Source organism: Citreicoccus inhibens (assembly GCF_019039035.1).
GTDB classification, from domain to species: Bacteria; Myxococcota; Myxococcia; order Myxococcales; family Myxococcaceae; genus Citreicoccus; species Citreicoccus inhibens.
Map to the genome: position 1 here is coordinate 1 of NZ_JAHNZT010000047.1, position 48,892 is coordinate 48,892.

Consider the following 48,892-nt stretch of genomic DNA (forward strand, 5'->3'; position numbering starts at 1 on the left):
TCCGCGCCGCGCCGGAGCCGGCCCGCGCGCCCACTCCCGCGCCCACGGCGCATGCGCGCACGCCTGTGCCCGCCGCGCCTCCGACTCGCGCCGCCACCGTGACGCCGCTCGCGCCCGCCGCTCCGGCCATGTCCGCCGCGGACGCGGCCGAGCTGCGCACCCTGCGAGCCCGGGTGGCGGAGCTCCAGGGCGCGCTGGAGGACTCGCGCACGCAGGCCACGCAGGCCGAGGATCGCGTGCGGGAGCTGGAGTCCGAGCTCGAGACCCAGTCCACCGAGTTGGAGACCGCGCGCTCCAGCGCGGGGAAGAACGACAAGGACACCTTCGCCCTCCGCGACGCGGTCAACAAGCGCGACAAGGAGATCCTCCGCCTCAAGACGGAGATGAACCAGAAGGACCAGGAGATCGTCGAGCTGAAGGATCAGCACCTGGAGCTGGAGCAGAAGGCGAGCACCGCCGACGGGGAGATGTCCCGCCGCGACGCGCAGATCAAGACGCTCACCACCAAGACGGAGCAGCTCGCCACGGAGCGCAAGCGCGTGGATCAGCAACTCGCCGCCGCCAAGGACGAGGCCCGGGGCGCGGGCGCGAAGCTGACGGCGCTGCAGACCGAGCTGGAGCAGCACCAGGCCCAGAGCCAGGCGCTCCACGCGGAGCTGGAGGAGCTGCGCGGGCGCACCGGCGCCCTCGAGTCGGACGTCCAGGCCGCGCGCGACGAGGCCGACAGCCTCCGTCCCCAGTTGGATGCGGCGCAGCAGGAGTCCGAGGCGATCCGCGGACAGCTCGAGCAGGCGCAGGCGGACCTGGAGGCACAGGGCACGCGGGCGGCCGAGGAAGCCGAGGGCCTCCGCGCGCGCATCGCCGAGTTGGAGCAGGCCGCGGTGCACAGCGAGGAGCGCGTCACGAAGCTCTACGCGCGCATCAAGGGCGACGAGAAGCTCCGCGAGAAGACCAAGAAGGCCCTGGCCATCGCGCAGCAGCTGTTGGAGGAGCCGGGCTCGGCCGTCGGCGAGGACGGCGACGAGGCTGCGGCCTGAAGTCAGCACGGGGAGGCGCGGCGCTCACCGCCCCTCCCCTCCTTCCGCTTCAGTGACCGTCCTTCTTGGGCGCGGTCTTCTTCTCGAGCAGCTTCTTCGCGAAGGCCTGCACGGCGGACGGGACGTTCTTGTCGCGCGACAGGTCCTTCAGCTCGGTTTCCCGCACCATGTTGAGGAACTTCATGGTGACGGTGAGGGGCACCTTGGGGTTCTTCAGGAGCGCGAGCTTCACCTTCTGATTCTTGGTCCACTCGCGGTTGTTGTAGATGACGCGAAGCACGTCATCGGTCATCGCGCGGTTGGCGGCGGCGGACAGCACCTCGCCATCCGTGATGCGCGGACTGCGGATGGCGGCCACGCTCACCAGCTTGTTGGTGTCTCGGATGAGCGCCGTGCGGGCCTCCTTGTTGCCCAGCGTCGCCAGCTTGATCTTCTCCGAGATGGACATCTTCAGGATGCGCTGAGAGAGCGTCAGCCGCTTGCCCTCGTCCATGGGCGCGGCCTCCTCCTGCGCCACGTCCTGGAACTCCTGGAGGACCTGCTCGGCGGTGGGGCCCGCGTCGGGCGGCGGGGCCTCGGCGGCCTCGGGGCCGAAGAGGCGCACGCGCGCGGCCTTCATCTGCGGCACGTCCGTCATCATCAGGCCGCTGCGCACCGCGAAGTCACAGACGCCGTCGATGAGCGACACCGTCGCGTTCGGGTTCGCGCAGAGGTTGCGCAGGATGTCCTCGTGGCGCAGCAGGCGGAGCTGGTTCTGGCTGATGATCTCCGCCAGCTTCGCGCTGCAGTTTCCCGCCACCCCGGCCACCGCGTCGTCCGGCGTCTCGGGGTTGAGGATGAGCATCTCCGCGTAGGCTTCCTTGTCCTTGAGTTGACCCAGGAAGAAGCCCAGCACCTGAGGCTGCACGCCCTCGTCACGCAGCGCCGAGCCCAGGATGCGGTCCGGCAGCCCCAGGCATGTCTTCGCCGCCGTCTCGCGCACGCCCGCGTCGGGATCGAACGTGAGCATGTACAGCGCGCCCACCATGTCCGAGGGATTCAGGGGCACCAGCGACTTGGCGGCCATCATCCGCAGCGGCACGGGCGCGGCCGGATCCACATGCTTGCGCAGGTTGGGCGGGAGGAACTCCGCGTTGAAGGGACAGCCGGGGGGCGGAGCCGGAATGTTGTCGGCGGGGGTCGCGGTGCTCATGAGGCGTGATTCCTTCCGTAGATGATGCGCAGGCCCTCCAGCGTGAGGAACTCATCCACTTCCTGGATGGCCTTGGACTCGCTGGCCACCAACGGGGCGAGTCCCCCGGTGGCCACCACTTTCACGGGGAAGCCCATCTCGGCTTCCATGCGCGCGCAGATGCCGTCCACCATGCCCACGTATCCGAAGACGAGTCCGGACTGCATCGAGTGCACGGTGTTGCGTCCCACCACGTGGGGCGGACGGGCGAACTCCACCCGCGGCAGCTTGGAGGCGTTCTGGAAGAGCGCCTCCATGGAGATGTTGATGCCTGGGCAGATGGCGCCGCCCAGGTACTCGCCCTTGGGCGTCACCGCGTCGAAGGTGGTGGCCGTGCCGAAGTCCACCACGACGACGCCGCGGTGGTGCTTCTCGTAGGCGGCCACCGCGTTGACGATGCGGTCCGCGCCCACCTCGCGAGGGTTGTCGTAGAGGATGGGCATGCCTGTCTTCACGCCGGGCCCGACGAACATGGGGCGCGTCTTGAAGTAGCGCTCGCTCATCTTCTCCAGGCTGAACTGGAGCGGCGGCACCACGCTGGAGACGGCCACCGCGTCCACCTTGGTCGCGTCGATGCCCCGCCAGGTGAAGAGCTGGCGCACGAGGATGCCGTACTCGTCCGAGGTGCGCCGGGCGCTGGTCTCCAGGCGCCAGTGGTCCAGCAGCCGCTTGCCCTCGTAGACGCCCAGGACGGTGTTGGTGTTGCCGACATCAATGGCCAGGAGCATTGCCGGCACACTCTACCTTGAAGGCGGGCCTGGCGACCGCCGCCGTGCCGCGAACCTCAAGACGACCGAACATCCTGGCGCGGTCGCAGCCGCTCCACGTCGCCGGCCAACACCCGCTCCAGCACACCCGCCTCGGTGCGCACGAGCAGCGCGCCCGACGGGTCGATGTCCTCGGCCCTCCCGCGCAGCTCACTGCGGTCCGTGCGGACCAGGACGTCCTGCCCCAGGGTGCTGGACAGCGCCTTCCAGCGCGCCCGTACGGGCTCGAACCCCGCCTCCAGGTAGCGATCCAGCCACTCCTCCAGGCGCGTCCACAGGGCGGCGGTGAACGCGGCGCGCGCCACCCGCTTGCCCAGCGCGATGGAGAGCGACGTCGCCGACTCGCGCAGTTCCTCCGGGAAGTGCTCCAGGGTCGAGTTGAGGTTGACGCCCACGCCCACGACGACGAAGTGGACCCGCTCGGGCTCGGCGGACAGCTCCGTGAGGATGCCCGCCACCTTGCGACCGCCGATCTGCACATCGTTGGGCCACTTGATGGCCGCGTCGCTGCCGGCCTCGCGCAATGCCTCGGCCAAGGCCACGGCCGCCACGAGCGTCAGCTCCGGCGCGCGCTGCGGCGGCAGCTCGGGGCGGAGGATGGCGGAGAAGTAGAGGTTGAGCCCCGCCGGCGACGCCCAGGCCCGGCCTCGGCGGCCCTTGCCCGCGGTCTGTTGCTCGGCCACCACCACCTCGCCGTGCTCGGCACCGTCCTGCGCGCGGCGGAAGGCGGCCTCGTTGGTCGAGCCGATGGTCTCGTGGTGGTGGATGACGCGACCGAGGTCACGCGTGCCGAGCAGTGGGCCCAGCTCCAGCGCGCTCAGCCGATCCGGGACCTCGACCAGGCGGTAGCCCCGGGCGGGCACCGCCTCGATGACGTAGCCCTTGAGCCGCAGGGCCTCCACGCGCTTCCACACCGCGGTGCGCGACAACCCCAGCTTGCTGGAGAGCACCTCCCCGGACAGGTACGCGTCCCCTCCCTCGGAGAGGAAGCCCAGGATGAGTTCCTCCTGCGTCTGCTCACTCGTGTCAGCGGCCACGTCTGCCCTGCCTCTCGAAGAAGCCCGCAGGCTAGGGAGCGAGGACGCGCCTTTCAACCTCCGAGCGCGGGACGCTGCGTCGCTCGCCCGTCAGCCCGCCGTCGGAGAGGTGGGCGCCGGTGGGCTCGCGGCGGGCCGCAGCTGAAAGGACTCGAGCGACAGCGAGGTCTGCGGGACGCGCTGGCCGTCGTGCTCGGCCGCCACCTCCACGCGCACCATGCCCACGCCCGGCGCGAAGGTCATGGTGTTGATCAGCGTGGTGCGGGTGTCCACGCGGTTGCGGCCTTCCACCTGGACGCAGTTCTGGAAGGTGCCGGCAGGGGCCTCGCAGGAGGCTCCTGCCTGGAGGATCTGATAGCGCTCCGTGGAGGACACCGACACCACGTTGGTCCACGAGCGCCCCGTCTCCAGCGGGCCTCGCAGGAGGTAGCGCTTGGGGTCGCGCAGGCCGAAGCCGTCCACCGCGAGCTGACCGCCCTGGCTGTCGAGGAAGAAGCCGGCCTCCTCCTTGACGATCTCCACCGTGACGGCCTTGTCGTCGCGCCCGTTGACCCGGTACGTCCAGCGGTTGCCCACCGCGAGGGGGTAGTACTCCGATAGCGACGCGATGGAGGACGCGGAGGACTCCGCCTCCACATGCTTCGCGCAGCCAGAGCCCGCGAGCGCCAGGGACACCAGGGCCGCGCTTCCTACCGAGAACAGCGAGTGCTTCATGTCAGGGCTCCGCGTGGTCCGAGCCACGCGCCTCCGCGTTGGCGTGCTTGCGTGATGCGTAGAGCGTGTCGAGGGCCTGCTGCGCGGCGGCCTGCACCGACGGCGTGTCATGGCCCTGGGCGACCGTGTAGAGGTAGGCCTCGGCCTCGGGGCCTCCGATCTCGCCCACCGCGAAGACGATCTCCTGAACGAAGCCGGTGTCTCGGCCACGCGCCAGGTCGATGAGCGCGGGCACCGCGCCTCGGGCCTTCATCTCCGCCAGAGAGCCGATGGTGCGGCGCACCACGTCCGCGTCGCTGGTGTCCTTCAGCCGCTCGATGAGCAGCGGTGCGGCGGCGGGATGCTTGCGCTCGGCCAGGGTGCGCAGCGCGAACTCGCGGATGCGGGCGTCGCGGGCGCGCAGGTCCGCCACGAGCTGATCGTCTCCGCGCTCCAGCGCCGCGAGTTGGAGCACCGCGGACTCAGTCAACTGCCGCAGCGCGGACTCCAGCGCGGACCGCATGGCCGCACGGCGGCCCTCCACCGTGTCCGGGTCAACGACCGCCTCGCCCAGCCCCACCACTTCGTAGCGCTGAGGCAGGTCTCCGCCAAAGCGCTCCAACGAGAGGCTGGCGCCGACCTCGGCGTAGCTGTGCGGGTTGCCGTCCTTCAGTACCTCGCGGGTGAACGGGACTTCCAGCGTGAGCCGCCAGGGACGGGCCTTGCGAGGGACCTCCTCTCCGAGTTGCTCGAATCGACCGGAGGCGTTGAGCGCCTCGCTGAAGAGGATGCGGACCCCCTCGGGTCCCATGCCGAGCAGCGCGTTATCTCGCACCGTGGTGCCCGACAGCTCCACCGGCGCCACAGGATGGCGCGGCGCCTGCGAGCGGCAGGCGCTGAGGAGCACGAGGCAGGAGGCGAGCAGCAAGGCCGGCTTCATGGGCCCCCTTACGCTAACACTCCCGCGTGGGCCGCACCCGATTCGCGTGCAGGCGAAGTTCAGCCCGCCCACCTGCCGACAGGCTCCTGCTCGCTGCCGACAGGCTCCTGCTCGCTGCCGACAGGCTCCTGCTCGCTGCCGACAGGCTCCTGCTCGGAGGAGGAGGCAGCAAGACGCCACGGAGCCCGTGCGCTGCGAATGAGGCGGGGAGGCATCAACCTCCCCCACCTCAGGACACGCGCTCGTGGAGCAACCACGAGCGCGCGCGGTTCAGCTCTCTCCGCCTTCCGTCGGACCCGCGCTCGGCGCAGGGGCCGCGGCCTCCTTGCGCTCCGGCTCGGACTCCTCCGCAACAGGCGCGCTCGCGGCCTCCGCGGCTGCCGTCACGGCCGCAGCGAGAGGGCTTCCCTCGCTCGGCGTCGCGACTGACGGCATCTCACTGGCGGCATCGCTCGCTCCTGACGCCGTGAACTCGCTCGTCGGCGCAGGGGTGGCATCCGTTGACGCCGCAGCCTCACCCGCTCCAGGCGTGGCCTCCGCGGGCGCGGCAGCCTCACCCGTCGGCGCGGCAGCGTCACCCGGGGTGCCCTCGGCTCCGCGGTTGCCACGCCCCCGGCGCCCACGACGGCGGCGGCGGCGGCGCTTGCGCTCGGAAGGAGTGCCCTCGGCAGCCCCTTCCGGCGAGCCTTCCGCGCGGCCTCCGGCGACGAACGCGCTGGCGGCCTCGAGGTCCTCGTCGTCACCCTCTTCGTCGCCCTCCTCGCCGTCATCGTCTTCGGAGGACGGCGTGAAGCCAGCTCCAGCGGCCGGCGCGGTGACCTTGGCGGGTGCCTCGCGCGTGGCCTCGGCCGAGGTCGAGGCCTCACGCCCCGTGGCCTCACCTTCGGCGGCGACCTTGGACGCCTCGCGGGACTCGCGCTCTTCGCGCGCGCGGCGCTTCTCACGGCGCCGCTCCGAGCGCTCGGAACGCTCCGTCGACTCGGCGGGCGCGGCCTCCGCGGTCTCACCCTCCGCGCCTTCCTCGCGCGCCTGCTTCTCGTGCTTGCGCTCCTCGCGGCGGCGCTGGGCCTCGTCGGCGTCGACCTTCGCGGCATCGAAGAACTTGTCGTCGATGTCGTACAGCTCCACCTGCGTGACGGTGACGGCCGTCTTCGCCTCGAGGAACTTCTCCCCGAGCGCGTCGCCGCACCAGAGCATCACCAGCGCGCCGCTGGCCTGCGCCTCGGAGCGCGCGTCGCCGCGCACGTCCCCCGCGCTGACCAACAAGCCGACCTGCGCCGAGTAGTGGCCCAGGTCACGCCGCAGCTCCTGCACCGTCTTGCGATCGATGGCCGGCGCGCCCTTCAGCATACGCACCGCGTAGCGCAGCTCCACGCTGCCCTCGCGCTTGCGCGCCGTGAGCAAGGGGCCTTCCTTCGAGCGCTTGGCGACCTTCAGCTCGCGGAAGCCCAGCCCGTGCATCATCTTCACCACGGACTTCTCGAAGGTGCCGACCTCCAGGTCGCCCAAGCGCTTGCGCAGCGCCCGAGCCACCGCGCGCCGCGCGTCCTTGAGCACCGTGCGCACCGTGGTGATGAGCGCGGCATCCACCGCCGCCTCGCCCGTGGCCGCAGCCGACGGCTTGCTCAGCACCGGACGGCCACCCTCCAACGGAATGCCGAGCGCCTGCGCGAACGCGGCCTGGAGCTCCAGGGGCGGCGCCTCGCTGGGCATGCCCGCGCGCTCCAACGTCACCTCGCCCGTCTCCTTGTTCAGCGAGTACTGAGGGCGGCGACCCGCATCGATGCGGCGCTGGTTGTCCTCCAGCAGGGCGGTGAGCACCGCCTCCACCGTGGTCTCCTCCGCGCACAGCTCCTTGCCACGAGCCCGCTCGATGATCTGATCCGTGCGCAGCGCGACCTCGGCCTCGCTGAGGATCTCGAACACCACCTCGGGCAGCGGCGGGAAGCGCTTGCGGCGGCCACCCCGCTCCTCTTCCTCGTCGCGGCGACGCTTGCGCTCGCTGCCACGGCCCGCCACCCGCACGTTGTCCGTGCGCGGTTCGGGGTGTCGCTCCACCGGACGCAGCGGAGGGAGATCCTCCTCGACGTGCGGCTCAAGCACTCCAGTCTGCGCCAGCGCCTCGGCATCCTCGGGGAGCGACCAATCCGTCAGCGCGAAGGTGTCCTTCGCGGTGACAATGACCTTGCGATCCCGCGTGCGGCGCGCCATGGCAGCGAGGCGCGACAACATCGTCACCTCGGGCGTCTTGCCGACGTGGGACAGCAGGTTCTGCTGGATGGATTTCTCCGTGATTTCGAGGAAATGCAGGGGGCGCCCTTCGCTCTCCAGGACGCGGAGCGCGGCCTCGTAAAATGTCATCGAGTATTCCCCAAGAATTCCGAACGGTTACAAAAATGTAGGTCCGTATAGGTGGCGGATGCTAGCCACCGCTAAACTGGCTTGTCAACGAACGTAAGATGACCCGCATACGCATCGGACAGCGCTGGAAGCGCGAACCATCAGCCCCCCCGCTGGATTCCATCGCCCTGGAGCTCGACGGGGTGAACCTGCTTTCCGGAGCAGTGGAGGAGTCCCTGGCCGAGGTCGTCCCCGCTCTGGCGGAGGCCGTCGCGGCGCTTCAGGGTGGGACTCGGAGGCTGGCTCAGGTTTCACTGGGAGAGGCACACCTGGAGCTGGTGCTGCGCCGGGTGGGGGCGGAAATCGAACTGTCGGTGGCCAGCCTCGCCCGCCCGGCCCGCCTGCTGCGCCCCCCGGTCCGCGTGGACACGGAGGAGCTGGCGCGCGCGGTGCGGATGGCCAGCCAGCGCTTCCTGGCGGATGTGTCGGTGGTCGCGCCTCGGGCCCTGCCGCCGGCCGTGGCCCGCAAGCTCGCCGAGTCCCTCAAGCAGTTGGGCAAGGCCTCGCCTGCCCTGTTGGAGCCCGCGCCGCAGCCCGAGCCCCGCCGCGTGGAGCCGCCTGGGGTGCCCGGATTTGGCTTCGAGCTGCGCGAGCCGCCTCTCCCCGCGACGCGCGCCACGCGAGGCGCCCACGGCGCGCTGGCGCCCCTCCTGGGCCCTGGCGAGGTGTGGCTGGCCATCCCGGGCCGCCCTCAAGCCTGGCGCGCCCAGGGGCCGCCGTTCCTCACCGTCCTGGAGCTGTCACGGCAGGCCGCCGAGTTGGCCCGCGCGGTGGAGTTGGGCGAGCCCCGCCACGCCCTGGAGCTCGGCGGCGCGCGCCCCACCCTCTCGCTCGACCTTCGAGGAGGAAAGGCCCGGCTCGGGCCCACGGGCTCCCCCTTCGCGCTGGACGCCCGGGAGTTGGTGGCGGCCATGTTCCACCTGGGCGAGGCGCTCGTCCTCGGGTTCGCCGAAATGGACCGGGCCCAGGTGAACAACCCGTACCTGGTGGAGCTGGCCGAGCGCTGTCGCGAGGGCCTGTCCCACCTGAGAGATCCCGCGAAGCCCCCCGAGTCGGAGGGCGCCGCGCGCGAGCCCCGCAGCGCCCCGGGCCGAGGCGAGTCCAAGCCCCTCAAGGTCCCCGGACGGCTGCGGCGCCTGCGGTTCGAGAAGTTGTGGGAGCAGCGCGGCCTGGAGGACGCGGAGGAGGCCCGACTGCTGTCGGGTCGCCATGGCCCCGTGTACTGCGCGCCCCGGCTGGCTTGCGCGTTCTCGCGACGGGATGGCGCGCTGCTGTGGCGGCGGGCCGCGGCCCTGGGCGTGGCGGCGGCGGCGGACGGGCACGCGGTGGCGGCGGACGCGGCGCGCGTCTACGGCTTCACGGGCCGGGGCGCCGGCGCGCGCTGGCTGCATGACCATGACGGCATCCCGATTGGTCCGCTCCTGCTGCGCAAGGATCGCCTGCTCCTGACGCTCTCCGAGGAGCGCACGGTGGTGGCCTTCGCCGAGGCCACGGGACGCGAGATGTGGCGGCTGGCCCCGCCGCGCGCGCAGCGCAGCTGGCTCACGCCGCAGGGACACCGGGCGCTCTTGGCCACCGACTCGGGCTACCTCTACGGATTGGACCTCGCGGACGGACAGGTGCGCTACCGGCTGCGCGCGCCCCTGCCCTTCCATGGCGCGCCCGTGCCCTGGGGGCGGCGGGCGCTGGCCATGCTCGGACGCGGCTCGCACTGGGCGGTGCTGCTCGCGGACGCGCACACGGGCCAGGCGGTGTGGACGCACGAGTTGGACCTGACGCACCCCTCACCGCCGCTGCCGCTCGGGGCGCGCGTGTACCTGGCGGGGGAGCGCGACCGGGAAGGGTTGCTCGTGTGCCTGGATGCGCGCGGCAAGAAGCTCTGGGAGCGCGCGCTGCACCTGGGGCCGGGGCCCTTCGCGCTGGCGCCGCTCCAGCGCGCCGTCATCGTGACGAGCGCCTCGGGCGCGGCCGCGCGCGTGACGGCTTCGGGTCAGGTGGACTGGCGCGTGGGGGCCACGGGCGAGCCCCTGCTCGCGGCCCTGCCTGCGCGGACGGCGCGCGGCGTGACGCTGCTGCCGGGGGAGCACGTGCGCGCGGTGGAGCCTCGCGGCGGACAGGTGCTCGCGGAGGTCCGCGCGGGCGAGGGGCTCGTCGCGCTCCAGGCCGACGTGCACCTCAACCTCTACTTCCTGGACGAGGCTGGCACGCTGTCCGCGTACCAGCTCGGCTCGCACTTCACCGTCGTGGAGTGAGCCCGACCCGGCTCAGTTCGGCTTGGCCGCCTTGGCCGGGTCGATCTCCTCCTCGGGACGCTCCTCCTGGGTGGCGCCCTCCCACTTCTCGCCGGCGCCGAGCTTCCAGTCGGACGGCACATCCAGCTTCCACACGTAGCTGGCGGCCGCGTCACCGCCCGTGGAGGCGTGCGATGAGACGTGGATGGTCATCTCGATCTTCGCCACCTCCGCCGGCATCAGGTCCAGGTCGTAGTGGCCCAGGAGCATCTGCGGCGGGAACTCGGCGATGAAGCGCTCGGGATAGTCGATCTTCATCGACGGATCCGCGCCGCGCATCTCGCCCAGCAACTTGCCCTTCGCGTCGGTGAGCTTCCAGACGGTGTCGAACGAGGCGCTGGTCACCATCTTCTTCACCTTGCCCTCGTCCTTCACCGAGCGCTGCGCACCCCACAGCGCCAGTTGCAGCCGGATCTGGGGCTTGCCCAGCACCATCACCACGTCCGAGCTGACGACATCCAGGCGCATGCCCCGGTCCGTCGCGGTCCACACCGGCTGGTAGCGGCCCTCGCGCAAGAGGTCGAACACCTTGCGGGTGTACTCGTAGAACGCCTTGCGGTCCCCCGCGCGGTCGTCCTTCTTCTCCTTGCCGCCCTCGGAGGAGCGCTTCTCCAGCTCCGCCAGGTACGCGTCGAACTGCTTGTTGCCGCCGTAGCGCGTCAGGTGCTCGTCCACCTGATCGAAGTACGCCTTGAAGAAGGGCTTCACCTCTTCGCGGTACTTGGCCTCATCCGGGTTGGCGCGCATCCACCCCACCCGCTCCAGGTACTCCGTCTGGATGCGCTGGAAGTCCGCATCCCGCTGCGCCTCCTTCGCCTTGGTGCTCGCGCTCCGGTACGACATCACGGACGCGAGCAGCACCCCTGCGACGAGAACGAGAACTCCGAAGTAGCGCTTCAAGCGGCAGTCTCCTATGCGTTCGGGCGGGCAGTGATATGAGATTCCATCACTGTGATCCAGGTCGGGGGAACACACCTATTGTCCGTGCCGCTCCCCTTGGAAGAGGGAGAGCTGCTCGGCAATCCCCAAGTGGCCTGGGAAGCACATGGGGAACCGTCTGACGGCAAAGCGGTGGTGTTGCTGCACGACCTGTCCCATTCGCACCTGGCCTTGGGTCCCGTGGAGGCCGGCGCGTACCAGGCCTCGGGCTGGGGGCGGGAGTTCATCGGGCCGGGCAAGGTGTTGGATCCGACCGAGACACCGCTGCTCGTGCTCAACCTGCTCGGCAGTCCGTTCGGCTCGACGTCGCCCGTGACGGTGGATGGCGCGACGGGTGATCGACTGGGGCCCGCGATGCCAGGGCTCACGGTGTTGGACATGGCGAGGGCCGTGTCCGCGGGGCTGCGGGCGCACGGGCTGCAACACGTTCGCGCGCTCGTGGGCGTGGGGCTGGGCGGGATGGTGGCGCTGCGACTCGCGGCCCTGTTCCCGGAGCTCGCCAGCGCGGTCGTCGCCATCGGCGCGGGCCGCTCACTGCCCGAGGGCTTGAGAGAGAAGCTGGGCCTCACGGCGCAAGTGCTGCGGATGGATCCCGAGTTCCAGGAGGGCTGGTACGGGCCGGGGAACGGGCCTCGCAAGACGATGCGCAAGCTGCGCCTGGACTTCCTCAAGCTCGTCCACGGACGCGAGTCCCTTCGCCACCGTCATCCCGAGCGCGGCGGGGCCCAAGCAGCCCTGGAGGCCGAGGCGGACTCCTTCGCGGAGACGTTCGATCCGCTGGCCTGGGCGCTGTTGTGCTCGGCCTATGCGGGGTGCGATCTGGCGGACTGCCTGCCGCGCATCCGCAGCCGCGTGCTGCTGCTGGCGAGCGCCACGGATGCCCTGGCCCCCGCCGCCCGAGTCCGAGACACGTACCACCTGCTGAGCGCCGCGGGTGCCCCCGCGCGCTTCCACGAACTGCAGGGGGTGGCGGACCACGGCGCGCTGCTGGCGGACCCTCGACCGCTCCGAGGGCCCCTCCAGGACTTCCTTCAGCGCCGGTGAGCTAGTCGCGCTCTTGAGCCTGCGCCGCGAGGCGGGCTCGCAGCGCGCCCACGAGCATCCCGATGGCGATGTCGTTGTTACCGCCGTGCGGGATGATGATGTCCGCGTGGTGCTTGGACGGCTCGACGAAGCCCATGTGCATGGGCCGCACGTGGCGCAGGTACTGGGCCACCACGTGGTCGAAGTCCCGGCCGCGGTCCTTGATGTCGCGCGTGAGGCGCCGGAGGATCCGCAGGTCGTCGTCCGCGTCCACGTAGATTTTCACGTCCATCTGGTCCCGCACTTCCTTCATGTGCAGGACGAGGATGCCCTCGATGAGGATGATGTCGCCCGGATCCAACCGCTGGGTGTGCGGCTGACGCGAGGACGTGACGAAGTCGTAGACGGGCTTCTGCACCGCGCGGCCGGCCTTCAGCTCACGCAGATGACTGACGAGCAGGTCCGTGTCGAAGGCGTCGGGGTGATCGAAGTTCACCTCCCGCCGATCCGCCAGGGAGATGTCCTTGAGGTCCCGGTAGTACGAGTCCTGATCGATGAAGGCGACCCGACAGTCCGCGAGTGCCTCGCGGACCTTGCGGGCGACCGTCGTCTTGCCGGACGCGGTACCACCCGCGATGCCAACGACGAGAGGTGACGACATGCCGGCCGCACCTATCCCACCCGACGGGCTGGCGCAAGACTCCGTCGAAAATCGGACACGTTCCTACCCCGGTCCCCACCGGACGAGCCCACGCGCCCGGGCCTCCGCGAGCACGGCCGGGGCCAGCTCCGCCGGGGCGCGAGGCGCCTCGGTCAGCGCCCGCAGCAAGGCCACCATGTCCGAGGAGACCGGCGCGATTTCGTGACGTCGCCCATGGCGTTGGATGGCGAAGTGCCAGGGCCCCGGACCGGGCCGGGCCGCCACCTGCTGGAGCCCCTCCAGCCCCGAGAGCTCCACCTCCCCGCCGGCCCACGCACGCCCGGTGAGGTGGCGCCGCAAGGCCCGCGCGGCGAAGACGCACTCCGTCAGGTCCACCGGGAAGGCGCCCACCCGCACGTCCTCGGCCAGTCCCACCTGCCCCGGGCCCGGAGTCGGAGCGGGCCACAGGAAGGCGTTGGGCAGGAGCGTCTCCAGGGCGACCACGGAGGCAAGCGCCTCACCGGGAGCCTGGATCAGCTGGCGCCGCGCCCACGACGCGAAGACCTGCCCCAGGGAGCGCCCCAGGCCATCGAACATCGCGCGGTACTCCCGCGAGGCCGTGAAGCCCCGGAGCGCCTCGGGCGTTGGCGCGAGCAACAGGCGCGTGAGGGGCCAACTCTGGTCGAGCTGCTCGGCCACCACCGCCAGTCGGAAGTCCCGGTCCGCCCGCACGCCCTCGGGGTCCTCGGTGGACTCCACGGCGGTGACCCCGTGGCCCGCGTCGAACAGCTCCCACGGCTTGCTGTCCCCCGTGAGCGCGGGCACCGGCGCGCGCACCGCGGGCCAGGAGAGCGGCTCGCGGGGGCCCGCCGGAACCAGCCGCCGCAGCCGCCGCAGCTCCAGCAAGGCCACCTCGGGAGGGTGCCCGTCGCCTTCGAAGGTCACCGCGCGCAGGCGCTCGCAGCGCGGCAGGAGCATCTCCAGGAGGTGGAACAGCTCCTCGCGGACGGGCTGGGTGTGATCATCCACGTAGAACCGGCGCGACCCGCGACGCGTCACCACGCCGCCCGCGATGTGGAGCTCCACCACTTTGTCCAATGGGAACCCGTCCAGCCCCGCCTCCAGCGGCAGGCCCGCGGAGAGCTGGTGGCTCAGCAGGTGCCCCAGGTCCAGCAGCAGCGGCAGTCCCGTGCGCGCGTGGAGCTTCGCCATGAAGTCCAGCACGTGCCAGCTGCCCCGCCGCGCGAGCACCGCCGGATTCTCCAGCACCAGGGGCACGTCGAGGTGGGACTGCACATGGAGCGCGTGGGCCGCGCAGTCCCGCAGCCCCTCCTCGGTGAACGGCGGCGTGAAGTAGAGGTAGCCCGGGAAGGGCTCACCCTCCTCGTGCCACCAGCCCACGTCATTGCCCACCCAGGGACTCTTCACGGCATGGGCATGCTCGGCGAGCGCACGCAGGGCCGGGGCGGGCTCGAGGCTCGGCCCCCAGAGGTTGAGGTGCACCGGGTGGAAGAGGACGGGCACGTCCGACAGCCGCCGCCACATCTCGGGGAAGAGCGTGGCCTGCGCGCGGGCATCCTCCAGGGAGAGCGGCGCGCTGTACTCCACGAAGTCGAACAGGCCCGGCGACGCATCCCACAGCCGATAGGGCTGCGGCACGTCCGAGGCGCTCAGGTTGCTGCTCAGCCCCAGCCCAAGCCAGGGCAGCGACCAGGTGTCGGCGGCGGGTGTCATGTCCGTTCCCTATAGACCCAGCCGCTCCGGCCCGCAGCATCTGGATGTTCGCCGCGCAACGATGACCGGCGAGCCGAGCGGGCCCCCGACGCCCCGACGGGAACCTTTCTCGCGCCCCCTTGTCGAATGGCTCCGCGAACCCAGACAGGAGCAAGCGTCGATGAAGCGAGCCGCAATGGCTGGCAGCGGTGGAGTCGTGTGCGCACTCGTCGCGACGAGCACGCTAGTGGTCCTCGCCTGCGCTCAGCGCAATCCGCCGGAGCCCGCCCCGCCCCCTGCCCCGGCGCAAGTCGCCGCGAAGCAGGCACCCGGGCCTGCGGCCATGAGCGCAGAGAAGCAGGCGCCTGCGCCCGTGGACAGGCATGAAGCCGCCGCACCTTCCGCGGCGCCCGCTGGGGCGGAGATCACGGAGGCGGTGATCCGGCGTGCCTTCATCGCGAATCGGGCGGCGGGCACTGGCGAGCCCCTGGAGGGCCGGGGCACGGGCTTGGGGATGATGGGCAAAGGCGCTGGCGGCGCGGGACTCGGACTCCGTTCGCAGGGCTTCGGCAACATCCATGGGGTGCTCGGGGGCAAGCGGAACACCGAAGACCACGATCCGCGCGAGCCATCAGCGGGCCCCCCTGGCGCGTCACCTTCGCGGATCCACGGCTTCGTCGAGACGACGAGCGATGCCTTGTCCACCTTCGCGGTGGATGTCGACACCGCGTCATACACGCACGCCCGACGGCAGGTGAACGAAGGCACCCTGCCCGCTCCGGAGACGGTCCGCGTGGAGGAGTTCCTCAACTACTTCCACTATCGCTACGCCGCCCCCACCGAGGATGCGCTCACGGTCCAGTTGGACGCGGCGCCGTCGCCCTTCACGCCCGGCCGCCACCTGCTGCGCGTTGGCGTTCAAGGTCGCCGCTTGAGCGTGGCCGAGCGGAAGCCCGCGCACCTGACGTTCCTCGTGGACGTGTCGGGCTCCATGTCCTCACCGGATCGCCTGCCGCTGGCGAAGCGCGCGCTGCGCCTCTTGGTGGATCAACTGCGCGACGGAGACACCGTGGCGCTCGTCACCTATGCGGGCGCCGTGCGGCTCGTGCTGCCGCCCACGGGCCTGGAGCACAAGGCGACCCTTCATGCCGCCATCGAAGACCTGACCGCGGGGGGCGCCACCGCAATGGCCTCGGGCATCGAGCTGGCCTATCAGCAGGCGAGCCGCACGCTGGACGGACACTCCCTCTCGCGCGTCATCATCTTGTCCGACGGCGACGCCAACGTGGGGCCCACGCATTACGAGGCGCTGCTGGCGCTCATCCAGCGGCACGTCAAGGAAGGCGTCACGCTGACGACCGTGGGCTTTGGCCTGGGCAATTACCAGGATGCGACGATGGAGCAGCTCGCGGACCGCGGGAACGGGAACCACTACTACGTGGACTCGCTCATGGCCGCGCGCCGCATCTTCCAGGAGCAGTTGGGCTCCACGCTGGAGGTCATCGCCCAGGACGTGAAGCTCCAGGTCGAGTTCGATCCCAAGCAGGTCGAGCGCTACCGACTCGTGGGCTACGAGAACCGAGATATCGCGGACCGAGACTTCCGCAACGACCGCGTGGACGCGGGAGAGATGGGCGCGGGCCACACGGTCACCGCGCTGTATGAACTCGTCCTGCGACCGGGCGCGGGAGCGGGCCTCGCCACGGTGCGGGTGCGCGCGAAGCGACCGCGCGGAGAGACGGCGACGGAGCGCGCGTATGCCTTCGATGCCACGGCCCTGGCCCCTCGCTTCAGCAACGCCAGTCAGGACTTCCGCTTCGCCGCGGCCGTCATGGGCGCGGCGGAGCTGCTCCGTCGCAGTCCCCATGCCGAGCGATGGAGCCTGGAGAATGTCCTGTCCATCGCGCGCGCGGCGACCCCACCCGGAGACGTTGAGCGCGAGGAGTTCATCACCTGGATGGAGCGCGCCCGTCCGCTGCTGCACGGAGTGGCCGCGCGTTGACGGGTCGCGGTGTGGACTCCGTCTCGGCACCTTGCGGACAATGCCTGTTCCCTCCTGATGGAGCGACCGCCCATGTCCGCCTCTGAGATTGACGAGTCCCATGCGCAGTTCCGCGGTGCCTGGAGATTGTTCGCGTTGGGCAGCCCCCAAGGCGAGGTCGTGGAGCGGCGCGAGGTGTTCATCGCCGCGGGCCATGTGACGTGGCCCCTGATGAACGCCGCGTTCCTCAACGCGCCGGTGGAGCGAGAGCAGGACCTGGCACGTTCCATCGAATCCGCCGCGCGGTACTTCGCGCAGGGCCGGCATGGATGGTCCTTCGCCTACAGCGAGGACTGGTTGTCGCCCGCCTTGCGCCCCCGTGCCGCCTCGCTTCTTCAGGCGCATGGCCTGTCGCCGGGCATGAGCATCATGGGGATGGCCGCGGAGCGACTACAGACCCCCGTGCGTCCGCCGCCACCGCTGGACCTGCTGCGGGTGAAAGACACGTGGGGCTACAACGCCGTCGCCGACATCAACGCCACTTGCTACGACGTGCCGCGCGAGGTGGGGCGCGAGGCCCTGGCGTCTCCGGACATCTACGGCCCTGCCTGTCGGGCCCTCGTCGGATGCCTGGAGGACAAGCCCGTGACGACCACGTCGGTGCTGAAGGTGGATGACATCGCGTATGTCGCGCTCGTGGCCACGCTCCCCGAGCACCGTCGCACGGGCGCCGCGGAGTCCGTCATGCGGCAGGCGCTGATGGCCGCGAAACAGGACTGGGGCCTGGAGCGCGCGGTGCTCCACGCGACGGCCGCCGGGCGCCCCGTCTACCAGCGCATGGGCTTCCACGACGTCACCCCGTTCCAGTTGTTCTTCAGCCCGCCGCCCGGCGGGTAGGTGGCGCGGGCCACGCGCGGGCTGGACGTCGGGGCGTCCTCCGGAAACAATCCGCGGCCCCATGCAGCCCCCTCGCAGGACTGACCCTTCCGCTGCCCCCTCGTCACATTGGGCGATGGGGCTCGCGGTGGTGGGCGGCGCCATCGGATTGACGTGCCTGTTCTTCTATCGCGCCGTGTTCACGCGAGACGTGTTCACCGCGCGGGACATGTTGCTCGTCTATGCCCCCGTGCGCCGCTACTGGGCCGAGCGGGTGTCGCGAGGTGAGTTCCCCGAGTGGTATCCGTTCGACGGGCTCGGGCAGTCCTTCCCCGGCATGGTGCTGTCCGGAGTGCTCCACCCGTCGCAGCTCCTCGGGTGGGTGTTCTCCACGGGCGACGCCATGAAGCTCACGGTGCTGGCCTGCTTCCCGCTCGCGCTCCTTGGCACGTACCTGCTGCTGCGCGAAGCGCGTGCGCCAAGGACTGGCGCCGGGATGGGCGCGGCGATCTTCGCGTTCAGCGGCTATCTGGTCTGCATCACCAACAACCTGGGATACCTCCTGGCCGGGGCCACGCTGCCGCTGACGCTGTGGGCCGCGCTGCGCTTCATCCGAGCAGGAGGCCCGGGCCGCGCGGCGGTCGCGGCAGCACTGCTCGCCAGTGTGCTGCTGGCGGGCGACACCTGGACGTATGCGATCGCGAATGCGTTCGTGCTGCTGCTCGCAATCCTGGGTGATGACACCACTCCGGGCTCCATCCGCGCGCGCAGAAGCGTGACGCTGGTCCTTCTGGGCGCGCTGCTCGCCGCACCGCAGCTGCTCGCGGGGAGCGCGGTGCTCGCGGCGGGCGCACCGGGAGCCAGCTCGCTCGAAGACGCGCAGCGATGGTCGCTCGACCCGTGGCGACTTCTCGAGCTGGGGTTGGGTCCCTTCCTCGCCAATCCCGCGCAGGAGCGCGGCGTGCCCGAGGAGTTCGTGAAGGGGCTGCTGCGCACGGGAGGGTTCTCCAGCCTCTGGGTGGACTCGGTGTTCCTCGGCGTTCCCGCGCTCGTGCTCGCACTCACTGGACTGCGGTCACTGCCTCGACGAGCCTGGCCCTTCATCGCGGCGGGCTTCGCGCTGCTCCTCCTCGCGATGGGTTCGGCGCTGCCGTTCTATCGGCTGCTCTACACCGCGCTGCCGCTGTGGCGCCCGTTCCGCTACCCCGAGAAGCTGATGGTCCACGTGTCGCTCGGCGTGGCCCTCCTGGCGGGGCTCGGCTGGAAGGCGGTGGTGGAGAGTCCCGCGCGCGCGCGTCGAGCCATGTGGACCAGCAGCGTCCTCGCCGTCCTCTGCGCGCTCATGGCGGGCGCGGAACAATGGGCAGGGGCCTGGACCGCGCTCTGCGTGCGCACGCGCTGGCCCACCGTCTCCCCCGAGCAGCTCACCCACGCCTCCAGCGCGTTCTCGAACGCGGCCTGGGTGGCCTGCGGAATCGCTGGGGTCACCGCGCTGCTCGTGCGCGGCCTCGCGGAGTCGCGGGTCCATCAACTGGCGCTGGTGCTGGTGCAGGGCGCCTCGGCCTTCGTCGCGAATGAGCCGCTGTACATTGTCGGTCCGCCCTCGCTGTTGGAGACGCCTCCCGCGTTCGCGGAGGTGTTGCGCGCGATTCCCACGAAGGACGGTGCACCCCGTCACCGCGTGGCCTCGCGTGTGGATCGCCTCAACCTTCCCCGCTTCGACGCGTTCGAGTTCCAAGACAGCGTCGCGCTGATGTCGCGCGCATCGTTCACGCCCAACACGCCGGCGCTGTGGGGCATCGAGAGCGCGGAGAGCTATCTGCCGGCGGCGAGCGCACGCCTTCAACACCTGGAGGAGGACCTCCCCGAGACGTTCACCACGCTCCTGCCGATCTACGGCGTGGGCTACAGCGTCTACGCGCCGGAGCAATACCAGCGCCTCGCGACCAGGCCCGGCCCCATCGTCGCCCAGGATGAAGCCTTCGGGCTCGAACTGGTCGCGCATCCCACCGCGCTCCCCCGCGTCGCGCTCATGCGTCCTCGCTGCGTGCCCGACGCCGACACGGCCTTGGGCCTCCTCATGGATCCGCGCTTCCCCATCGCCACTGAAGCGGCGGTCGAATGCGGTGCCTTGCAGCCACCCCACACGGAGGGCGCGGTGGGAACGGTCCGCGTCGAGCGCTTCGACCCCGAGCACATCGCGCTCGACGTCTCCGCCACCACCGACGGGGTCGTGCTCATCAACGACGCGTGGCAGCGCGGCTGGGAGGCGCAACAGGATGGAGTGCCCGTTCCCATCCTGCCGGCCAACATCGCCGTGCGAGCGATCCCCGTCTCAGCGGGCGCGCACCACGTCGTCCTGAGCTATCGCGCCCCCGGCCTGCGCGTGGGGCTTGGGGTGTCACTCGTGACGCTGCTGTCCTTGCTCATGTGGATGGGTTGGCTTCGGGTGCGCCCGCACCTGCGACATCGCGTGCGCGCCTGAGCGAACGCGGCGACTCAAACGTCCACTCGTCAACGCGTTCATGGCGCATGCACTCCAGGCCACGTGAGGTGTTGGTCACCCGATGCCTAGCTTGACATCCGCGGAGCCTCCGTTCCGCCGGTTAGACCTCGGGAGCTTCACCATGCGCACCTCTTCCGTTCGTCGCGCCACCGCACGCGACGCGCTCGTACCCCTGTCATCACTCACCCTGGGACTGTGCATCCTGCTCGGCGCCAGCACCGCGCGGGCCGCGCCCACGCCGCTGGAGGACAACCGTCGCATCACCCGGGGCTACATCGAGCTTGCGTACGAGGTCGGCGCGATTCTGGATCCCACGCTGCAACCCGGTGGCAGCAGCGCGGTGCGCCCCAACTGGTACACGTTCGCCCCCAACGCGTCGCAGACCGGTGGCATGGGCATGTACGGCACGGCGGTGGCCACGAAGCTGATCAACGCGCTGCGCGGCAGGCCCATCCTCACGGTGCTCGAAGCACTCGGCCGCGTGGACCTCGATGACGTCCTGAAGGCCAACGCCGAGCAGCGCGCCGCGGAGTTCCTCACCGCGGGCCTCCCGTTGGACGTGTCCACGGTGTTCGCGGTGCTGACGTCCTCACTCAACGCCAAGGCCCTCCTGGACCCGCGCACGCTCGCGACGACGACCGGGCGCTTCGTGTCGCTGTATTGGAGCGCCCCGGGCATCCTGCCGCTCGACAAGGCCGAGGCGGTGGTGCGCACGCTGGAGCGCACGCTGCACGAGGGCAACCTCGCCATCTACTCGGACATCGGCGGCGCCGGGCGCGCGTACCTGACCTGGCGGAGCGGCGCGGGCGTCGTCACCCCTGGGCGCGTCCTGACGGAGTTCGCCCTCCCGGAGGCGGTGCCCGCCGAAGCGCGCGTGGCCTATGACTTCGCGCTCGCGCACGCGAATGACACGCCGCGCCCCAACCAGTTCGACGCGCTGCTCCCGGGCATGCACTGGAAGAGCCTGCTCGTGGCCGCGTTCGCGCTCTACGAGGAGTCGCGGCTGGCCTCGTCCCCGGAGCGCCGCGACGCGCTCATCGCCATGGGCAACAACTACGTGGCCTGGCGAGAGCAGCACGACATGGCGCAGCCCGTGTTCAACCCCTCGGGCGCCCCGGACGAGGTGTCCCGCCCCGCGCTCCTCCAGGCGCTGACGCCGCTGCTACAGACGGACTTCGGCAAGGTGCACTGGACGTACGCGGACTACGCCAACACCCAGCCGGACCGCGACGGCAACCCCTTCACGTCGAAGCCCACCGAGTACAACTGGGCCGTGTTCCTCGACCGGTGGCACGGCATCCTCTACGCGTTCGACCTGGCGTATTCCCGACCGCGTGACACGTGGGTCATGCCCACGCCCCTGGAGGATCCGCTGACCCCGTTCATCGGGACCTGAGCGGCCCGCGCCCGGGCGGCACAGGCGGCGACAGAGCGTGCGCATGGCGCGAGGAGACTTGTCCGCGCCACCAGCCATCCGGCCTTCCGGGCCGTCGCGGCAGATCGATGGCGGTCTGCTTGACGACATGGGGGACGTGGGAGAGCGTTCTGTCATGAGTCCCGCCTCGGGTCGCACGACGAAGCCCGGCTCCCGCGCCTCGGGTGACGCTTCTTCCGCGACGAACCCCGCCGCCTGGCGGGCCTTGGAAGCCACGATGCCGGCGCCGGCCGACGAGGCCAGCATGTCGGCTGACACACGGCTTCAGCTCCTGCGCGAGATGATGGGCGAGGCCTTCGTGGTCCTCGACGCCCACGGCCGCCTGGGCGAGCTGAACCACCGCGCCGCCACGCTGCTGGGGCTGCATCCCGATGGCAGCGTGGGGCAGGAGCCCTGGGTCGCGCAGCCCGCCCTCGCGGGCACCCTGCTGCACGAGCGATTGATGAGCGTGCTCGCCACGCGGGAGCCCACTCGCTTCTTGTGCGAGCTGCCGCCGGGCACGTGGTTGGAGGTGAGCGTGCGTTCCGTGGGCGGAGAGACGTGGGTGCTCGCCAACGACATCACCCGCCGCCAGCAGGCCGAGTCCGAGGCCACGCGCAACGACGAGCGGCTGCGGCAGCTCGGCGACCGCTTCCAGGTCGCGCTCGAGTCCGCGGAGATGGCGGTCTGGGAGACGAACCTCGCCACCGGACAGGTGTTTCGGTCCGAGGGGCATGATCGCCTCTACGGCTTCCCCCAGCCGCTCGAGGAATGGACGCACGAGAAGTTCCTGGCGTCACTGCACCCGGACGACCGCGCCGAGGTCGAGGCCCAGGTGACGGGCATCTTCGACAGCGACGTGGACTCCTATTCGTCCACCTTTCGCACCCACTGGCCGGACGGCTCGTGGCACTGGCTCAACAGTCGCGCCAAGGTGATTCGCGACGCAACCGGCCGGGTGATGGTGGTGCGAGGCGCGGTGCTGGACATCACCGCGCTCAAGGAGACGGAGGCCGCGCTCCAGGACGCCGTGCGCACGCGCGACGACTTCCTCTCCCTGGCGAGTCATGAACTGCGCACGCCGCTCACCTCGCTGCGCCTGCAGGTGGACATGCTGCGGCGACAGTCCACCGGGAGCCCTGGCGAGCCGATCGCGTCTCCCAAGGTGGTGGCGAAGCTGGAGGCGGCGGAGCGACAACTGCGGCGGCTCGGTGCGCTGGTGGACAACCTGCTGGATGTCAGCCGCATGCGCACGGGCAAGCTCGACTTCCACTTCGCGGACGGAGACCTGGCCGCCGTGGTGTCCGACCTGGCCGCGCGGTTCGCCGACGAGTCGCGACAGGCCGGCGTGGTGCTGGAGGCGAACATCGAGTCCCCCGCCCCAGGACATTTTGATCGCCTACGACTGGAGCAGGTGGTCAACAACCTGATGACCAACGCCTTCCGGCACGGCAAGGGAAGCCCCGTGCACGTGTCACTCACCTCCTGCGACAACACGCTGCGGTTGATGGTGCGCGACCACGGCCCGGGCGTTCCCCTCTCGGAGCGCGAGCGCGTCTTCCAGCGCTTCGCCCAGGGTCGGGACTCGCAGCGCGCGGGCGGCCTGGGCCTCGGGCTCTACATCGTCCGGCAGATCGTCGAAGCGCACGGTGGGCGCGTCTGGGTCGAAGACGCACCCGGTGGGGGCGCGGCGTTCATGGTGGAGCTGCCTCCTGGCGCCGCGCGAGAATGATTTGGCGCGCGGATGGAAACACGCGGCGCGCGTTGAGTGCATTCTCTCTCCACGCGTGACGAGGGGCCGCCGCCCCGCTTCGTCCGTGTCCTGTGATTCAAGTGGGGGGTATCCGATGCCGTGGCTCGAGACCATTGTCATGTCCGCGCCAGAGTCCCGTCCCGCGCGAGCGAAACCTGTTCGAGACGAGGGCCGCCACCTGCGCGACTCGCTGCTGGACTACCTCACGAAGAACGAGCTGCTCGACGGAGTTCGCTGGATGAGTGAACCCGGACAGTTGCCGCTCGTGACGATGCACTGCACGCCGCAGGCGCAGGAGCGTCTGCGCAAGGCCGGGCAGTTCACGGTGGGCACGGGCATGCCGCTCGACCTGCACGGCTGAAGCGACTCAGCCGAACCGCTCGCGGAAGGCTCGCTGGTTGGGCCCTCCCGAGCCCCGCTCATACACGGCGAAGACGACGCGCTCGAAGCGCCCCGGCAGCGCGCGCAGCCCCTGAGCGAAGGCCTCGGCCACGTCGCGCGGGTTGTTGCGGAACACCCCACAGCCCCACGCCCCCAGCACGAGCGTGCGGTGCCCTTGGTGCGCCGCGACCTGAAGCACCTTGAGCGCGCGAGCGAACAGCACCTCGCGCAGCCTCGGCCCCACGCCCGCGTCCGCGCGCAGCGCCTGTCCCGCATTGGGCGCGGGCGCCGTCATGAGCGATACGCCGAAGGGCCGCTCCAGCAGCTCCAGCGCTTCGTTGCGGAAGAACGGCACGTCGGGTGAGTAGATGACGTGGTCGGTGTACAGCGGCGTGCCCGCCGCGCGGTTCGCGTCGTAGTACTCGGGCTGCGTGACGAGGCACGCATACAGGGCCGAGCAGCGCGCCAGGTCCTCTTCCTGAGCCTTCGCCCCGCCGAGGAATCCACCGCCCGGGTTGCGCGCGGACGCGAAGTTGAGCGCGAGGACTCGCGCCCCCTCCATCTCGACCAAACGTCGCGCGGCCTCACCCGTCTTCTCGGGCGTCACCTCGATGCGCATCCCGCCGCCGGGCGCGACGGGCAGCGCGAGGGACTCGAAGTCACCAGGCCGATACAGCCGCGTTCCCTGAACGGCGTGAGAGACGGCGTCGCGAATGGACACCTCCTGGCCAGACAGCGCCACGTAGGTGCCCCGCCTGGTGATGCGAACCGTCTCTTCGCCGATGTCCTCGAGTCCCATGCGCCTCCGCGTCTATCAGTTGCAGCCGATGCGCGTGGGCGCGACCGCGAGGTCGTCGATCCACGTCTCGGAGTCCGAGTCGCCGTGCGGGTGCACGAAGCCCCAGCCCACCGCGAAGTTGCTGAAGGGCCGCATGCCCACGTTGGGGAAGTCAAAGGCCTGCGTGCCATCCACCCAGACCTGCGCGTGGCCCGTGGTGTCGGTGGGCCTGGCGCGGCTCACGCCCCACTCCAGGCACGTCCAGCGGCCCGCCTGCATCACCACCACCGCCGGGTCCTCCAGGTTCCAGCCCGTGCCCAGGACGCCGCTCCAGTCATCCAGCGCGAAGCCGCCGTTCTTCATCGCCTGGAGTTCGATTCCGCCCCAGTCATTGTCCTTGGGTGAGAAGAGGATGAAGAACGTCCCCATCACGCCCTCTTGCGGCACGCGCGCCAGGTACACCCACGCGCGCGTGTACAGCGTGGTGCCGAACGCGGGCATGTCCTTGCGGTAGTGCGCGATGGCCTGAGGATGATCTGGCGAGTCCTCATGCAGGTTGTCCTCCGTCGTCACGTGCAGCGCGCCCTTGCCGCCGTGCACGCGCGTGCCATCCACGGCGATGGTGGCGTGCTGTTTCTCGTCGGGCTCCTTCCAGCCGTTCTGCCCCTTCTCGAAGTCCTCGCAGAGGATGGCGTTCGCGGGACACCCGGCGGACTGCTGCGGCGTGCCCGAGTCGACCTCCGACCCCGGCGTGCCACTGTCCGGCGTCTCGCCCTGGGCCTTCGAGTCACCGCAGGCCAGCATCCCGCCCATGGCGAGCCCAGCGACAATCACCGCCACTACCGATGTGGAGCGCATTCACTCTTCCGAAGCCGGGGCGGCCTGGATGCATGCAAGCCCTCGCGAAATGTCGAAGGCGGGCCTCCCGCATCCGGTCTGTCTAACACGGGCCCTTGGGGCCACGAACGGGGTCACCACGACCCTGCCCTCGAGGGTCAGGCGCCGTCACCGCGCGCCGGCTTCCCTGGGTGACGGGGATGTGGCGAAGCGGCGGAAGAAGCTGTCGTCGTTCCAGCGGGGACGCTCGGCCGCATCCGCCACCGCGCGCGTCAACGCGGAGAGGAATTGGACGAACCGCGCCGCGCCCTCTCGGTCCACGGGCTGCCGCACGTCATCCGAGGGCGCGTGATAGCGCTCAGGGAACCACTGCTTCATCAACCGCTCAGCGGTCGAACCCGGCTCGTAGCCGAACTTGAACGCGAGCGCGGGGATGCCCTCGCGCACGAACGAGTACTGATCGCTCCGGACGAACAGGAGGCGATCCGGCTCCGGATCCGCGAGCACCTTCACGCCACGCTCCGAGGCCACGCGACGCAGCGGCTCGATGAGCGAGGACTCGTTCATGCCCAGCGCCACCACGTGCGTGAAGGGAACCAGCGGCAAGAACATGTCCAGGTTCAAGTCCGCCACGCAGGAAGCCCCAGGCACGGGGAGATGCCGCGCGAGGTACCTCGACCCCAGGAGGCCCTTCTCTTCTCCCGTCACCAGCGCGAACAGCACGGTGCGCCGGGGCCTCACGGGCGCCTGGGCCAACGCACGCGCCACCTCCAGCACCGCGGCCACGCCCGAGGCGTTGTCCATGGCTCCGTTGTAGATGCGATCCCCACGCACGGGCTCGCCCACCCCGAGGTGATCCAGGTGCGCGGAGACGATGACATACTCGCGCGCGAGCACGGGATCCGCTCCAGGCAGAACACCGACCACGTTGACGGACGTGACGGGCTCGGTCGCGATGTCGAGCGTGGCCCGCAGGCGCCACGGCAGCTCGAACTTCGGCAGCGGCTTGCCGTCATTCGCCAGCGCCACCAGCTCGGCGTAGGAGTGTGGCGCGCCCTCGAACCACACGCTGGCCCGCTGGGCATTCACGGTGACCTGCACCTTCAGGCGAGCGCCCTCTTGCAGCGCGGGGTCGGCGAAGAGCATCGCGGGATTCTTTCGCGCCGCCGCGGTGCGCTCCCACGGCACCTCGAGGAACTTCGGGTTCTGGAGCAGCACCACGCCCACGGCCCCCAGCCGCTCCAGCACCGCCGCGCGCTCCGTCCATGACGCATGGTGCGCCCGCTGCACGCCCGACACGTCTCGCGGACCACCACCCACGAGGATGACCGCCACCTTGCCTCGGAGGTCCAGGCTGGCGAAGTCGTCATGCCCCGCCTCGGGCATGGACAGCCCCTGCCCCACGAAGACGAGCGGCGCATCCACCGAGCCCGTCATCCCCGTGCGAGACACCAGGATGGCATCCTGGCCCAGCATCAACGCTGTCTCGCGCCCGTCCCGCATGAGCGCCAGCCGCGACTTCTCCTCCACGAGCCGCCGCGAGCGCAGCGACATCTCTTGGGTATAGCCACTCGGGAACGCGGGCTTCACGCCGAGCGACGACAGGGTGTCCGCCACATAGGCCGCCGCCTTGCGGTGCCCCTCGCTGCCGGTGGCGCGGCCCTCCAATGCATCACTCGCGAGGAACTCCACGTGCGCCCACCACCGCGCCGCATCCGATGGCGGCGGGGATGCCGCCTCGACCGGGGACGCCACCCACAGCCCGAGGAAGACGAGGACGGCGACACGGCGCATGGGGGCTCGCTTTCGTGGAGGGAACCGACAACCCTCCCCGTGCGGGGACATTCCACGTCCCCACCGCGGGCCTTCGGCTCAGGAGGGCTGGCCCAGCCTACGCCCGCGGGCCTCCGCGAGCGTCCGCGCATCGAGCAGCACGGCCACCTTCTCCTGCGCGGAGAGGGGCTCGGGCACGGAGGCCAGCAGCTTGCGCCGACCGGACGCGAGCGCCCCCGCCACGCCCGACGACGAGGGCTGCTCCTCCAGAAGCGCCAGATGGAGCGTGTGCGCCCGAGCGTCCGACAGGACGTGGTCCACGGCATCCTCCACCGTCGCGGCGCCGTCCTCGGTCAACACCTGGGCACGTGCCAGCACGGCCGGCGGGGCCACCTCCTCGGGGATGAGGAAGAGCCCGTGCCGCTCGGCCCACAGGCCCAGCGACGCGCGCGCGGTGAAGACCGACAACGGGATGGACAGCAGGAGACCCGCCACCACGGGCACGGCCCATGCCAGCAATCCCGGCGAGAACACCCAGAGCAGCACCGCGAGCCCCACGCCCACGGCGGTGTGCACCGCGTGGCGCCGGGCGGCCTCGGCCCAGGGCAGGTCCGCGTCGTCCCGCTGCTGGCTCGACCACGACACGCGGTACCCCAGGATGGTACCGAACACGAAGTGTGACTGGAACAGCATCATCACCGGCGCGAGCAGCGTGGACAGCACGCCTTCGATGAGCACGCTCAGCACCAGCCTCGCGCGCCCGCCCATGTTCGCCGCCACGTCCGAGCGCGCGAACACCCGCGCGACGCCGAGCAGCCGAGGCAACCACAACATCGCCAGCGACACGGCCATCAAGCGCAGCGCGGCGGGCGAATCGAAGGTCGCGCCGCTGGCCAGCACGGCGTCCACGCCCCCGAAGCGCGAAGGCTGCGTGAGCCACGCGTGCGCCGCGGACACGAGCCCCGCCACGAGGAACAGCAACCACAAGGGCGAGGCCACGTAGGACATCACGCCCATCAGGAAGTGCGCCCGGCTCATCGGGTGCAGTCCACCCGCGAGCACCAGGCTCAGGTGCTGGAGGTTGCCCTGGCACCAGCGCCGGTCTCGCTGCGCATACGTCAGCAGGTTGGGAGGGGGTTGCTCGTAGCTGCCCCCCATGTCCGCGAGCAACCAGACGGTGTAGCCCGCGCGCCGCATCAGCGCGGCCTCCACGAAGTCGTGGCTCAGGATGTGCCCACCGAAGGGCTGCTGCCCGGGCAGCACCGGCAGGCCGCAGTGCTCGATGAACGCCGACATGCGCAGGATGGCGTTGTGGCCCCAGTAGTTGGACTCGCCGAGCTGCCACGCCGCCGCGCCCGCGGCCACCACGGGGCCATACACCCGGCCCGCGAACTGCTGGAGTCGCGCGAACAAGGTCGAGCGCCCCACGCACAGGGGCGGCGCCTGGAGGATGCCCGCGCCCGGGTTCAGCTCCATCAGGCGCGCCATGCGCACCACGGTGGCACCGTCCATCAAGCTGTCCGCGTCGAGGACGAACAGGAAGTCGTGGCGCCGGCCCCAACGCTCGCAGAACTCGGTCAGGTTGCCGGCCTTCTTGCCGGTGTTGTCCGTCCGCCGGCGGTAGAAGATGCGCCCCTGCCCGCCCACGCGCCGGCACAGCTCGGACCAGGCCAGCTCCTCGGCCACCCAGGCCTCGGCCCGCGTCGAGTCGCTCAGCACGTAGAAGTCGAAGGCGTCCAGGTGGCCCGTCGCCTCGATGGACTCGTAGGTGGCCTGCACGTGCGCGAAGACGGCCGCGGGGTCCTCGTTGTGGATGGGCATCACCACCGCGGTGCGGCTCTGCAGCGGAGCCGCCTCCCGCTCAGCGTCGGGCCAACGCAGGCCCGGCACGCGCCGCCCCGAGGCCAACTGCACGAAGCCCGCGACCGCCGCCCAGAAGGACAGCGAGATCCACGCGAAGCACGGAGTGAACAGCGCCAGGACGACCCACTCGGGCGCGGTGGTCCCTCCCGCGCTCAGCAGCCGGGACATCTCCACCGCCGCGGCCAGCGTGGAGGCTCCCGCGAGGCCGAGCACCCACGCGCGGCGGAGCCCGGCGGAACCGGGCGAGAACGAATGGGCCTGCATGGGGACCTTGTCGCAATCAGGGCGAGGTGGAGACGCCCGGCTGACCGAGCCGCAGCCACCGCCGCAGCAGCTCCGCCAGCGGGTTGAGCACCAACACCTGCTCGGGCATCACGGACGGCGCGGCGTGCGGCACGGGCACGGGCACCGCGTCGCGGAAGGTCCGGCGCCAGGCCTCGGGCAGGTGGCGCGGCTCCCGCAGGAGCACGTCCGCGCCCAGGCGCGCGGCATCCACGAGGACGAAGGCCGCGCGGCCACGGGAGAGCAGCTTACCGCTCGCGTGCGAGGGCCCGAGCAGCTCGCCCAGCCACGCCTCCACCCGCTCGCGGGCCAGCGCCAGGGCGACGTCCGGCGAGACACCCGCGCCGCGCGCCGACAGCACCCAACTGGCCAGCCGCTCCAGGTCAGCGCGCGTGGTGAAGCCAAAGTCGCGGAAGAAAGCGTCGAGCGCGTTGCGAGTGTCCTGGCGGTCCGCGAAGAGGATGGGCGCGGACAGGCGGGAGGGCAGCAGCGTCACGGAATCCACAGGTCGCTCCAGGTCTCGGTGAGAGTCTCGGAACCGCGTTTCAGGAAGCAGCGGAGCTCGACGGGCGAGTCCCCGTCAGGCACCAGCTCAAAAGTGGCGCGCCATCCGCCGGTCACGGCATGCGGCTGCGCGATGGGATGCAACACCTGCCCTCGCGAGGCGGTGACGACTGCCTCCACGGGGCCTTCCGCGCTCGAACCCGCGCGGGTGAAGTCGATGACGAAGCGTCGGGCCCCCTTCACGCTGCCCGCCGCGACGCGCGTGGCGGACACGCTGCCCGGAGTCGGCACGCCCTGAGGAGCCGCGCCCCAGGACAGGCGATAGGCGAAGCGCAGCGCGGTGCCCGGAACGACAGGCGCGTCCGGGACCCAGAACGCGACGATGTTGTCGTCCATCTCGCTCGCGGTGGGGATCTCCACCAGCCGCACCGAGCCAGGCCCCCAGTCGCCCACCGGCTCCACCCAGGCGCTCGGACGCAGCTCGTAGCGCGCCTCCAGGTCCTCGTAGCTGGTGAAGGCCTGGTCCCGCTGCAAGAGACCGAAGCCGCGCGGGTTGTCCGCCCGGAAACTGGCGACACTCAGGTGCGGGGGGTTCTCCAGGGGGCGCCACAGCTTCTCGCCCTCCTTCATCCAGATGGCGAGCCCGTCCGAGTCGTGCACCTCGGGGCGGAAGTCATCGAACGCGCCCCGGTCGTTCTCGCCGAACTGGTACATGCTGGTGAGGGGCGCCACGCCGAGCTGCCGCACGGCCTTGCGCGCGAACAGCGACGCCTCCACCTCCATGACCGTCCGCTCGCCCGGATGGATGACGAAGCGGTACGCCCCGGCCACGCTCGGGCCATCCAGGAGCGCGTGGACCACCACGCGCGCCTCGCCCGGGGCCGGCGTCTCCAGCCAGAACTCGCGGAACGATGGGAACTCCTCACCGCCCGGCAGCCCGGTGTCGATGGCCAGACCGCGCGCGGACAGCCCGTAGCGGTTGCCCTGCCCCAGTCCTCGGAAGTAGCTGGCCCCGAGGAACGCCACCAACTCGTCCATGACATCGGGCCGGTTGAGCGGATACGCCAGCCGGAAGCCCGCGAACCCCTCGGACTTCGCCAGCGGCGGCACCTTCACGAGCGGCCCGTAGGTGAAGAGCGACGGCGAGAACGCGAGGGGCCGCGACCGGCCGCCCTCCACCACGTTCATCGCCACCGGCCGCGGGAAGAAGAGGCCCGGGTGGAAGAACTGGGCCTGGAACGGCAACCCCGCGGTCCGCCACAGCGCCTGGTCCGCGCGATAGCGGATGTCGCGATAGGCGTCATAGGACAGGTTCGCGTACTCCGGGGGGACCCCCACGGGCGGCTCGCGGTAGGGCCTCGCGGCCAGGGCCCGGGCACGCTCCCGGACGACCTCGGCGGAGAACGCCACCGTCCCGCTCGCTCGCCCCCCCGGAGTCGCGGCCTCCCCGCCAAAGCAGGCAAGCAGCACCAGGAGGCATCCCCCGAGCATCCACGAGCGACGCGACGATGGCTGCCACTGCTTCAAGACGGCATTCCTCCGCAGGCGGCCGCGGGAACGCGGCGCAATGCGGCAGCCCCTCGCAACACACGTGCCATGCGTCAGGACCACCCCACGCCCGGGGCGGCTCCGGGGGAAGCCCTCCCCACCTCCTCGCGCCCCCAAGCGCTTCCGGCCCAGACACGCACGCAAAGCGAACAAATCCAGTTCGCCACGTGAACGAACTGTGGAGGAGAGGGGCAACACCTCCAGGCGTGCTGTCCGATTCCTCCACAGCAGGACGCGCCGTAGCTGCTGCCTTCCATTAGGCACCCCATCATTCCACGCGTGTCAGGGGCCTCTGACGCGGGGAGCGAGGGAGCGAGCCGCAGGGCGCCCGGCCGAAAGGATTTCCCGCGACAAGGCAGCGCGAAGCGGGCAGTGTGCGCCGCCGTCAGCGCCGCGGAATGCACCGGGGCGGGCTGCTTGTTCCACCAGTTCTCAGGCGCTTCGGGCCATCGGGTCCGACCGCGCACCGCCCAGGCGCCCTCGATATCCGAGCGAGCGCGCTGCGCGGGCGGCCCTCCACCTGGGAGGGACCGCGCCACCCACACTCGCTTCAGGACCTCATGACTTTCGACGATCTTCAGCTCCACGACGCCTTGCTCCGTGCGGTCAAGGCCGAGGGCTACACCACCCCCACCCCCATCCAGACCAAGGCCATCCCCCACGCGCTCGCGGGCAAGGATGTGCTGGGTGTGGCGCAGACGGGCACGGGCAAGACGGCGGCGTTCGCGCTGCCCATCCTCCAGCGGCTGAGCGCGAAGGCGCCTCCGGGCGGCACGCGCCCCATCCGTTGCCTGGTGCTCACGCCCACGCGCGAGCTGGCCAGCCAGGTGGGCGACAGCTTCGCCACGTACGGCAAGAACCTTCCCCTGCGCCACACCGTCGTGTTCGGCGGCGTGGGACAGACGCCGCAGGTGCAGGCGCTGCGTCAGGGCATGGACATCCTGGTCGCCACGCCCGGGCGTCTGTTGGACCTGATGGATCAGGGCTTCGTGTCGCTGCGCTCGCTCGAGGTGTTCGTGCTCGACGAGGCGGACCGCATGCTCGACATGGGCTTCATCCACGACGTGCGCAAGGTCATCAAGGCCCTGCCGCCGGTGCGCCAGACGCTGTTCTTCAGCGCCACGCTGCCCCCGGACATCATGGACCTGGCGCGCAACATCCTGCGTGACCCGGTGCGCGTGGAAGTGACGCCCGCGTCCAGCACGGCGGAGACCGTGAGCCAGCAGGTGTACTTCGTGGAGCGCGAGCAGAAGCGCGCGCTGCTCACGCACCTGCTCAAGGACGGCGCCATCCCGCGCGCGCTCGTCTTCACGCGCACGAAGCACGGCGCCAATCGCGTGGCCAAGCAGCTCACGTCCTCGGGCGTGCGCGCGGATGCCATCCACGGAAACAAGAGCCAGAACGCGCGGGAGCGCGCGCTGGACGAGTTCCGCTCGGGCGCGCTCCGGGTCCTCGTCGCGACCGACATCGCGGCGCGCGGCATCGACATCGACGGGCTCAGCCACGTCATCAACTTCGATCTGCCCAACGTCCCCGAGCAGTACGTGCACCGCATTGGCCGCACCGGCCGCGCGGGCGCCAGCGGCATGGCCGTCTCGTTCTGCGACCGCGAGGAGCGCGAGTACCTGCGCGACATCGAGCGCACCATCCGCCGCAGCGTCCCCGTGGCGGTGGCGGATCCGGCCTTCCGCTCCAGCGTCCCGGCGACGGCCGAGGTCGATGAGCCCGTGCGTCACAGCTCGGGTCGTCCGCAGTCGTCGGGCCGTCCGCAGAACAACGGCGGCGGGCGTGGCGACAACGCCTCGCGGCGGCGGCGTGGCGGGGGGGGAGGCCGTGGTGGCGGGGGCGGTCGTGGGCAGGCGCGTCCGTCGGGGGGAGCCGGCGGCAACGCGATGGCACCTCGGAGCGACTCCGGTCGCCCGCCCGCGCAGGCACGGCCCGCCTCGGCGAGCTCCGCGCCCACCGCGAACCCAAGCGCTCCGCCTCCGCCCGCGCGGCGCACTGCCCCCAAGTGGGGCTGAGCCACACGGCAACACGGCTCGGTCCCGAAGCGCGCTGACGCCGGCTTCGGGATCGAGCTTCAAAGCGCGGCACCATGCGAGCCGCTCACGGGCATCGTCATCCGTGCGATGCCCCGTCAGGCCCGGTCTCCACCGCGCGGCCCGGCCTGCTCCAAGTCCTCCCAGCTGACGCAGTCACGAGTCTCCCGCTGGCAACCTCTCCTGTGCGTGAAACATGGCGCGCACAGGACAGGCTGTCGGTGTGGAGACTCGTCGCGTCGCACGTGGCGCTCGCCTGCTCGATCGCACGCGTCTCGCGAAGCGCTGGGCTGACCTTGTGAGGTCCGCCCGACCCCGACTACGGTCCGCCCCGGATGCTCACTTTCCACGCTCCAGGACAGCCCTCGGCCCATGACGCGCTCGACTGACGGCGACCTCCAGATCGACTCGGTCCTCCGGAACACCTACAAAGTCATCTCCGTGTTGGGGCGCGGGGGCATGGGCTCGGTGTTCCTGGCGCAGCACCTGCGGCTTCCCGGCAAACAGGTGGCCGTCAAGGTTCTGCGGACCAGCGAGAACCTGAGCCCCGAGATTCACGCCCGCTTCCGCCGCGAAGCGGAGATCGCCTCGCGGCTCGGACACCCCAACATCGTCGAGGTGCTCGACTTCGACGCGCTCGAGGATGGCAGCCCGTTCCTGGTGCTCGAGTACCTGCGCGGCGAGAGCCTCGCGGATCGCCTGCGCCGGGGCCGCTTGTCGCTCGACGAGACCGTCTCCTTCGTGCGGCAGATGGGCTCGGCGCTGCAGACCGCGCACCGCGCCGGCGTCGTGCACCGGGACTTGAAGCCCGCCAACGTGTTCCTCGTCCCCACCGACTCGGGGGGCGTGGTGGGCGAGCGCGTGAAGCTGCTCGACTTCGGCATCTCGAAGGTCATGTCCTCGGACACCCTCCAGACCCAGGAGGCGGTGCTCATCGGGACGCCGCAGTACATGTCGCCCGAGCAGGCCCAGGGGCGCAATCGGCAGATCGACGCGCGCACCGACCTGTTCGCCCTCGGCGGCATCGTCTTCGAGATGCTCGCGGGCATGACGCCCTTCGGCGGCGGCTCACTCGCGGAGCTCATCTACCGCATCGTCCACGAACCGCCGCTCTCGCTCGCCACGCTCGTCCCGGGCACGCCCCCCAGCGTCGTCGCCGCGGTGGAGCGGGCCCTGGCCAAGAACCCGGACGAGCGCTTCCAGGACATCGGCGCGTTCGTGTCGGCCCTCACCGGCACCCCGCTCCAGTCCCTGCCGCCCTCCGCCGCGGTCCTGGAGGCGATGAGCGCGGCGCGCCCCAGCCCCTCGGGCATCGCCCTCCCGTCGGATGATCCCCCCTCGTTGTCAGGGACGATCGCCCCCGGGAGCCAGTCCTCCGCCCGCCCGCCGCCCAATACGGCACGGTTCGGCCCCCAGCCCTCCGCCCCCGCCAGCTCCGGGACCATGGGCTTTGGCGCGGCGCCAGCAGCCCAGGCCGCGCCATCCCCCGCGCCCGATGACACCTTCGGGCTGGGGGCGACCATGGCCTCCCAGCAGGCTCCGGTGCCGCCCCCCGTCGCGGCCACCGCCCTCCCCGCCTCGCTCGCGGCCAGCCCCGTGCCGCCCGTGACGGGCCCCGCCTCTCTCCACGCGCAGCCCGCGCTGGCCGTGCCCGCTGCGAGCACTCCGCCCCCGACGAAGTCGAAGCTCCCGGTGGTGGCCGCGGCGACTGCCCTCCTCGTAGGTGCGGCGGGGCTCGGCTGGTGGCTGCGCCCCACCCCGCCGTCCCAGGTCTCGCCGCCCGAGCCGTCCCCCACCGTCGCGGAGCGCCCGTCCACGCCGCCCCCGCCCACGCACGTCGCGCCCCCGCCCGCCCAGGTGCCCACTCGCGTCGAGCCCCCGCCGACCGCGAACCCGACGCCCGCGCCGACTCCCGAGGTCACCCCGCGCGACGCGAAGCCCCCACCGTCACAGGTAAAGCCTGTCATCGCCCGGCCCGTGGTCGCCGAGAAGATTCCCGACGAGGTCCGAATCATTCTCCAAGAAGGTGAGCGGGCTTTGGAAAAGGGAGACGCGCGCGAAGCCATACGTCAGGCGCAATTGAGCCAGCGCACGAAAATCACCGCCGCATCGTATTCGTTGCTCACGCGTGCATACTGCAAGGGAATGGATCTCGCGGGAGCCAAGCCCAATCGAAAGAAGGTCGCGCCGGCCGAGGCAGACCGAGTAGATCGCTACTGCAAGCTGCATGGGATTGAGTTCTGACATGCCGGGTCGCAGGTCCGGAGGAGAGCCTCTCCGCGCGAGACAGCGACCCATGGGAAGGAGACGCGCTTGAGAAACATCCTGGCAATCATTGTCACCGTGGCCACGCTGGGTGCGGTACCCGCGCTGGCGGGTGCGCCGGTCGAGGCAGGCAAGGTGTATGTCGGCTCGGAGGGCGCCGCCGTCACGGTGGTCCCGCTCACCCCGCGCGAGGCCAAGAAGTACCTCGTGCGCGTGGAGGGCACGGGCTCGGAGTTCGACGGGCTGGTGCTGCCTGCCACCGTCAACGACTGGAGCAGCCGGTCGTCGGTGCGGATGAACTACGTCACGCAGTACCACGGCCGTGACTACGCGGTCGTCGTCGTGTCCGGCTCCAGCACCGAGCTGTACGTGCCGGGCCGCCACAGCAACGGCATCAGCGTCCAGTACGACGCGAAGCGCACCGAGTCGCTCAAGTCCGACGACGTCCACTCGCAGTTCCAGAAGCTGGAGAAGGCCGGCACGCTCGCCAAGCTGATGGCGTTCGATCGCAAGGCGGAGATGACGCGCCACGATGGCGAGTACGCCGAGAAGCTCAAGGCGATGAACACGTCCTGCGGCACGCAGGTGGCGGGCACGCTCGACTGGACCACGGTGTCCGACGAGCTCATCAAGGAGTACAGCATCTCCGGCTTCTGTGAGGCGCCGCTGGCCTCGCTGCGCGCCCTCTGCGACATCTCCGAGGAGGCTCGGCGCACCGTGAAGGCGAAGGTGAAGCAGGTCGACTGCCGGTTCGGCGCCAGCGTGGATCCGAAGCTCGCGGCGGATCACGTCATCTGGACGACGGCCAAGGACGCCTCGAACCAGGAAGAGTTCGCCACCCGCTTCTTCAAGCAGAACCTGTGAGCCGGAGCCACCCCATGACCTTCAAGCGATTCCTCACCGCGGCGGCCCTCCTCGTCACCGGCACCTCCCAGGCCGTGGAGCCCCCCTGGGGCAAGGAAGAGAACCTGGGGCAGCGCATGGCCCTGGAGGCCACGTCCCTCTGCACCGACGGCAAGGGCCACTACGTCGCCATCGCCCCCATGTCCGAGGAGGGCAAGTACGACTTCCAGCTGTACTACGGCGACGGCAAGCAGTTCGTCGAGGTGGCCCCGCCCGAGGGCTACACCTCCGCGACGACCTTCCTGGAGCCGCGCTTCTTCAACAAGGGCGCCAACCCCAACTTCCGCGGCATGGACATGCGGGTGTACTCGTCCGTGGATCTGAAGGCGAAGGAGCAGAAGTGCTCCCTGCGCTGTGGCGACCGCGAGGTGCCCCTGAAGTGGGTGGCCGGGGAGCAGGCGCGTGAGCTGCTGCGCAAGGCGGCCTTCGCGCCGAACCCGCAGAAGTACGTGCCCTACGCGCTGCTGCGCGACACGCAGGGCAACTACTACTTCGTGGACCGGGGCTTCCTGCCCTCCGAGGCCAAGAGCTTCCGCGTCTTCATCGGCCCCCGAGGGGACTTGAAGCCGCAGAAGATGACCAACGTGGTGTCCGACTCCGAAGGAGAGATCTTCTCCACGAAGAAGGGCGAGCTGCGGCTCGTGTTGGACAAGCAGAAGTCGCCCGTGTGGATCGCCAGCTCGAAGAAGACGCTGGAGCTGCGCGTGGTCCCCGTCGAGGAGAACCTCCCGCTCGTCTACAACGAGCTGGGTGTCTACACGGGGGTGCGCCTGGGCACGCCCTGCGACGACCAGTAGTCCGGTCTTCGCCTAGACGCGCACCAGCAACGCGAGCTGGTGCGCGCCTATCCCCAGCCCCACCATCACCAACCAGCGTGTGCGCAGCTCCCGCTGGAAGCGCGCCAGCGTCACGGGGATGGAGGCAATCACCATGTTGCCGTAGTCCTCGTAGGTATCCAGGTACTCGCGCGGGCGAATCTCCTGGGCCCAGTGGTCCATCAGCTTGCGCGTGGCCTGGTGCGCGATGAGCGTCACGTCCTCGCCCCGGAGCCCGTGCCTGGCGAGCAGCCGCGCCACCAGCCGCGGCGGGCCGTCCATCCCTGACTTCAAGAAGGCCTGGATGCCCGCCACCGGGTCGATGCCGTAGGTGGGCTGCTCCAGCCCGTTCTCGGCGCGGCGGCGCATCGTCATGGCGCCGTACTCGTTGCTGAAGGTGTCCGCCGCGTAGTCCACCAGGACGAGCCGCTCGCCCGGCCCGACCACGGCCGCGCCCGCCGCATCGCCAATGCCAATGGCGTGGCCCTGGCTGTAGTCCACGTTGCGCGTCCACCCCGCCCCGGCCACCACCAGCGCGCGCTGCAAGGCCCCCGCGCGAATGCCCTCCCAGGCCAGCACCACGCCCATGAGGAAGTTGCCGAAGTCCGCCTGCACCGGGACGACCATCACGTCCTGGCCGAGCCCCAGGTCGCGGTGCACCTCGTACATCGCGTTGGGCGTGACGAAGTCGGAGACGGACACGTAGCCATACAGCCGCTGCACGTCCTGCGTGCCCAAGCCGGCGTCTCGGAGGGCCGCGCGCCCTGCCTCGGCGGTGAGGGCACTCAGCGACTCGCCGGGCGCGAGCACGCGCCGCTCGCGGTTGCCGTAGAAGAGCGCCTGCTCACCCGCGCCCGCGGCCTTGCGGAGGGGCTCGAAAACGGGATCGTCGTTGAGGCGAACCTGCGCGGGCAGCGCGGCTCCCGTCCCAATCAGCGCGATGGAGGGCGCGTCCACGGGCGCGCCTCGCCTAGCGTCCGTCGGCGGCGACGGCGGCGAAGCGCTCTCCGAACGGAGGAACCTCGCGGTAGTCGACGTGCGCGATGATGACCTGCGGCTGGCGATCCGCGTCCGCGCGGCGCAGCACCTCGGGCATCAGCGCGCTGAGCTGGCCGGGGCCCTTCACCGTGTGCGCCCGAGCGCCGAGCGACATGGAGAAGGCCTCCAGGTCCGGGTTGCCCAGACCGTAGAACTCGTCCTCCAGCGGGTAGCTGCTGTCCTGGGCGCGCTCGCCGTGGTTCACCATGCCCAGGAAGTTGTCGTTGAGCACCAACGTCACGGTGCCCACCCGGTGGCGGGCCGCGGTCAGAAGCTCCGTGCCGTTCATCAGGAACGCGCCGTCGCCGGTGAACGCCACCGCCGCGCGCTCCGGCCGGCCCACCTTGCCGCCGATGACGGCGCCGCAGGACCAGCCCATGGACGACAGGCCGCAGGGGAAGAAGATGCGCGTGGGCGCGGACACGTGCAGGCAGTGCGTCGCCCAGCCCGTGCAGTTGCCCATGTCGATGTACAGGTCCATGTCCGGGCGCAGCTGCGCGTCCAGCTCGGCCATGAGGTGCTGCGGCTTCACCGAGCCCTCGGACTGGGGCGCGCGCGGCACCAGGGGCTGATCCACCAGCGCCATCACCTGCGCCCACCGCTCGCGCACGCGCGCGCCGCTGGAGGGGCCAATCATCTGCCCCAGCTCGCTCAAACCCGCCATCACCGAGCCCACGTCCGCGACGATGGGCAGGCGAACCGGGAGGAACTGGCCGATGTTCGCCGCGTTGACGTCCACCTGGATGACGTTGCGCACGGCCTGGAAGTGCTTGTGGAAGCTGCGCGTGGCCCACTCGCCCAACCGGCTGCCGAGCACCACCAACACATCCACGCCCTCGCGCAGGTACGCCTCGGCGCGCTTGCTGCCACACAGGCCCAGCACGCCCAGCGACAGCGGATCGCGCTCGGAGAACAGGCCCTTGCCGCGGAGGCTGGTTGCCACCGGGATGCCGTGCTGGGTGACGAAGGCGCTGAAGGCCTCGCCCTGCGTGGCCATGGCCTCACGCGCCCCCGAGCCCAGGAAGATGAGCGGGCGGCGCGCGGTGCGCAGCATGGAGAAGGCCGCGCGCAGGTCCTCGAAGGGCGCCGCGGGCGGGCGGGCACGGAAGGTGCCGCGCGTGGTGGGCAGCGTGACGCGCTCGATGCGCTGGCGCGCGATGTTCGAGGGGATGCTCAGGTGCGCGGCGCCGCCCGGAAGTCCCTGCGCGGTGCGCAGCGCGCGCGCCAGCAGCCGAGGGAAGCTCTGCGCATCCACGATGCCCGTGGACGCGGCGCACGAGTTGCGGAACACCTCCACCGTGTTCACGCCGTGCGTGCCATTGCTCTCCTGGATGGCGGACATGCCGAAGCGATCCGTCGCCACCTGGCCGGAGATGGCCAGCAAGGGGACCTGATCCAGGTTCGCGGACGCCACGCCCGTCAGCGCGTTGGTGGCGCCCGGCCCCGCCGTCACCATACACACGCCCAGCTTGCCCGTGGCGCGCGCGTAGCCGTCCGCCATGAACGCCGCGCCCCCCTCGTGCGACGCGATGATGAAGCGGATGGACGGGTGCTTGCGCATCCCCTGCTGGAACGGCGCGATGTTGCCGCCCGGAACGCCGAACACCGCGTCCACTTCCTCGCTCTCGAGGTGCGCCAGCACGCAGTCCGCGACCGTGAGGTCCTCCACCGTCTGATAGCCACGCGCGTGCTGCTCGCCGTACATCGGCAGCGGCTCGGGCGGATGCATGGGACGCGCTTCACTCACCGCCGGAACCGCCACATCACCTCGCAGGACTTCCATCGCTCCGTCGTGAGACATGCTCGGCGCGGAGGTCGGGGCGTGGAATTCAATGAGCGAGCGAGTGGGCATCGGCCTGCGTCTCCGTTCATCCAGCTCTGGCGATTCACTCCCTGTGCTGTCCAGGGGTCGGGAGTGCGTCACCCGGGTCGGGGAAACCCGGTTGTTTGAATCGGCGTTGCGTGGATACTGGAAAGTTTCAGTCGCTTAGTAGCCGAACAGCCCCGGATTGGGAAGTAAAAAACTTGGAAATCCGATTGGAGCCGCAGAGCCGAGAAGTACTGGCGTTGATCCCATCCCATCCCGCTGGGTTAGCATTCGAGACACTCGTACGCCCTCGAGTACGAGCATTCAGGCGTCGAGGGTCACATCACGTGGGGGTTGGAGATGGCTGAAAATCTGCGAACGGAGTACGGGTTTCGAGCAAACGCGACGGGCTACATCACCCCGGCCGAGGCGAACGCCTGGTTCGATGATCTTCGCGCCAAGGTGGCGATCAAGAAGGGGCGTGCATTCGGGCTGATGGTGGACATCCGCGGTCAGAAGGCGAATCCGCCGGAGACCCAGGAGATCATCAAGCAGGCCATGGGGTGGTTGCGGCAGAACGGCATGGTCCGCTCGACGGTGGTGCTCGACAGCGCCGTGGCTCGCCTGATGATGGTGCGCATGGCGAAGCAGAGCGGCGTCTACCAGTGGGAGCGCTACCTCGACGCGTCCAAGGACTCGGACTGGGAGACCAAGGCGATTGATTGGATCGTCCATGGCCACGAGCCCAGCAAGGAAGAGGACGCCGCGGCGTAGGCGCACGCCCCCAGCACTGCCCCGCGTTCATGCGCGGGGCAGCAGACGCGAGGTGGAGGGCCGAGCATCACGTGTGGGAGTAGCCTCGTCGCCACTCCCCCTCGAGTAGCGCGAGCAAGGTGGTGTCCCCGAACCCTTCGGGTTCCGCCACGTGATGCTCCCTGAGCACTCCCTCCACCTGAAAGCCGGCCCTGAGCAGCACCCGCAGCGAGGCGCCATTGCGTGAGTCCACGCGCGCCTCCAGCCGGTGCAAGCCCATCCGCCCGAAGCCGAAGTGGAGCAGCGCGGGGAACAGCTCCTTCATCACGCCCTGCCCCCACAGTTCCCGCGCCACCACGTAGCCCACCTCGGCGCGGCGATCCCGCTGGCTCCACGAGAAGATGCCGACATAGCCCGCTGGCGCCGCGTCCGCGTGCGCGCAGAGGACCCAGCGCATCCCCTCCCCTCGCCGCACCGCCTCCAGGTCGCGCGCGAGCTTCTCGCGCATCTGCTCCGTCCGGTGGATGAGGCGAAACCCCAGGTAGCGCCCGACCTCGGGGTCGCCGTAGATGGCCGCGAGGGCCTCGGCGTCCTCCAGGTCCGGCGCGCGCAGGCGCAGGCGCTCGGTGCGCAGCTCGGGAATGGGCTCCAGGGGACGGGGCTGCATGGGGGCCTCGGCGGCGGGAGACGACCCGCCAATGTAGCCCCCGCGCCCGCGCGGAGAAGGTGCCCCTGGGAACGGGGCGCCCAGTGCTCAACGCCTGGGCCCGAGGGCCCGGCGCGGCTCACTCGGAGCGCATCGCCTCGACGGGGTCGAGCTTCGCGGCCCGGGCCGCCGGATAGATGCCGAACACCAGCCCCACGCCGCAGCTCATGACGAGGGACAGCATCACGGCCCAGGCCGGCACCTGCATGGGGAACAGCAGCACCCACTGCCCCAGGAACGTCAGCCCGAAGCCGAGCGCCACCCCCAGCGTGCCACCTATCAGGGACAGCAGAATGGCCTCGGTGGCGAACTGCCCGAGGATGCGGCGGCGCTTGGCCCCCAGGGCCTTGCGGATGCCAATCTCCCGCGTCCGCTCGGTCACCGACACCAGCATGATGTTGAGGATGCCGATGCCGCCCACCACCAGCGACAACAGACACACGCCCACGCCCGCCAGCGCGATGACCTTGGAGAGCTGATTGAAGGACGCGGTCATCGACTCGTTGGTGTGAATCTCGAAGTCGTTCGCGTCCCGCGGCGTCAGGTCGCGGCGGCGGCGCAACAGGTGCGTCACCTCGTCCTGCGCCTTCTGGAACACCTGGCCATCCCGGGCCTGGATGTCGATGTCGAGCGAGCGGTTCTTCCCGTAGAGCTGCTGGAAGACCTTCATCGGGAGGGACACCTGGTTGTCCAGGCTCATCATCCCCATGAAGCTGCCGCGCTTCTGCAGGACGCCGATGACGAGGAAGGGCCGCCCCTGGATGCGCACCTCGTAGCCCAGCGGGTCCAACCCCGGGAACAGCGCGTCCGCGACATCCAGCCCCAGCACGACGACGGGACGCCCGTCCAGCGCCTCCGTCTCGTTGAAGAAGCGCCCGGACGCGACGGACACCCCGCTCGTCAACGGATACGAGGGCTCGGTCCCCACCACGCGCACGGATGGCCGCGTCTCGCGCGCCGAGGTGGCGACCTTCTGCCCGCCCTGATCATCCATGGGCGTGGCCGCGAGCACGGACGGACAGCCCTCCTGGATGGCGCGCACTTCCTCCATCCGCAGGTCCTTGCGCTTGGCGTACTTGGCCCAGTTGAAGCGCCCGAAGCCGGAGGGCCACTTCGTCACCTCGAAGGTGTGGGCCCCCAGGCCGCCCAGGTCCCGGTTCACCTTGATGCTGAGCCCCTCGATGAGGGCCATCATCGTGATGACCGTGGCCACCCCGATGACGATGCCCACCAGCGTCAACAGGGAGCGCAGCGGGTTCCCCAGGAACGTGCCGAGCGCCAGCCGAAGGTTGTCCCAGAACGCGCGCATGAGGCCCTACTCGTAGCGGAGCGCTTCCACCGGGTCCAGGTTCGCCGCGCGGGCCGCCGGCCAGATGCCGAACAAGAGCCCCACCACCGCCGCGAACGCCACCCCGCTGAACACCGTCTCCGGGCGCACGTCCGCCGCCAGCGGGGTGATGAGCGAGATGACCTTGGCCGTGCCCAGCCCCACCACCGTCCCGAGCAGCCCGCCCACCGCGGACACGCTCGCGGCCTCCATGAGGAACTGGAGCACGATGGTGCGCCGCCGTGCCCCCAGCGCGCGCCGCACGCCGATCTCCCGGGTCCGCTCGCGCACGGACACCAACATGATGTTCATGATGCCAATGCCGCCCACCAGCAGCGTGATGAGGCCCACGCCCACCGCCACGCCGTAGAGCGCGCGCGTGAGCTGCTCATACGTCTGCGCGAGCGTGTCCGGCTTGTTGATGGAGAAGTCGTCGGGTTGATCCGCGGGCGTGCCCCGCACGCGACGGACAATGCCCACCAGCTGATCCTCGTACTGCTTCACCCGGCCCGCGTCCTCCACCGCGATGGCGATCTGCATCGGCCGGCCCTTGCCAAAGCTCGCGTAGAAGGTCCGGAAGGGCACCAGGACCACCAGGTCCAGGTTCTCCTCCACCACCTTCCCCTTCTTGGCCAGCGTCCCCACCACCTGGAACGGCCGGCCGTCCACGCGCACCGTCTGCCCCAAGGGACTGATGCCCGGGAAGAGCGAGCTGGCGACCTCCGCGCCCAGCACCGCCACGGGCCGCGTCACCTCGTCGTCCGAGGTCGTGAGGAAGCGCCCCGAGGCCACCTCGTAGCCAGACACCGCGAGGTACTCCTCCAGCACGCCGGTGATGCGCACGCTGGACACCTGCGCATCGCCTCGCGCGACGTCCGACACGCGCTGCACGGCGGGCGACATGGCGCTGATGAAGGGCGCCTGCGCCCGGATGCGCGCCACCTGGTCCAACGTGAAGTTCTTGCGGTTGCGGAACAGCCACCAGTCCCCGCGGAAGACCCACGGGAACTTGGACACGTAGAGCGTGTTGGCCCCCAGCGTGGCCAGCTGGTTGTGGAATGACGTGTTGAGCCCCTGGATGATCCCGACAATGGCCAGCAGCGTGGCCACGCCGATGCCAATGCCCAGGGTGGTCAACACCGTGCGCATGCGGTTGGCGCGCAGCGAGAACAGCGCGATGCGCCCGCCCTCCAGCACGTCCACTCGGAAGCCCTGGCGAAAGCTCATGCGCCTCCCGTCACCGCCGCCACCCCCGCCCCGGTGCCCAGCGCCACCTCGCGGCCCGGACCGTCCGCCACGACCTCGCCGTCACTCAGGCGGATGGCGCGAGGACACCGCGCCGCCAGCTTGGGCTCGTGCGTGACGAGCACCAGCGTGTGCCCCGCCTTGTGCAACTGCTCGAAGAGCCGGACGATCTCCTCGCCCGTGGCCGAGTCGAGGTTGCCCGTGGGCTCGTCCGCCAGGAGCATGGACGGCTCGGACACCAGCGCGCGGGCGATGGCCACGCGCTGGCGCTGACCACCGGACAGCTCGTTGGGCCGGTGGTGCATGCGGTGCGTGAGCTGCACCTTGTCCAGCGCCGCCTTGGCCCGCTCGCGCCGCTCGCGGGCCGGTACGCCCCGGTACACCAGCGGCAGCTCCACGTTGGCGAGCGCCGTCTCGCGGGGCAGCAGCTGGAAGGTCTGGAAGATGAAGCCGATCTCCACGTTGCGGATGACGGCGAGGTCGTCGTCATCCATGCGCGAGACGTCCTTGCCGTTGAGCAGATAGCGGCCGCTGGTGGGGGTGTCCAGGCAGCCCAGCACGTTCATCAGCGTGCTCTTGCCGGAACCTGACTGGCCGATGATGGCCACCCACTCCCCTCGCGTCACGCCGAACGAGATGCCGCGCAGGGCGCGGACCTCCTCTCCACCCACGAAGAAGACGCGGGTGAGCTGCTCCACCTGGATGAGCGCGGACTGACGGGTGCCGCTGGCTTCGCTCACGACTTGCTACCGCCCTTCATGCCGCCACCGGCGCCCAGCTCCGCCTCACGCACCGAGTCCCCGGGGTTCAGCTCCTTGGACAGCGTGCGGTAGGGGCCCTCCACCACGCGGTCGCCGTCGTGAAGGCCCTCCACGACCTCCAGCTCCGTGTCGGACGCGATGCCCGTGCGCACGCGCCGCACCTGGGCCTTGTTGTCCCCATCCACCACGAAGACGACCTTGGCGAGCGCCTCCGTGCGGCGCTTGGCCGTGAGGGTGTCCCCCTCCACGGGCGGCTTGTAGTCCGGCAGGCTGCGCTCGGCGCGCACCGTGACGGCCTGGATGGGCACCAGCAGGGTGTCCGTGTGCGTCTCCGCGCTGATGCGCGCCTCGGCGCTCATGCCCGGGAGCACGCTCGGAGGCCGCGAGTCCAGCGCCACCGTGACGGGGAAGCTGGTCACCTCCGCCTCCGTGCCCGGGTTCTTGATGAGCGCCTTCTGCGCAATCTCCACCACCGCGCCCTGGAAGGTCTGCCCCTCCAGCGCGTCCATGGTGACCTCGGCGGGCTGCCCCGTCTTGAGGTGCACGACTTCGTGCTCGCCCACCTCGAACTTGACCTCCATCACGTTGAGCGCGGCGATGGTCATCACCACGTCCTCGGAGAAGTCCGAGCCACGCACGCGCTCACCCACCTCGCGCGACAGCTCGATGACCGTGCCGTCGATGGGCGACTCCAGCGTCGTCTTGGCGAGGTCCGTGGCGGACTGCTCCAGGAACGCCGCGTTCTGCGCGAGCCGCTGCTTGGCCGCGGCCACCTTCGCCTCGGCGCTGTCCAGCGTGGCGCGCGCCGTCTCCAGCTCCGCCCCGGACGCCAGGCCCTTGTCGGTCAGGCCCTGCACGCGCGCAAGCTCGGTGCGCGTGCGAGCCGCCTCCACCTCGGACACCTGGACCTCGGCCTTCGAGGCGTTCACCGACGCCTGGGCCTGCTTCACCGAGGCCTCATAGCGGCGCTTGTCGATGCGGCCCAGCACCTGGCCCTTCTTGACGCCCTCCCCGGCCTTCACCGCCAGCTCGACCAGGTCGCCAGACAGGTTGGAGGAGATCTTCACGGTCGTGGCCGCCTGCACCTTGCCCGCCCCCGTGATGGTCCGCGTGATGGAGCCCTTGCGGACCCGCGACAGCTGGACCTCCTGGGTCGGCGGAGGCCGCTCGCGCAGGCCCCCCGCCGTGATGGCCCCCGCGCCGAGCACGAGCCCGCCGGCGATTACCGCCTTCCACCACTTCATCGTGCGTCTCCCGAGTTCAACGAACCCGTCGCCCGAAGGAGGGCATACCGGGCGATTTCCACATCGATGCGACTCTGCAACAAGGACAGCTCGGCCTGGGTGAGCTTCAGCTGAGCATCCCGAACATCCAAGGTCGATCCAGCGCCCGCGCGGAACCGCTCGTTCGCCAGGGACAGGCCCTGGGAAGCAGCCTCGCGATTCTCGGCGGCCAGCTTCGACGAGGCGATCTGCCCATCGAGCGCCTGATGCGCGCGGCGGACCTCGGCCTCCAGTTCGCGGATGGTCTGCGCCTGCCCCAGCTCCACCCGGCGCAGCTGTGCGTCCGCGCGCTTGGTCTGGGCATCCGTGGCGAAGCCGTTGAACAGGTCCCACGAGAGGATGACGCTGCCGGTGAACGTGTTGCCCAGGCCCGGATCGCTCACGAACGGACCCGGATCCGGGTTGCCGTGGTTGAAGCGCCCGTCCAGGGACAGCCGGGGCACATAGCCCGAGTTCGCGATGCTGCGCTGGAGCTCGGCCGAGCGAACCTGCTGCTGGAGCACCCGGAGCAGCGCGCGGTGCTGACGCGCCGCCTCGATGGAGGACTCGAGCGGGGGCGCGGGCGTGGGCTCCTGCGTGAGCACGCCCGGAGCCACCGCCTGCAGGTCCGTGGTGCCCGACTGGGCCAGCCACACGGCGAGCTGCGCCTGGTCCGACACGAGCTGCGTCTGGCGCTGGACGACGCTGATGCGGTCGTTGCCCAGGTTCACCCGCGCGGCGATCTCCTCGCTCTTGCCCACGCGGCCCGCCTGGAACAAGGCGCGAGCGCGCTCCAACTGCTCCTCGCTGCGCTGCACGTTGGCCTGGAGGACATCGAGCGTGGCCTGGGACAGGTACAGGGAGAAGAAGCGCCGGATGGCCTCCATCTCCGAGGTGTCCGCCTGCTCCTCGGCCTGGCCCCGGGCGGCCTCGCGGTTGGCGCCCGACTGCTCCAGCTGCTTCCAGCGGGCCCGGTCGTAGATGAGCTGCGTGAGCCCCACCCCCAGGTTGTAGCTGTCGCTGGTGTTGGACGGCGTCTCGATCTCCCGGACGGAGAAGGTCAGCGAGCCATCTGGCCCGATGGTGGGCGCGGTCTGCACCACCTTGCGGCGGCCGACGTAGTCCAGCGAGGCCGACGCATTGAGGCCCACCTGGGGGAGCAGCGCCGAGCGCGAGTACCGCACGTCCTGCTCGGCGGAGGTGAGGTCCAGGAGCGTCTGGAGCGCCTGGGTGTTCTGCCGGCCCTGGCTGCGAGCCTCCTCCAGCGTGATGGGGGTGGCGGCGAGGAGGGCCGCGACGAAGAGCGCGCTCACCTGGCACCTCCGCCCATCGCCGGGAGGCCCACGAAGAAGACTCCCACGTACATCGCGTAGAGCACGCTGGTGAGCAGCACCGCGCGGCCCTTGGTCATGCCCGTGGCCGCGGAGAAGCCCAGCCCCAGCAAGGCCACGCTCCAGAGGTTGAAGAAGTCAGCGCCCTTGAGGAGGCCCTGCACACGCGGGGAGAGCCCCTGGAGGAACGCGAGGCTCGAGGGGACGAGCCGCTCGGCGCGCGCCTCGGTCAAGCCGAACTGGAAGAAGGCGCAGACGGCGAAGATGCCGTGGTAGAGGGCGATGGGCAGCAGCGCGAGCGCCGCCGCGGACACCAGTTGCTCGAACGGCGCCGGCTTCTCGAAGAGCCAGGTGCACAGCCACAGGATCGCGGCCAGCAGCACCACCGACAGCGGCATCACGAAGACGCCCTTGGCGATGCCGCCCACCAGCGCCTTGCGGGAGGCCGTCTGGACCTTGTCGGCCAGCTCGGACTCGGACAGCGCCGACAGGTCCCCCGAGGAAGCGGCCTCCGCCAGCACGGAGGGCGTGGCGTCCCACCGCAGGGAAAACGCCGTCCCGGAGACGGACACGCAAAGGGCGAGGATCAGGAGGGGCCACACCCAGCGGCGGGCCTCGACGGCGACGCGCGTTCCCTCGAAGGGGTCGACAAAAACGCGCGCCGGTTGTGCAAGAGAGGTCATGGTAGGGGTCTCGGAGCGATATACGACGTCCGCCCTTAGGCAATTGCCTAGCCAGCCGAGTTGACGCGCGAAACAGGCAGCCGGCCAACCGAATTCCGCGCATTTGGAGACGTTCCAGGTCGTTTCAGCCGGCCTGTAGCGACCTGTAGCGGAAATTTTGCCGCGGCGATCCGAAGGGTGTATTCCGCTCGGCTGCACGCTTGCCGGAGCTCGAATGGTCGACAGCACGGATCTCGCCCAAGTACTCCACGAAGCGAATGACATCGCCCAGAGCGTGGCCCAGCGGCTCACGTCGGCGCACGTCATGCTCGCGCTCTACACGGTGGAGAACCGGGCGCAGTTGCTGCTGAAGGACTGGGGGGTGGATGAGGACTCCCTCCTCCAACTCCTCACGGAGGCTCCGAGCGAGCCGGATGGCCTGGTGCGCGAGTTGTGCGCCAAGGCGCGCGAGTTGGCCACCAGCTCGCGCTCGTCCGAGGCGGACTGCCTGCACCTGCTCATCGCCGTCACCCGCGTGCGCTGCGTGGCCAATGATCTGCTCGTGCGGGCGGGCATCGACCTGCGGAACCTGGGCAACACGGCCCTCTCCTATTTCGTCAGCGGGCGCATGCCGCGGCGGCTCCAGCCCGGCCGGGTCCAGGCCGTGGCGACGCGCGCCCCGCCCGCGCGCCCCCTGGGCGCGCCCCCGTCTCCCCTCCCCGCCTCCGCCGTCGCGGTGAGCCTGCCCCGCCCCCTGCCCGTCGCGCCGCC

Annotated in this window: 38 protein-coding genes and 1 pseudogene; 15 read left to right on the forward strand and 24 right to left on the reverse strand. The window is 70.5% G+C overall.

The window, feature by feature from the left end; translation table 11 throughout:
* Positions 1-1,037: pseudogene (locus KRR26_RS32690) on the forward strand (response regulator); the annotation flags it as partial.
* Positions 1,038-1,086: 49 nt separating this feature from the next.
* Here KRR26_RS32690 and KRR26_RS32695 read toward each other — a convergent pair.
* The 6 genes from KRR26_RS32695 to KRR26_RS32720 form a co-directional block, all read right to left on the reverse strand.
* Positions 1,087-2,229: a hypothetical protein gene (locus KRR26_RS32695; protein ID WP_120203711.1), complete on the reverse strand. Its 1,143-nt coding sequence runs from the start codon at positions 2,227-2,229 to the stop codon at positions 1,087-1,089.
* Positions 2,226-2,996, reverse strand: coding sequence for a type III pantothenate kinase (locus tag KRR26_RS32700; protein WP_120203710.1), 771 nt, complete (start codon positions 2,994-2,996; stop codon positions 2,226-2,228). The genes KRR26_RS32695 and KRR26_RS32700 overlap by 4 nt, the downstream gene beginning before the upstream one ends.
* Before the next feature lie 56 nt (positions 2,997-3,052).
* Positions 3,053-4,072, reverse strand: a complete 1,020-nt coding sequence (locus KRR26_RS32705; RefSeq protein WP_120203708.1) for a biotin--[acetyl-CoA-carboxylase] ligase — start codon at positions 4,070-4,072, stop codon at positions 3,053-3,055.
* 90 nt (positions 4,073-4,162) lie between these two features.
* Positions 4,163-4,786 (reverse strand): hypothetical protein, encoded by a 624-nt coding sequence (locus KRR26_RS32710; RefSeq protein ID WP_233576728.1) that lies wholly within the window; start codon positions 4,784-4,786, stop codon positions 4,163-4,165.
* Position 4,787: 1 nt separating this feature from the next.
* Positions 4,788-5,705: a HEAT repeat domain-containing protein gene (locus KRR26_RS32715; protein WP_217081748.1), complete on the reverse strand. Its 918-nt coding sequence runs from the start codon at positions 5,703-5,705 to the stop codon at positions 4,788-4,790.
* A gap of 270 nt (positions 5,706-5,975) precedes the next feature.
* Positions 5,976-8,066 (reverse strand): HTH domain-containing protein, encoded by a 2,091-nt coding sequence (locus KRR26_RS32720; RefSeq protein WP_217081749.1) that lies wholly within the window; start codon positions 8,064-8,066, stop codon positions 5,976-5,978.
* A 98-nt stretch (positions 8,067-8,164) separates the two neighbouring features.
* On the opposite strand from KRR26_RS32720, the gene KRR26_RS32725 reads away from it, so the two are divergent.
* Complete coding sequence (locus tag KRR26_RS32725) at positions 8,165-10,357, forward strand: outer membrane protein assembly factor BamB family protein (RefSeq protein WP_217081750.1); 2,193 nt, start codon at positions 8,165-8,167, stop codon at positions 10,355-10,357.
* Positions 10,358-10,369: 12 nt separating this feature from the next.
* Here KRR26_RS32725 and KRR26_RS32730 read toward each other — a convergent pair whose 3' ends face one another.
* Entirely contained in the window at positions 10,370-11,296 is a 927-nt protein-coding gene (locus tag KRR26_RS32730) for a hypothetical protein (protein WP_199723698.1), read from the reverse strand.
* 51 nt (positions 11,297-11,347) lie between these two features.
* Between KRR26_RS32730 and KRR26_RS32735 the strand changes: the two genes are divergently transcribed.
* Positions 11,348-12,379, forward strand: a complete 1,032-nt coding sequence (locus KRR26_RS32735; protein WP_217081751.1) for an alpha/beta fold hydrolase — start codon at positions 11,348-11,350, stop codon at positions 12,377-12,379.
* 1 nt (position 12,380) lies between these two features.
* On the opposite strand, the gene udk is transcribed toward KRR26_RS32735, so the two are convergent.
* Together udk and KRR26_RS32745 are read right to left on the reverse strand one after the other, a co-directional pair.
* The gene (gene udk, locus KRR26_RS32740; RefSeq protein ID WP_120203697.1) at positions 12,381-13,019 is read right to left on the reverse strand and encodes a uridine kinase; all 639 of its coding nucleotides are present in this window, start codon (positions 13,017-13,019) and stop codon (positions 12,381-12,383) included.
* A gap of 63 nt (positions 13,020-13,082) precedes the next feature.
* Positions 13,083-14,732 (reverse strand): DUF692 domain-containing protein, encoded by a 1,650-nt coding sequence (locus tag KRR26_RS32745; RefSeq protein WP_217081752.1) that lies wholly within the window; start codon positions 14,730-14,732, stop codon positions 13,083-13,085.
* Between the two features lie 322 nt (positions 14,733-15,054).
* On the opposite strand from KRR26_RS32745, the gene KRR26_RS32750 reads away from it, so the two are divergent.
* The 6 genes from KRR26_RS32750 (at position 15,055) to KRR26_RS32775 (ending at position 23,602) form a co-directional block, all read left to right on the forward strand.
* Positions 15,055-16,713, forward strand: coding sequence for a vWA domain-containing protein (locus KRR26_RS32750; RefSeq protein WP_236069424.1), 1,659 nt, complete (start codon positions 15,055-15,057; stop codon positions 16,711-16,713).
* Between the two features lie 72 nt (positions 16,714-16,785).
* On the forward strand, positions 16,786-17,589 hold the full coding sequence (locus tag KRR26_RS32755) for a GNAT family N-acetyltransferase (RefSeq protein ID WP_217081753.1): 804 nt from the start codon (positions 16,786-16,788) through the stop codon (positions 17,587-17,589).
* Positions 17,590-17,704: 115 nt separating this feature from the next.
* Entirely contained in the window at positions 17,705-20,053 is a 2,349-nt protein-coding gene (locus KRR26_RS32760) for a YfhO family protein (protein WP_217081754.1), read from the forward strand.
* Between the two features lie 142 nt (positions 20,054-20,195).
* Complete coding sequence (locus KRR26_RS32765) at positions 20,196-21,470, forward strand: hypothetical protein (RefSeq protein ID WP_233576726.1); 1,275 nt, start codon at positions 20,196-20,198, stop codon at positions 21,468-21,470.
* A gap of 283 nt (positions 21,471-21,753) precedes the next feature.
* Positions 21,754-23,220: a sensor histidine kinase gene (locus tag KRR26_RS32770; protein WP_120204148.1), complete on the forward strand. Its 1,467-nt coding sequence runs from the start codon at positions 21,754-21,756 to the stop codon at positions 23,218-23,220.
* A 139-nt stretch (positions 23,221-23,359) separates the two neighbouring features.
* Positions 23,360-23,602, forward strand: coding sequence for a hypothetical protein (locus KRR26_RS32775; protein ID WP_233576725.1), 243 nt, complete (start codon positions 23,360-23,362; stop codon positions 23,600-23,602).
* Positions 23,603-23,608: 6 nt separating this feature from the next.
* Here the strand turns inward: KRR26_RS32775 and KRR26_RS32780 are convergent, their stop codons facing one another.
* The 6 genes from KRR26_RS32780 to KRR26_RS32805 all read right to left on the reverse strand — a co-directional run bounded on the left by KRR26_RS32780 (position 23,609) and on the right by KRR26_RS32805 (position 31,150).
* The gene (locus tag KRR26_RS32780) at positions 23,609-24,421 is read right to left on the reverse strand and encodes a TIGR02452 family protein (protein WP_217081755.1); all 813 of its coding nucleotides are present in this window, start codon (positions 24,419-24,421) and stop codon (positions 23,609-23,611) included.
* Positions 24,422-24,436: 15 nt separating this feature from the next.
* On the reverse strand, positions 24,437-25,258 hold the full coding sequence (locus tag KRR26_RS32785) for a hypothetical protein (RefSeq protein WP_120203687.1): 822 nt from the start codon (positions 25,256-25,258) through the stop codon (positions 24,437-24,439).
* Positions 25,259-25,405: 147 nt separating this feature from the next.
* Entirely contained in the window at positions 25,406-27,031 is a 1,626-nt protein-coding gene (locus KRR26_RS32790; protein ID WP_217081756.1) for a M28 family metallopeptidase, read from the reverse strand.
* 78 nt (positions 27,032-27,109) lie between these two features.
* Entirely contained in the window at positions 27,110-29,137 is a 2,028-nt protein-coding gene (gene mdoH / locus KRR26_RS32795; protein ID WP_120203684.1) for a glucans biosynthesis glucosyltransferase MdoH, read from the reverse strand.
* Positions 29,138-29,153: 16 nt separating this feature from the next.
* The gene (locus tag KRR26_RS32800; RefSeq protein WP_217081757.1) at positions 29,154-29,660 is read right to left on the reverse strand and encodes a hypothetical protein; all 507 of its coding nucleotides are present in this window, start codon (positions 29,658-29,660) and stop codon (positions 29,154-29,156) included.
* Complete coding sequence (locus tag KRR26_RS32805) at positions 29,648-31,150, reverse strand: glucan biosynthesis protein (protein WP_217081762.1); 1,503 nt, start codon at positions 31,148-31,150, stop codon at positions 29,648-29,650. Before KRR26_RS32805 ends, KRR26_RS32800 begins: the two co-directional genes overlap by 13 nt.
* Positions 31,151-31,767: 617 nt before the next feature.
* On the opposite strand from KRR26_RS32805, the gene KRR26_RS32810 reads away from it, so the two are divergent.
* The 4 genes from KRR26_RS32810 (at position 31,768) to KRR26_RS32825 (ending at position 37,211) form a co-directional block, all read left to right on the forward strand.
* Positions 31,768-33,228, forward strand: a complete 1,461-nt coding sequence (locus KRR26_RS32810; RefSeq protein ID WP_120203681.1) for a DEAD/DEAH box helicase — start codon at positions 31,768-31,770, stop codon at positions 33,226-33,228.
* A gap of 390 nt (positions 33,229-33,618) precedes the next feature.
* On the forward strand, positions 33,619-35,490 hold the full coding sequence (locus tag KRR26_RS32815; protein ID WP_120203679.1) for a serine/threonine-protein kinase: 1,872 nt from the start codon (positions 33,619-33,621) through the stop codon (positions 35,488-35,490).
* A 69-nt stretch (positions 35,491-35,559) separates the two neighbouring features.
* Positions 35,560-36,375 carry a hypothetical protein gene (locus tag KRR26_RS32820; RefSeq protein WP_217081758.1) on the forward strand — a complete coding sequence of 272 codons (816 nt, stop codon included), beginning with the start codon at positions 35,560-35,562 and terminating at the stop codon, positions 36,373-36,375.
* Between the two features lie 14 nt (positions 36,376-36,389).
* Entirely contained in the window at positions 36,390-37,211 is an 822-nt protein-coding gene (locus tag KRR26_RS32825) for a hypothetical protein (protein ID WP_120203676.1), read from the forward strand.
* A 12-nt stretch (positions 37,212-37,223) separates the two neighbouring features.
* On the opposite strand, the gene KRR26_RS32830 is transcribed toward KRR26_RS32825, so the two are convergent.
* Complete coding sequence (locus KRR26_RS32830; RefSeq protein WP_217081759.1) at positions 37,224-38,186, reverse strand: 3-oxoacyl-[acyl-carrier-protein] synthase III C-terminal domain-containing protein; 963 nt, start codon at positions 38,184-38,186, stop codon at positions 37,224-37,226.
* 13 nt (positions 38,187-38,199) lie between these two features.
* On the reverse strand, positions 38,200-39,996 hold the full coding sequence (locus KRR26_RS32835; RefSeq protein ID WP_233576724.1) for a thiamine pyrophosphate-binding protein: 1,797 nt from the start codon (positions 39,994-39,996) through the stop codon (positions 38,200-38,202).
* A gap of 438 nt (positions 39,997-40,434) precedes the next feature.
* On the opposite strand from KRR26_RS32835, the gene KRR26_RS32840 reads away from it, so the two are divergent.
* Positions 40,435-40,848 (forward strand): hypothetical protein, encoded by a 414-nt coding sequence (locus tag KRR26_RS32840; protein ID WP_120203672.1) that lies wholly within the window; start codon positions 40,435-40,437, stop codon positions 40,846-40,848.
* A 67-nt stretch (positions 40,849-40,915) separates the two neighbouring features.
* Here KRR26_RS32840 and KRR26_RS32845 read toward each other — a convergent pair whose 3' ends face one another.
* The 7 genes from KRR26_RS32845 to KRR26_RS32875 form a co-directional block, all read right to left on the reverse strand.
* The gene (locus KRR26_RS32845) at positions 40,916-41,494 is read right to left on the reverse strand and encodes a GNAT family N-acetyltransferase (RefSeq protein WP_120203671.1); all 579 of its coding nucleotides are present in this window, start codon (positions 41,492-41,494) and stop codon (positions 40,916-40,918) included.
* Between the two features lie 118 nt (positions 41,495-41,612).
* Positions 41,613-42,842 (reverse strand): ABC transporter permease, encoded by a 1,230-nt coding sequence (locus KRR26_RS32850; RefSeq protein WP_120203669.1) that lies wholly within the window; start codon positions 42,840-42,842, stop codon positions 41,613-41,615.
* Positions 42,843-42,848: 6 nt separating this feature from the next.
* Positions 42,849-44,087 carry an ABC transporter permease gene (locus tag KRR26_RS32855; protein ID WP_120203668.1) on the reverse strand — a complete coding sequence of 413 codons (1,239 nt, stop codon included), beginning with the start codon at positions 44,085-44,087 and terminating at the stop codon, positions 42,849-42,851.
* Entirely contained in the window at positions 44,084-44,845 is a 762-nt protein-coding gene (locus tag KRR26_RS32860) for an ABC transporter ATP-binding protein (RefSeq protein WP_120203666.1), read from the reverse strand. Before KRR26_RS32860 ends, KRR26_RS32855 begins: the two co-directional genes overlap by 4 nt.
* Entirely contained in the window at positions 44,842-46,110 is a 1,269-nt protein-coding gene (locus tag KRR26_RS32865; RefSeq protein WP_120203665.1) for an efflux RND transporter periplasmic adaptor subunit, read from the reverse strand. Before KRR26_RS32865 ends, KRR26_RS32860 begins: the two co-directional genes overlap by 4 nt.
* On the reverse strand, positions 46,107-47,441 hold the full coding sequence (locus KRR26_RS32870) for a TolC family protein (RefSeq protein ID WP_120203663.1): 1,335 nt from the start codon (positions 47,439-47,441) through the stop codon (positions 46,107-46,109). The genes KRR26_RS32865 and KRR26_RS32870 overlap by 4 nt, the downstream gene beginning before the upstream one ends.
* On the reverse strand, positions 47,438-48,061 hold the full coding sequence (locus KRR26_RS32875; RefSeq protein WP_233576723.1) for a YIP1 family protein: 624 nt from the start codon (positions 48,059-48,061) through the stop codon (positions 47,438-47,440). Before KRR26_RS32875 ends, KRR26_RS32870 begins: the two co-directional genes overlap by 4 nt.
* 295 nt (positions 48,062-48,356) lie before the next feature.
* Here KRR26_RS32875 and KRR26_RS32880 point away from each other — a divergent pair.
* On the forward strand, positions 48,357-48,892 hold a 536-nt coding region (locus KRR26_RS32880), incomplete at its 3' end, for a Clp protease N-terminal domain-containing protein (protein ID WP_328707248.1).

Excerpts from the sequence above, each read along its gene's own strand:
- KRR26_RS32695 (WP_120203711.1), bottom strand. The coding sequence starts at position 2,229 with ATGAGCACCGCGACCCCCGCCGACAACATTCCGGCTCCGCCCCCCGGC.
- KRR26_RS32700 (WP_120203710.1), bottom strand. The coding sequence starts at position 2,996 with ATGCTCCTGGCCATTGATGTCGGCAACACCAACACCGTCCTGGGCGTC.
- KRR26_RS32710 (WP_233576728.1), bottom strand. The coding sequence starts at position 4,786 with ATGAAGCACTCGCTGTTCTCGGTAGGAAGCGCGGCCCTGGTGTCCCTG.
- KRR26_RS32715 (WP_217081748.1), bottom strand. The coding sequence starts at position 5,705 with ATGAAGCCGGCCTTGCTGCTCGCCTCCTGCCTCGTGCTCCTCAGCGCC.
- KRR26_RS32720 (WP_217081749.1), bottom strand. The coding sequence starts at position 8,066 with ATGACATTTTACGAGGCCGCGCTCCGCGTCCTGGAGAGCGAAGGGCGC.
- KRR26_RS32725 (WP_217081750.1), top strand. The coding sequence starts at position 8,165 with ATGACCCGCATACGCATCGGACAGCGCTGGAAGCGCGAACCATCAGCC.
- udk (WP_120203697.1), bottom strand. The coding sequence starts at position 13,019 with ATGTCGTCACCTCTCGTCGTTGGCATCGCGGGTGGTACCGCGTCCGGC.
- KRR26_RS32745 (WP_217081752.1), bottom strand. The coding sequence starts at position 14,732 with ATGACACCCGCCGCCGACACCTGGTCGCTGCCCTGGCTTGGGCTGGGG.
- KRR26_RS32750 (WP_236069424.1), top strand. The coding sequence starts at position 15,055 with ATGAGCGCAGAGAAGCAGGCGCCTGCGCCCGTGGACAGGCATGAAGCC.
- KRR26_RS32755 (WP_217081753.1), top strand. The coding sequence starts at position 16,786 with ATGTCCGCCTCTGAGATTGACGAGTCCCATGCGCAGTTCCGCGGTGCC.
- KRR26_RS32760 (WP_217081754.1), top strand. The coding sequence starts at position 17,705 with ATGGGGCTCGCGGTGGTGGGCGGCGCCATCGGATTGACGTGCCTGTTC.
- KRR26_RS32765 (WP_233576726.1), top strand. The coding sequence starts at position 20,196 with ATGCGCACCTCTTCCGTTCGTCGCGCCACCGCACGCGACGCGCTCGTA.
- KRR26_RS32770 (WP_120204148.1), top strand. The coding sequence starts at position 21,754 with ATGTCGGCTGACACACGGCTTCAGCTCCTGCGCGAGATGATGGGCGAG.
- KRR26_RS32775 (WP_233576725.1), top strand. The coding sequence starts at position 23,360 with ATGTCCGCGCCAGAGTCCCGTCCCGCGCGAGCGAAACCTGTTCGAGAC.
- KRR26_RS32780 (WP_217081755.1), bottom strand. The coding sequence starts at position 24,421 with ATGGGACTCGAGGACATCGGCGAAGAGACGGTTCGCATCACCAGGCGG.
- KRR26_RS32785 (WP_120203687.1), bottom strand. The coding sequence starts at position 25,258 with ATGCGCTCCACATCGGTAGTGGCGGTGATTGTCGCTGGGCTCGCCATG.
- KRR26_RS32790 (WP_217081756.1), bottom strand. The coding sequence starts at position 27,031 with ATGCGCCGTGTCGCCGTCCTCGTCTTCCTCGGGCTGTGGGTGGCGTCC.
- mdoH (WP_120203684.1), bottom strand. The coding sequence starts at position 29,137 with ATGCAGGCCCATTCGTTCTCGCCCGGTTCCGCCGGGCTCCGCCGCGCG.
- KRR26_RS32805 (WP_217081762.1), bottom strand. The coding sequence starts at position 31,150 with ATGCTCGGGGGATGCCTCCTGGTGCTGCTTGCCTGCTTTGGCGGGGAG.
- KRR26_RS32810 (WP_120203681.1), top strand. The coding sequence starts at position 31,768 with ATGACTTTCGACGATCTTCAGCTCCACGACGCCTTGCTCCGTGCGGTC.
- KRR26_RS32815 (WP_120203679.1), top strand. The coding sequence starts at position 33,619 with ATGACGCGCTCGACTGACGGCGACCTCCAGATCGACTCGGTCCTCCGG.
- KRR26_RS32825 (WP_120203676.1), top strand. The coding sequence starts at position 36,390 with ATGACCTTCAAGCGATTCCTCACCGCGGCGGCCCTCCTCGTCACCGGC.
- KRR26_RS32835 (WP_233576724.1), bottom strand. The coding sequence starts at position 39,996 with ATGCATCCGCCCGAGCCGCTGCCGATGTACGGCGAGCAGCACGCGCGT.
- KRR26_RS32840 (WP_120203672.1), top strand. The coding sequence starts at position 40,435 with ATGGCTGAAAATCTGCGAACGGAGTACGGGTTTCGAGCAAACGCGACG.
- KRR26_RS32845 (WP_120203671.1), bottom strand. The coding sequence starts at position 41,494 with ATGCAGCCCCGTCCCCTGGAGCCCATTCCCGAGCTGCGCACCGAGCGC.
- KRR26_RS32850 (WP_120203669.1), bottom strand. The coding sequence starts at position 42,842 with ATGCGCGCGTTCTGGGACAACCTTCGGCTGGCGCTCGGCACGTTCCTG.
- KRR26_RS32855 (WP_120203668.1), bottom strand. The coding sequence starts at position 44,087 with ATGAGCTTTCGCCAGGGCTTCCGAGTGGACGTGCTGGAGGGCGGGCGC.
- KRR26_RS32865 (WP_120203665.1), bottom strand. The coding sequence starts at position 46,110 with ATGAAGTGGTGGAAGGCGGTAATCGCCGGCGGGCTCGTGCTCGGCGCG.